The sequence below is a fragment of the Mariniphaga sediminis genome, from assembly GCF_003573545.1.
Taxonomy (GTDB): Bacteria; Bacteroidota; Bacteroidia; order Bacteroidales; family Prolixibacteraceae; genus Mariniphaga; species Mariniphaga sediminis.
Window position 1 is genome coordinate 115344 of the sequence record NZ_QWET01000010.1, and the last position, 57671, is coordinate 173014.

Here is a 57671-nt window from a genome sequence, read left to right on the forward strand (position 1 = left end):
TGAAAACTGTACCCCCAGCTCTTTTGATTTTTTACCAGATTTTGTGGTTATCAAGATGACTCCGTTACCAGCCCTGGTACCATAAAGAGCGGCTGCGCTTGGTCCCTTGAGTACCGTCATTTCCTCAATATCGTTAGCATTAAGATCTGAGATTGCGTTTCCATAGTCAACCTGGTTACCATTTCCCATTTCAGAAACATTATTCAACGTGTTACTCATAGGAACTCCATCAATTACAAACAAGGGCTGGTTATCCGTTGTCAATGAGGTAGCCCCCCTGATTACAACGCTTACAGATGAACCTGCTGCCCCGGTTTGGTTAATTTGTACCCCTGGAACTTTACCTGCAAGAGAGTTCATTACATTGTCCTGAGATACCGATGCCAACTCTTCCCCGCTCACTTCACCAACAGAATAACCAAGCGATTTTCTTTCCCTCGAAATACCAAGGGCGGTAACAACCACTTCGTCTACTCCTATTGAAGAAGAAACCATTTCTACATCAAGCATAGTTTTTCCATCAACATTTATTTCCTGCGTTTCCATTCCAAGAAATGAAAAAACCAGGACAGACTGATCATCGGGAACATTAATTGAGTAGTTACCGTCCATATCAGTAACCACTCCCTGTGTTGTTCCCTTAATCTGAATAGATACACCGGGCAGTAGTTCGCCCGTGTTGTCCTTTACCGTTCCTCTCACCTGCACCTGGGCAAATGAATAGAACGTAAAAAGGACGAACAATCCTGAGAAAAAAGTTTTGAGATTTTTGTTTTTCATAAGATGTAGATTAAAATTTAAATTGTTATGATATTATCTCACATTACAAATATCCGGAATGCTAAACCGTTAAACCAACAATATATTATTCAATTCACATAGAATTTTAACCCGAATAACATAATAATTAACTTTCACCTATATTACCAGTTAAAATTTTATTAATATAAGGTTAATATCCTTTAATAAGGACTTTCCAGTCTGATTTAAATATTTTCCAAATACTAATGAATCTACCGTGACAAATTATTCTATTCATCTAAAAAAAACAGAACATAAATCACTGAACCACTGAGATAATAAGAACAACACAAATCCCAAAAAGAACAAAAGTTCACAACAAGCAAAAAATAAGCAGCAGTTATAAAGGGATTTTATTCGGGTTTTGAATTATTAAAGAAAATTAGCCACTTATTCTGGTCAATTCTAAAAGCATGGACGTAAAAATTGGGTATTTGAATGAGGTATTTGAAAGTTATTTGAGTTTGGAAAAGCCGAAAAGATGTCACAAAAAGACAGTGCCTGCAAAACCAATTGCAGTAAAAAGTTACCCACAGGGTTATAAGATTGTGCAGAACTTATCTAACAGAACAAGCCCTGTCACTTGCCTATAAAATGCAGAAGATGGACCGACTTGTCCACCGGCAACATGGTGAGCAGAATTTGAGATTCAGCTGCCCAAAAATGCGAAAGACTAAAAACTGCGTCTGGGGATTATCTCGCTCTATTCCGTTGTTTGCGCCGGGTAGCTGTAATATAAATCTGTTCCTTCAGCCGTTCTCACCCATGTATCGAAACGATGCTCCCCTTCAAATAGCTCAATAATGCGGGATCCTTTGGGCAGGTCTCCGTAACCTCCCGTACTTTGCCCGTAAGCCAGAGCGACCCCCTTGTGCATACCAATGTAGTTATTCACATGATCGTGGCCTACAAAAGTCCCCATTACATCTTTCATCTCAACAAAGGCTGCCAAAAGCCCGGTGTTTATTTTTGGAGAACAAACATCTTCGTGAAATTCTCCAAACCGGGCAGAATCTTTAGCCACTATTCCATATTCAGGCAAAGGAATATGAAAAAAGGCAAGCCCCGGATAAGCAGCATCACCATTCTGCGATGTGTAGTGCTTGCTTTGCTCCCGGTACCAGGCTATCTGGTCAAACTCTACCCAGCCATAATTGCTTATGTCTTTATCTTCACAATACGCATTCGAATCGAAAAAGTAAAGTAACGCACTCGTATATCCTGTATCCGGCCGTTTTAATTCAATGATGTAATTCCCCACACCGGTAACATTTGCAGGTCCCTTTTCCCCCACAAAACCGGGTACCGTTTCAAGGAAATCAAAAATCTGATGACGCGACCATTCCGCTTCATCATCGTGATTGCCTAACACAACGGCGAACTTCATCCCTGATTCCACAAAAATTGACGTCACAGCTTTCCAGCCTGCCTCAGGATGCCCGGTCACAATGTCACCGGTAAGCACGGCCAAATCAGGCTTTTCTGCTTCAAGTACCTGGCGGATTATGGAAGTCGTACCGGCACATTCTTCCACTTTGTCATTTTTCCAATGAATGTCGGTAAACTGGGCAATTTTAAAAGTCCGGTTTTCATTAAAACTCAAAGACAGTCTTTCACCTGCTTCTTCATTAGTTCTTGTGGTGTTACATCCCATAAATGATGCGACCGGAAAAACCAGAATAAGTAAATAATATACAATCCGTTTCATCTGTATAAATTTTAAATTTTTTATTGCCAAAAGTCCCTGCCTGATATCAGGCAGGGATTTCGAATATCCCGATAATTCCCGGGAATAATTATTATTTAGTTGGTATAAGTTTCATCATTATATGCCTTACATGAACTTGGTTTATATGGTTAATAACAAAAATATATACTCCTTCAACTCAACCAAACATACAGAAGTACCGTAATAACTGAAAGCACGGCCAGGTGTAATCGCCAGTCGGTTAAACCGGAAAATTTTTCTATGGCAACCGAATAATTTATAGTTGTTTTTTCCAGCTTTTCAGGCGCTGTTTTTCTGGTAAAAGCTGAAACAAGGAATAAAATTCCGGTAATCAGCATTTCAGCCCACAGTCCACGTAATCCAAAATTCAGTGTGTATTTGTGGTGCAGTACCGGGAATATTTTTGCACCGGTTTCGGGCCCCAGAAATTGATCGACCACAAAAATGGTTGCCAGAATTACACCTGCAATAACCGAAACAGCAGCTCCTTTCAATGTTACTTTTTTGCTTATAATCCCAAAAAATATTGCCGGAAACACCGGGATAACCAGGTAGGCTGTAATGGTTTGCAGGTATTTGTACAACCCTTCTTCATTTTTGTATACGAGCCAGGCTGCCCCAATTCCAAACAATACCACAATAAAAATTACAATTCGACCGATAAGCACCTGATTTTTTTCAGAAGTTTTGGGCCGGAATTCCACCACAAAATCGCGCACTACCAGGGTGGATACGGAGTTTAAAACTGCAATAAGAGAAGTAATTAATGCAGCTACCAGTGAGGCCAGCACCAATCCGCGAATGCCCGATGGCAATAACTGGTTGAGCAATACAATAAATGTTTGCTGCGACTCTTCTCCATCCAAACCCGGGAAAAGGGCAAATGCAATAACCCCGGGCAATGCAAAAATAAATACGGGAAACAGCTTCAGAAAAACGGCAAACATGGCACCCCAACGAGCCTGTTTCAAATTCGGGGCAGCCAAAACGCGCTGCACGTTCACCTGGTCGATTCCCCAATAAAAAATACCGGCGTAAAAAGCCGTGGCAATGATTCCCCAAAACGGGTAAACCGGGTCTTCCAGCGGTTTGGCAATTACCATCGCCTCCGGTACTTTTTCCATTAAGCCACTCCAGCCCCCCACCTTGTCAAGACCTATAAAAAGCATAATGGAGCAACCGACAATCATTATAACAGCCTGAATGGTATCCGTATAAGCGACCGCCGTAAATCCACCAATAATGGTAAAAACCGCTACAATCAATCCGGTATAAAAAACGGTAGTCATTACACTCCAGCCCAGAAGACTGTTCATTACCAAAGCGCCGGCAAACAATGTAAACGCCAGTTTGGTCATAATACTAATTACCAGCATCAGGCCGGAAAAGAACAGCCGGGCATTGCGATTATAACGAATCTCCAAAAATTCGGGGATGGTAAAAATCTTGTTTTTGATGTAGTAAGGAAGCAATACAGCACAGGCAAACCCCAATGTAATGGCTGTAGTCAGTTCCACAGAACCGGCAGAAAGACCATAACGGTAGGAATCACCGGAAAGCCCGACAAGATGTTCGGCGCCAATATTGGTAGCAAACAGGGATGCGCCGATTACAGGCCAGGTTATTTTTCTTCCGCCCAGAAAAAAATTCGAACTGTTTTTCCCGGCCCTTCTGCGATATGCCATGTACAACCCTACGGAAAGGCTGCCTATCAGCACAAAAAGACCTATCACCCAGTCCAGTAAGTTTAGCGAGATGCTCATTTGGTTTCGTTTTTACTTATTTACTCAGTTTCTCCATCCGTTTAATGCTTTGAACCATAGCCCTGACGGTGTGGTAATTAATTTTCCAGGAATGGCCCATGTGTGTCCAGATGGGCTCACCGCGGCGCGAGAGCAGCGGGTACCATTCACCCACCCCTTTGTTCACGACCTTGTCGAATACAAACCGGTGCACATTTTTGTAAGCCTCCCAATACTTTTCGTTGCCTAATAAAATCACCGCATCAAGCAGGCCGATTAAAACCTCAGCCTGTTGCCAGAACTCTTTTTCGCGGTCGTAAACTCCGCCAGAGTGCGGCCCTTCCACAAAAACACCTCCGAATTCATAATCAACTCCATTATCGATAGTATGATCGTAGATAATCCGGAACAAACCCTTATAATTTTCCACATCATCCTGAAGGATTTCCAGCGCATGGTTTAACAACCAGGCAAACTCGGCATTATGTCCATAGCAGGTGTTGTCTGTGGCATTTCCTTTTTGTCCTTCTTCCGAGAAACGGTCCCATCCCCAGATAATATCAAATTTGATTTGAGGCGCAACCGACCAGTCTTTATAAAACTGCGGAACCCCGGTTTTATATTCCGGATGGATAATACGATTCAGTAAAAGGTCAATCACCTCCAGTAATTTCCGGCGGTGCACCTCTTTCCCCGTACATTCGTAAAGCGTGGTAAATGCTTCCATCAGGTGCATGTGTACATCCAGTGTTTTGCGATCGCCTCCCTGGCTGCCCGGGCCACAAAGTGTCCAGTCGCGTTGAAACATTTCCCAGTAACCGCCATACATGGTATCTGCGCCATACTTCTGCAACAAATCAAAAACCTTTTCGGCATATTCAACGCCTCGTTTATCACCGGTGGCGAGTGTGTATTCGCTCAAAGAGTAAATGGCAAAACTGTGTCCGTAAATAATTTTCTGGTTGTTTTTTACATTACCTTTCCTATCGAGCATCCAGAAAAAACCGCCGTGTTGATTGTCCCACATTTTGTTGAGCAAAAAATCCACACCGTGGCGGGCTATTTCCGCAAGCTCCCCGTTTCCGTAGCCAGCCCTGTGTGCCGACGAGAGGGTGTAAAGGCAGCGTGTTTGTGCAATCAGCGACTTTTCATCTTCTCCTGTATCGTTTCCCTTCTCATCGAAATGAGTGAGGTAACCACCATTCTTTTCATCAGTCATTCGCATAATCCAAAATGGCAAAAGTTCATTTATCAAATGGTTTTCTGCTTCTTGCTTCAGTTGAACGAGTTCTTTTATATCCATTGGTGTTATTCGTTTTAGTTGAAAATATTCAGAATATGCCTCTAAAAAATTATTTCACACAAAGACGCAGGTTCGTAAAATAGTAAATAATATTACACTCTACCCCTTTGCGTCTTTGCATGAAACTGCGAAACCCCTCTGCTACAGGAGTCTCATTACTTTATTTCTTTAAATTGCGATAAACCAAATCTTTGGCTTCAATTTTCATCCCCGGGTTGTGCCCCTGAATAGCAAAATGCCCAGATTTATAATCATTGTCTTCGTAAGTCATAACCAATTTCCCGTTCACCCAAAATTTGATTTCTGAACCGACAACTTTAATCCGGTATGAAAACCATTCTCCGTCGCGGGTCAACAACTCAGTGGCCTTCCCTGTTGGTTTTCCGGGTTTCCACATCCAGCCGGTATGTGCCTCCTGGTTGTTACAAATCTGGGCTTCATACCCCCGGGGAAATCCATCCGGATTATCAGCAGGAGGGTTTGCCCTGAAATAAAATCCACTGTTTGTTTTCTCACCGGTAATGCGGAACATTCCTTTAAACTCAAAATCAGAGGCAGACACATCGGTATAAATATGCCCCATTCCCCCTTCTCCGGTTAAAATGCCATCCTGCACATACCATTCAGCATCTCCCCGCACAAACCATCCGGTTAAATCTTTTCCGTTGAACAACGAATTCCACTTTGGTTTGGCAATTGTCTGGTTTGTGTTTAAAAGCAACAGGATAATAAAAGATAACAATACTGATTTTTTCATATTCAAAATTTTCCTTGATTAAAACTATTGAGGCATATCAGGAAGTGACCACCCATTTCGATAGGTGTGTTTTATCAGCTCCCGCGAAAATGATTTGGCATTGATGGGGTCGCTCCAAACTTTGTTAAACCTTGGATGCCCTTCAATTATCTCCATTCCGTCGTCAATACAAAATTTAAACTCTTCGTTGTCCCGAATATTGGTAAACTCCATATTTAATCCATCCCAGTGCAACTCTTTATTCAAATCCTGCAAACGAACTGCTAAAACTCCCATCACCACCATTTCGTTAAACGGGCCGGCTTCTGAAAAAGGAGATGCCGTTTCCGTACGGTTTTCCGGGCTTTCCTTACAGGCCCTGATCCAATCTTGTTCGTGACTGGTTGTAATGCGCGGGATTGATTGTGGCACTTTAGGATCGCGCCCGGACAACAGCCAGGGTTTTTCACCGTAACAACCACAAATCAGTTTATCTTTTGTTCCGTGGAATATCACGCCTCCGCCTGATACGTTCATGTCACGTCCTTCCGGCCAGTCAGAAGGTTTCAGGGGCCTCATACCTCCATCCATCCAGTTTACCTGAACTTCGGGAAAATTGACTTTAATCCCTTTTTCTTTGGGACGTGCCGGAAATACCAGCTGAACCATTTCACTGTCCGGAGGAGAGTCGGTCATAAGCAACGTTGAAACTCCCTGCACCTTGGTGGGATACCCCAGTTTCAGTCCCATAAATACGGGATGAAGGATATGGCATGCCATATCGCCAAGGGCACCGGTTCCAAAATCCCACCAGCCCCTGAATGTCCAGGGTGTATACATCCGGTGGTACGGACGAAACTTTGCCGGGCCGAGAAACAAATCCCAGTTCATGGTTTCGGGCGGCCACATTCCTGTTTTAGGAGCGGCCAACCCCTGCGGCCACAGAGGGCGATCGGTAAAAGCTTCCACTTTGGTGACTTCTCCAACCTCATTGTTCCAAAGCCATTCCTGGATTTGGCGAACCCCTTCGCCTGAGGCGCCCTGGTTCCCCATGGAGGTGGCAACTTTGTACTTTTCTGCCAGCTTTGTCAACAGCCTGGATTCATAAACCGAATGTGTAAGTGGTTTTTGCACATACACATGCTTGTTCAATGTCATGGCGTGTGCGGCAATAATGGCATGCGTATGATCGGCTGTAGCAACCAACACCGCATCGATCGATTTGCCCATTTCGTCGTACATCTTCCGCCAGTCCCAAAACTTTCTGGCTTTGGGAAAATGTTCGAAACAACGTTTGCTGTGGTCCCAGTCCACATCACACAACGCCACAATATTCTCACTTTCCATTCTCCGGAGGTTGGAGAATCCCATTCCACCAATACCTACTCCCGCAATATTTAATTTGTCACTTGGTGCTTTGTGTCCCAAACCGGCCACCACATGGCTCGGCACAATGGTTAAACCAGCAGCAGCAGTTGCTGTGGTTCCAATAAAATCTCTTCTTTTAATTGTACTAAAATTTCCCATTTGATTACATTTTATTGATAAGAGACATTCTATTTAAGTTTCTGATACAGCGCCAGCAGAAAATCACGGTTGTCTGCTGTAAGGTAGTGCATTTCTCCGCCCATCCGATGAAACGTTTTACAGTAGCGCAGGTAGTAAGCCGGGTTATCCATGGGCGGTTCGCCATCTTTATCCCAATCCCAGTCGGATTCAGCCAAATCAACAACCAAAATGTAATGGTTATCAATATGACCGCTACGCTGGATTTCCAGGTTTTGCGCCATAGACAGCGACTTTTCAAAAATCATGGGCGACATTACGGCTGACCCAACTGACATGTAAACACCATCGTCCAGGTTACTCACACTTTGGGCGAAATACAGAAAGTCGCTTTCTGCGGTGCGCCCAATAGAGGCCCCGTGGTTCATCGGATGATTGTAAATAATATCGTGCCCGAACATGGGATGCCCGGTGAAAGGAACCTGCAATGCGTACGCATTCCCCTGAACCGAATAGTTTTTATACGGATGTGGAATATCCATAAACCCGGAAGAAAGGTTGAAGTGCTTAATTACACCGGCCAAATCAATGGCAGCGGCAGCTCTTCCGGGATCAGATCCCATATTGTTCCGGGCAAATTCATATAAAAATGAAGTTTCAGGAATGTCGAGCCCCTCCCGGTGAACCATTTTTCCCACCGACTCTCCGTAGCCAAGGCCTTCGTAAGCACCCACAACAAGGGACAGATTGATGTAAAACCCGGTTCGGTCCCAAATTCCAAACTGCCCGCGTTCCACATTCTCACGTACATCCTCACTCGATTTTCCCTGGAAAGCAAACTCCCAGTCGTGGATAATTCCGGCCCCGTTGGTAGCCAGGTGCGTTACCCAGCCCTCTTTCACCAGCGCGACGAGCGTGGGTGCCATGCCGTTTTTTATAGTATGCGCACCAAATGTAAGCATGACCGAACGGCCCAGTTCACGCGCTTTTTTGATACGCGAAACGGTTTGGTCGATAAGTGACATGCCACCAGCAGTTAAATCCCGTGGAAGCTGATTCACGGAAATGTGATCGCGTTCAATATAAACCTTGTTTTTCCGGTCGGCAAGCCGTTTGATATCCAGACTATTCCGGTCAAGTTTTGGGTAAGGCATTATTTTTTATCTTGAATGTTTAACAACTGCAGCAATTTAGGCAACTGCGAAAAATCAGGGATAACGATGTCAGCTCCGGCTTTGATCAGGCGTGAACGCTTGGCCTCGTTCAGACTATGCCGTTTCTCTTCGTTGCTGGCAATTCCAATGGTGGCGCCACCCCGTTTACGGGTTTCACGAATTTCCACCGGGCCGTCGCCAAATGTAGCCAGCTGCCCGGTTTCCGACTCTCCGATAGTATTAAGAATCCTGTCGAGAACCATCTTTTTAGCCTCCTTGGTTACATCCCCCACAGCGCCGTAAATTCCTCCTTTAAACAAGTGGTCGTAGCCCAGAATGCGTGCCTCGTTTTTTACATCTTCTTCATCGGTACCGCTGGCCAGGTACAAGGTAACCCCTGCTTCGTACAATGTTTCCAGCAACTTTACTGCATTCTTCAGGGTAAAATCTTCCAATGCCAGTTCGCTGTTGGCAATCTTTGCCTCGCGCTCCCGCACCATTTTAAGCAATTCGTCATTATAAATCTGTTTATAACCAAATTCATCCAGAACCTGATCCGCCGGAACCTGACCAAATTCTTTGACCAGATCGACCAGTCCTTTCATTTGGACAAGCGTTTGGATCCCTGTGGTTTTGTCAATAAAATCAATGACCCTTGTCTGGACTTTATGGTACAATGCTTCGTCAGCATCCTGAAAATGTTCCCCCAGGATGGCTTTTATCATCATGGGTTGCATAATGTGTTCCCAGCCCTCACGCAAAGTGGAAATGGTTCCGTCGTGGTCAAAAATGGCATGACTGATATTCAGCGGTTTTTGCCATTCTTTGATGATTTCAATTTCGGTCCCCTGCCAGTAACGGGCGTGGCGGATGTCTTCCGCCAGCTCCGGGCTGTAAACAAAGTCCGGATCGGATCCAATTTGGAGAATTTCATCAGGGGAAGCGGTACCGGTTTGAAATAGTTTTTGTACCGTCACCCCGGCAACATACGAACCGATTTGCGCCGCTGTTTGCATATTGTACCCCGCGGCCAGCGTGGCTGCTGCACCAGCCAGATAACTGTCGCCGGCGCCTACCGGGTCAACCTTTGAAATAATCATCAGCCCGTGAATATCGGTTACGCCGTTCTCATCTACAATCACCGAGCCCCGTTCTCCGCGGGTAATGAAAAGCGGCTTACCGTATCTCTCATACAACAAATCTGCTGCTTCTTTCACTTCGGAATAAAGCACCACATCATTTGCATCTTTTTCAAGCCCAATTAAATTCGCTGCCTCACTGTCATTCATTTTCCGGTAGGAACCGGTGTAAAAGCCGTTGTAATTCCTGCTGTCGGTAATAAAAATCTTTTCCGGGAAATATTGAATTACCTCCACCAGTTTCTTTCTGAAATATTCGGTGTGGATACCAGATAAAACCTGCTGGTTGATAATTATAACATCTACCTGTGGCACTTCATTTTTCAAAAGCCCGATGAGCTGGTCGGCAGTTTCATTTGAGAGGGCATTGAAGTTCCCAAAATCAATCCGGTTTTGTTCCGCATCTGCAATGTAGGGCTTGGTATAAACGTGCGTAGACCAGCTCTCTTCCTGAACTACCAGATTGCGCGTATCGATACCGTTTTCGTGCATTACTTTTACCATCTCATTTCCAAAGGGATCCGGGCCAATTACCCCAAATGCACGCACATCTTTTATTCCCATGGCCGCCAGGTTACTGGTAACATTTCCGGCACCACCCAATGAATAGCGTTGCTGCTTAACAGGCATTGTCGCCTGCCCGGTTTCAATAGAAATTTCACTTTTCGATTCATCGATAAACCAATAAGCATCCAGGCAAAAATCACCAACAACCGCAATCTTTACCGCACTAATATCATGTAATACTTTTTGTAACTGTTCTTTATTCATGTTCGTTATAAAATCATCATTATTCCAAAATCCTTTTCTTAGTTCTCTGTCATTGAAGGAGGTGCATCTTCCTGTTTAATTCCCCAATTTTTATTTGGCTCAGGCCCCATCTGAAAAACCAGAGTCCCTCCATTTTTAATATCCTCATGACGATACCACGTTTTTTCCAGCGGCTTCCCGTTCAGGGTTGCAGATTGAATGTATTTGTTCTTATTTGAATTATTTACCGTTTCGATAATAAATTGATCTGCATTATAATAAGCCCTGTCCAAATGCACTGTGACTTTGCTGAACGTCGGGCTTCCAACCGTATATACATTTTGCCCCGGCGCTACCGGATAAAATCCCATGGCACTCAACACGTACCAGGCCGACATTTGCCCCATGTCTTCATTCCCACACAAACCGTCCGGACCATCGTGATAAAGTTCGTCCATTACTTTTCGAGCCAGCTCTTGTGTTTTCCAGGGAACACCTGCATAATTATACAAATACAAAGTGTGGTGACTGGGCTCATTTCCATGGGCATACTGTCCAATCATCCCGGTTACGTCAGAAGTTGTTTCCTGTACTTCCGAACTAATGGTAAAGAGCGAATCCAGTTTCATTAAAAACTTATCCTTTCCGCCTTCCATTTCAATTAATCCCTCTACATCGTGCGGAACAAACCAGGTATACTGCCATGCGTTTGCCTCGGTGTAATGCCGCTCATCGCCATGCCCAACAAAAGTGGGATTAAAAGGCTCCAGCCAATTCCCCTTGTCATCTTTGGGGCGGGCAAAGCCAGTGGAGGTATCGATTATATTTTTGTAGGAAGTGGATCGTTTCAGGAAATATTCATAATCCTCCGTTTTTCCGAGCGCCTGAGCAAACTGAGCCAAACACCAGTCGTTGTAAGCATATTCCAGCGTCCGGGAAACCGACTCCCTCAGTTTATTGTAAGGAATGTACCCGTACTTCTGGTAATACTCCAGACCAACCCTGCCCTTGGAACGGTGATCTGCCGGAGGAATTTCCATGGCATTCTTTTTTACCGCCTCGAAGGCTTTTTCGGCATCAAACCCGTCAATACCTTTTTTGTAAGCATCTACAATGGCAGCGACCGGATGATCGCCAATCATATCGTTTGTATAGCTGTTCCCAAACTGCTGGGGAGTAGGAAGCCATCCCCCCTGCTCGTACTGTGCCATCATGGTGCGCACGGCATCCAGGTTTCGCTGTGGTTCAACCAGTGTGAGCAGTGGCATTTCAGCGCGGTGAGTATCCCATAAAGAGAAATCGCTGAGGTACGTAAAATCGTTGGCTATATGGATCTGTCCGTCCAGCCCCACATACTTTCCATCCACATCGCTATAGGTGGCAGGGAAGAGTAAGGCATGGTAAAGTGCGGTGTAGAAAGTGGTTAATTTTTGCTGTTGTAACGCCGGGGAATCTTCTGTCGGAGTCTGAACTTCGATTTTGCTCAAAGCCTGGTTCCATTTCCCTGCTGCATTTTCTTTCACTGTATCAAAATTCCAGTCCGGAATCTCCGTTTCCACGTTCAGTCTTGCCTGTTCAATGCTTGTATACGAAATCCCCACTTTTACTCCGATGGTTTCATTTTCAGCAGTAGTATAATCAATGTAGGCGCCGGTATAAACACCCGAATCCTCTTTGGAACCCGGCTTAATGTTGTCTCCGCTCCAGGTTCCGTAAGCTTGAAATGGCTTACTGAATTTTGCACAGAAATACACTTTTTTATGTTTTACAAAACCATGTGAAGCACGGTGCCCCACAATTTCGGTGTCGCTAACAATTTTCACTTCGCTGCCTACTCGATAGCTGTTCCGGATGCCGTGACCTGCGTCAATAACAATGTGCGCAGCCTCAGACTTGGGAAATGTATAGCGATGAAAGCCGGCCCTTTCCGATACGGTAAGTTCAGCCTTAACCGAATAGTCTTTCAACTGCACGGAATAATAACCAGGCGATGCTGTTTCTTCCTCATGGGAAAATCTCGAACGGTACCCCTCATCCGGATTTTCTTTGCTTCCCGGTACCACTTTCAGTTCGCCGGTAGTGGGCATCAACAGAACATCGCCCCAGTCGCCGGCACCCATTCCGCTACGATGCAAATGACTGAACCCCATCAATGAGTTGTCGCTGTAATGATATCCGGAACACCAGTCCCAGCCTTCCACACCCGCATCAGGGCTCAATTGCACCATTCCTCCCGGAAGCGCCGCTCCCGGGAAAGTATGCCCGTGAAAATCGGTTCCAATAAAAGGGTCAACAAAATCATTATAATGAATAATTTCTGCCTCTTTTTGAGTCTTACAGGCCGGGCCGCCCAAAACTATAATGGCCACCAGAATTATTCCTTTAAACTTTTGATACATATTCTTAATTTTATTTTAACTGATAAATATTTTATCCTGCTTCTTCCAACAGGTTAACTTCCTGGATCTGTCCGGTACCGGGTTTCATCCGCAATGTTTTAATCTCACACGGGCGGAAATTCCCCTTCCATGTACGTTGGGCAAAATGAATGTCAAGTGTTGCCGCGGTTGAAACTCCCGATGTTTCTACACACCTGAAAATAATGTCATCGGAATCCTCCGCCTGCTTAATGGATGAAACAATAACATTGGGCTTATCCACAGAGAGGAACGAGCCTGTTTTAGGCAGTTTCCCATCATGAATTCCCTGATAAATACACACCGGTGCCGCCATAAATTCTTCTGTAATACGAGCAATCCGGCTTTCTTTCCATGAGTTGTTATGCGGAACAAGCAGCAAACGGAAAGTATGAATTCCCTGATCCATCCATTGGTATGAATTTTCCAGGTTTAGTTTTTTAGGATTATGATGGGCAAAAACCGCTGCCCGGGCTACAGAAATACGAATGTCACTTCCATTGACACTGTACCCGTATTTTGCATCATTAATTACCGAAAGCCCGTATGTATTTCCGTTTTGTTTTCCTGCTACATCAATCCAGCGCAGGCCGGGATTCTCATCGCCATTAGCTTCGCGGACAATATGTCCGTAAGGCACTTCGTAAGTTGCTTCCGGAGTTTCCACATTTACCGGGAATGAGAATTTCAGCATTTTTAGCCGCTCATGCCAGTTGAGTGAAACACTGGCTTCAATATTCCGCGACCCTTTTGACAAAGCCCAGTCGATGGTAAGGGTGGAATCTCCATAGCTTGTTTCTACCCTGACGACACCTTTTACCGGTCCCTCCCTGAGTACTCTGATTTTGGCATTTCCAAAAGCACCTATTTCTTCCGAAAACGCTTTTACATCGTGGCTCCAGGTATCGCTCGGGTCATTTATCACAAGGGCTTTACATCCCCCCTCTCCTCCTGAAAACACTTCGTTACCAGTCTGTTTATCCAGGATACCAATCTCGCCATTCTTTGAAAAACGAATCTTGTAAAACTCATTTTCAAGGGTGTTATTTTGGGCCTGTACCCCTTTCTCTACCGGAGGAGTTTTGGCATCCATAAGCCGAATCTGACGGTACCCAAACGGAGGCAGTTCAACTTCCGTGATCAGTGTTTTGCGGCTTCCGGTTTCGGTAGTTCCCGCCGCCCACTGGTGCGGAAGCGGATTTCCTTTCTCATCTTCTACCCTTGAAGCAGCTCGTCTGTCACTCCAGTTAAAATCATATTCTATGGTTTGCCGTGTTTCCCAGGTGTGCGGATTAAAAACGACCAGATATTCTGATTCCGGATCTTCTGAAGAAATTTGCCATTCCAGTTTCTGGATGTTTTTGATAATTGATTGATGCGCCGTATCAAGAGCATAACCATAGCCTTCTCGGGCTGTTTGGGAATGTTCCGGCAATGAGGTTCCGGCCAGGCTGTCGTGAAACTGCAAAAACAGGACACGCTGCCACGCCGTGGTGAATTCATGCTTCGGGTAATTTGCCCGCCAGGCCACCTTTCCGATGGCTGCCATTTTTTCGGCTGTTACCAGGGCGGCTTCCGATTGCCGGTTGCCCTTTTTAATCTCGATTTCCGCAGTATAACACCCCTGTGCATGATGCTGCAAATCATCCTTTACAGTTGGCAAATCCAGGTTCTGTTTTTCAACTTCCTCAAAATATTTATCCATCGTGCTGAAAAACACCTTGGGGGCTGCACTGTCATTTTTCAATGCTTCTATTGAGCGGATATTTTCTTTGGTAGCGCCTCCTCCGTGATCTCCGGCGCCATAATAAGCCATAAAACTTTTCATTGGCTGATTCTGAAACCTTTCCAGAATTCTTTCCACACGATTATCTACCGGCTTGGTTTCATTGTAACTAATCGGAATGCGGTATGTCAGCACACGCGAGCCATCAGTACCTTCCCACCAGAACAGGTCGGCCGGAATATTTTTTTCATGTGGCCCGGGACGCATAAACACATAATGTTTCATTCCCTGCAAGTTCAGAATTTGCGGCAGCGTACCGGCATGGCCGAACGAATCGGGATTAAACGCGATGGTGGCTTTCTGTCCCAGCAGGCGCTCAAATGTTTTTTGGCCGTATAATCCTTGCCGCACCATTGCTTCCCCGTCCGGGATGTTAACATCGGGTTCCACCCACCAGCCTCCTACAATATTCCATCGTCCTTCTTTTACGCGTTGCCGGATTTCATCCAGCATTTCCGGGTCGTTTTCCGCCACCCATTCATAAAACTGCGCAGAGCTTGCTACAAAGGTAAAATCAGGCGTTTCGTTCATTCGGTCAAGTGCCGCACGAAAAGTACTGTGGATTACCGACAATCCCTCAGACCAGGGCCAAAGCCACACCGGATCGATGTGGGCATGCCCAATCATGTGAAAACGAAAATCGAGTGCGTTGGCAGGCCAGGCAATCTTTCCATCATTTCCTCCGGTAAAAAAAGCACTAACCGGATCCAGAACCACCACTGCGGTACCTGCAGCACTGCGGTTTATAAAATCCCTTCTTGTAATCCCGGTACCATTTTCAGTTACTTTTTTACTCATTTTTATTGGTTTTAGTTGGACAATTCAAATTCTATTGCATACCAAACATTTCGTTTTCAATCATTAAACACATTGCATGATACACCGGAAGGTGCAACTCCTGCACAAAGGCAGTGCGCTTTTCCGGAACATTAATAAGCACATCGCAGAACTCTTTCATTTTACCTCCTGTTTCACCGGTCATTCCAATGGTTTTTAAACCTTTTGCTTTTGCTACAATCAGCGCATCAAGTACATTTCGGGAGTTTCCAGAGGTGCTCAATCCCAGCAACACATCTCCCGGATTCCCATAACCGATAACCTGTTGTGCAAAAATGTAATCACCACCAATATCATTGGAAACGGCAGAAGTCAGTGCAGTGTGCGCAGAAAGGGAAATAGCCGGCAATCCCTGCTGAAGGTTATTTGCCAGTAATTTTCCCCGTTCAGGAGAAATATCATCCAGTGTTTTTTGAAATGACGGCTCCAGTGACCTTTTCATTTCGAAACCCTTCATCAACTCACCTACAATATGGTCTGCATCGGCACTGCTTCCCCCATTGCCGCAGGCCAGAAATTTTCCTCCTGTTCTGAAAGAATCTACTATCATCTCAACAGCATCTTTTATAGGCTCTTTCAAAAAATTTATTCTGCTATATCGATTTAGCAATTGTTGCAAAATAATATTTTCCATACTCAAAATTTTTAAAATTAATTTTCATAAAGCGCTACACACAACGCTGCGAAATCGCCAATGGAATCGCCCAGCAAAGCAGGTTTTATCTGACACACTTCCACTGCTGCAGGAATGGCTTCCTGTTCCAGAATCCGATCGACATGTGGTTTAAATAACATTTCATTCCGGGCGTAAATACTTCCGATAACAATACACTCCGGATTGATGATATCAATCAATATGGCAAGCCCCCGCCCCAGATATTCGCCTGAAATCCTTATAATTTCCCCGGCAGTCGGGTCGCCGGCATTCGCTGCTATTGCAACGTCTTTGGCAGTCAAACTGCCTGCTTTCTCTTTATCGGGACAAAAGTCAACGGCTTCTCCGTTATCCAACTTCTCAGAAACCACAGATGCAGCTAACTGTGCAATTCCGCCGCCACTGCAAAAACCTTCGAATGAGCCGGCTTTTCCAAAACCCACCGGACCATTTTTGGCCAATCTCACATGGCCAACCTCGCCGCCCAAATCGTTGGTGCCGGCGTACAGTTTTCCGTCCAGAATTAATCCGGATCCCATTCCGGTTCCAAATGTCAGGAAAATCATATTTTGGGTTCCTTTGCCGGCGCCCATTAACCATTCGGCCAAGGCGCAGGCATTAGCGTCGTTTTGAACTGCTGCAGGCACACCATATTTTTCGCTAAAAATCTCGACAATAGGCACACTGTCCCACCCCGGAAGATTGGGAGGCGAATAAATTACACCTTTCTTCGAGTCGAGTGGGCCACCACAACTAATGCCAATCCGGGCCAAATTTTCTTTTGGAAATTCGAGAAACAATTCATCAATGTGCCGGTGAAACTCCTCGAGGATTTCAACATATCCTCTTTCGACCCTGGTTTCAAACTGAACCCGACGATGAACTGTAAAGTTTTTATCGCCTACTACAATGGCACATTTGGTCCCTCCAACATCAATGCCCATATAGTATTTGTCACTTTCTGTAGTCATAGTTTCTCAAAATATTAGTGTTAAATCGGTTTAGCAAAAGTATAAAAATTATCTCTCGCTGGATCTTCTCACAATAAAATTTGTTTTCAATGTTATTTTTTGAGGCTTTGATTTCTCTTTGGAAGGGCTCATCAACTCCATTAAAACCTTTACAGACTGACTTCCTATCTCCGTTAAGGGCTGTGCAATTGCCGTAATGGTGGGGTTACTTATCCGGTAAGCATCCGGGTCATCAAAACTAACCACCGCCACATCATCCGGAATTTTCACTCCCAGTGAATGGATACATTCCAATCCCATAATTCCTATTTTACTGGTCGTAAACAAAATAGCATCTGCCCGTTCTTTTTCCTCCTGCAATAGCTGTTTTATTGCCAATAAAATGTCATTTTTTTCGTGTGTAAAGCTGACTGTTTTAATCCGTTCTTCTAAAACCTCTAATCCTGAATCTGCCAGCGCACTTTTATACCCCTCCAAACGCTGGTTCATATTTATCAGATTACTCTGCGTAGAAAGGCAGGCGATTCTTCTGTATCCCTGCTTAGCCAGATGCATCGTTGCATCATAGGAAGCCTGAAAATTATCGACAACAATGTAACTCGATTCTATTTGAGGGAAATAACGGTCGACTAAAACATAAGGAATTTTTCTTTTTTGCAATTCCTGAATTTGTGCCTCGCTTCCGGTCGGGGGTGAAATAATAAAGCCGTCCACCTGCCCCTGCATCAGCATTCCAATTTGTTGCTTCGATTTTTCCGCTTTTTCATCAGAACTGCAAAACATCACCCTGTAACCGTGTTTCGACGCTTCATTTTCAATTTCGCGTCCCAGTTTTCCAAAAAACGGGTTGGCAATATCGGCAATAATCAGACCGATGGTATTGGTTTTTCCGGTTCGTAACCCCTTGGCAATCTGGTTTGGCTGGTAGTTCAGTTCCTTTGCCAATTCAATAACTTTCCGGCAAACTTCTTCACTGATACGATGCTCTTTTCCCCTTCCGTTTAATACCAGAGAAACCAGTGTTTTTGAAACGCCGAGACGCTCTGCAATATCATTTAAAGAAGTTTTTTTCATGTTTTTACTTGTTCTTTCCTGCGGTAAAACATGCCTGGCTGGCTTGCTCAATCAGACAGGGAACCTGTCACTTAAAAAATGTTATTTGTAAAAATTCTGCTCCTGGCTCATCTCATTTTTCCCTGTTGGTTGATACCTGGTCAACAAAACTAATCAATTATTTTTATTGAACGGATGCCATTGAGTGGCCTCCCGTTTCATTTCAGAAAAAATGGCTTTAAAACTTCCCGCCTGGGGGCTGCACGCATAAATACCCAGGTTCACCTTTTCGAACGGAAGGTGCATATGCAGCATACGCATTTGGTTAAAGTTTTTACCATCGACCGAATTTTCGATATAAAAATCCTGTCCGCAACGGCTCAAACGGTACCACATTTCATTGGAAGATGATGGAATATCTGTGGTTGCCCAGTCTGAATATCCCCCATTTGTAACCACTGAACCGACTCTTGAAAAAGTCTCATTTTCATACTCTACAGAAGCTTTTATCCAGTTATCGCAATCGATGTACATCAATACCCCACACTGATCATATAGGTTCCGGGCATCTTCAAACCTGGTTTTTACCGTGTAAGTAAAATCGCCTGTTGTTTCGGTCAGAAAAGCATGGGCATCGTCCTTCCTGAAACCGTAATAAGTCCTTTGCCACAAGTCAGTGTCCGGTTCGGTCACCAACACCAGTTCATCCCTTTTTATTTCAAATTTCGAAGGAGGGTTTAACCAAAAATAATTTTGAAAAACTGATTTATCCATCGTTTTCAATCTTTATGCTATTTTATTCAGCCAATTTAAGCCGCTTTTTCTCCCATCCGTGATCCACATATTCCCAGGATAAAACGGCATCATTTACTTTGATGTAAAAAAACCCTTCGCGGGTGTTGTGTCTTCTGCCCTTCCAAGCGTTTCCGGCAATGGAGCCTCCGGTAATAAAATGAAACCAGTCGTTCACAAAACCTTCTTCTTTCCAATGAATATGCCCCTGCAAAACCAGTTTCAGGTTGTAATTTTCAAAAAGCGCAAAAACCTCATCCGCATTTTCCACTGTGCGGGTACCGCTTCCTCCGTTGACGAATTTCCAGGTAGAAATGAATGGAATGTGCGTAACAACCACTACCGGCGTGGTATTGTCCACCTCTTTCAAATCGTTTTTCAACCATTGCAGTTGTTCCCCATGCACAAAACCTTTGTAGCGTTTATCCTCTGTAACATCCAGTGAGTTCAGCACAATAAAATGCCATCCTTTGTAATTGAAAGAGTAATAAGTTTCACCCAGGTAGCGCTCAAACATTCCGTATTTATAATCGGGGTGGTTTTCACCTTCAGGACTTTCTTCATAAATAGCAAATAAATCGTGGTTGCCTAAACAATGGTAAACCGGCATATTGAATCCTTTGCTCATATTTTTGTACAAGGTAAACAAAGAATCACTTCGCTGCTGGTTTCCGCGCAGGGCATCAAAAATTAAATCTCCTCCGGTGAGCACAAAATCAGGATTTAGCCGGTTTACCTCATCGATAGCCATCTGAAAGCCTATGGGCGCATTCATGTCAGGCCGAATATGAATATCAGTCAGAAACACAAATTCAAAGGAATTACTTTGTGCCTTTGCAGCTCCTTGTGCGGTAACATGAGCCACTGAAAACAGTCCCATCAAAACCGCAAACAGAGCACTAAATAACAAATACTTACAAAGATTCATCCTTGACATAACATTCAAATTTCAAATAATAACACTCCCCGGATCGTCCACTGATTTCTGTCCGTTAAAAGCTCTGATTTGATTTAAATCCTGTTTCAGCTTTTGAGAAAAGAGGGCAATGTCGGAACTGTGAATCACGATATTAATTCCTTCTTTCAACCATTTTATCTGCCGGTCGGGCGATTCGGAGAAATGAATCCCCACCGCCACATTCCCCTGTCTGCAAGTGCGGATAATATATTTCACCCGCTTTTCAAATTCGGGGTGATCGTATTCTTCCGGCAGCCCCATATTTACGGACAAATCGTGGGGACCGATAAAAACAGCATCGACCCCGGGAACGGCAATCAAATTTTCAAGGTTTTCCACGGCCGGGATACTTTCAATGTTAAGGATACATACATTTCCCCGGTTAAAATTCCGGATGTAGTTCATCAGTTCCGGCTCCGGAGAATCCGGATCGTCCAGGATTTTTTGCAGTTGTTTCCCTTTCAGCGGCCTGTATTTTACGGCACCTGTCAGTTCTTTCACCTGCTGAATGGTTTCAATATATGGGGCCAACACCCCTTTGGCGCCGGCATCCAATATTTGAGAGGCCAGCACCGGATTGGCTGATGCAATCCGCACAACAGGAGTAATTCCCATAGCACTGTATGTCTGGCACATTCGCGCAACATCCGAGCGTTCAAGCGGAATGTGTTCCGTGTCAATAAAAACAAAATCGAGCGCGGCTCCTTCCACTGTTTTTGTCCATAGCGGAGCATGGGAAGTAATGCTGGTCCCGTAAACCGTTTTTCCCTGTTTCAATGCAGAAAGCAATCCTTTTTCCATCTGATCTTAAAGTTTTCCGTTAAAATAATATTAACCTGTTCTCTCTTATTAAAAACATAAAATCGATCGAACAAATCAAAATTCTATCAAATTAACTGCAAAATATTGAATGTATCTACAATTATGTTGGCTGATTTTTATATAATATTGATTCCCGGCATTTTGTAAAGAATCCAATTTTAAACCGCTCTGAAAATACACATTATCCATCCTTTCACAAAAGACAATTAATCAGAAATTCCGGATAAAATACCAAAAGCTTTTCATCTCCTGACGCTGTACCTTTGTGAATGAATTCACAATTCATATCATGAAAAAAACGCTCATACTTGTTTTACTTGCTTTTTTTGCCGGAAAAGGATTTTCGCAGCATATTGATTTAACTGAGGCCCAAATTATCTGTTTCGAAAAGAAAGACAGACGCGTATTAAAAGCGTTGGATGTCTTGCAGGAAGAGACTGAAAAAAGGAGCAATATCCGGCTTTCCGTTGCGCAGAGTTGGCCACGGAAAAGCCACCCGGCAATTGCCGTTGGATTAGAAAAACACATTGAAAAATTCCCTGAGGAATACCGGCAGGTTATTACTGAATTACCATCCATTCAAAAAGAAGGGTACAAAATTGCTGTTGTAAAGGAGTCGCAAACCGTTTTGGTAATCGGAAAGGATAACCGCGGTCTTTTGTATGGAATAGGGAAACTGCTGCGCAAAATGGAAGTCCGTCCGGGGCAAATTCTGGTTCCGGATGATTTAAATATCGCATCTTCTCCGGCCTACCCCATTCGCGGACATCAGTTGGGATACAGACCCAAAACCAATTCTTACGACGCATGGTCGCCAGCGCAGTACGAAAGCTACATACGGGACCTTGCCATTTTTGGAGCAAACGCCATAGAGATAATGCCACCCCGCACCGACGATGATTTTACCAGTGTGCACATGAAACTACCGGCTATTGAAATGATTGCGGAACAATCAAAAATATGTGATGCCTATGGAATGGACGTTTGGATGTGGTACCCCAACCTGGGGCCAAACTACACTCATCCGGATTCCATAAAAAAAGAACTTGATGAACGCCTTGAAGTTTTCAAAACCGTTCCCCGGTTAGACGCCCTTTTTGTTCCGGGCGGAGATCCCGGTGAGGTAGAACCCGATGTTCTTTTTACCTGGCTTGAACAGGTGGCCGATGCCTTGCACCAGTATCATCCCAAAGCCAAAATATGGGTTTCCCCCCAGGTTTTTAAGCCTACGCAGGAATGGTTCGATGTTTTTTACCGGCATGTCAACCAGCGATACGATTGGTTTGGAGGAGTGGTTTTCGGTCCGTGGATAAAAACGCCCATTGCAGAAATCCGGAAAATCATTCATCCCGACATACCTATTCGCCGGTATCCCGACATCACACACAGTCTCAGTTGTCAATATCCGATACCTGAATGGGATTTGGCATATGCCATTACCCTCGGGCGTGAGTGTATCAATCCGCGCCCTTCCGACCAGAAGATAATTCATAATGCTTTTGACAATCTGGCAGAAGGAAGTATCAGCTATTCAGAAGGAACAAATGATGATTTAAATAAAATAGTGTGGAGCGATCAGGACTGGGATCCGCAAACGCCGGTGATTGAAACATTACGTGACTATGCCCGCTATTTCATTGGCCCGGATTTTACAGAAGATGTGGCCCAGGGAATGATGGCGCTTGAACGCAATATCCAGGGGCCGCTGTTAATCAACGATGAAGTAATGAAAACCCTTTACCAATGGCAGGATATGGAGAAAAAAGCGCCGGATGAAGTTCTGTCCAATTTCCGTTTTCAGATGGGGCTGATCAGGGCATACTACGACGCCTACATTTACCGGCGACTGGTTTATGAAACGGCACTGGAACAAAAAGCGCTCGAAACATTATCACAAGCCACAAAAAAAGGGGCAGATAATGTGATTCCCGAGGCGAAAGCGGTTCTGCTGCAAGCAAAAAAGTCAGTCATGCCGGAGTTACGCCAACGCTGTTTTAGTCTGGCCGATTCCTTATTCAGAAGTATCGGCGCCCAGCTCACGGTAGAAAAACACCATGCCATGAAAGGCCGCGGAAACTTTATCGACAATATTGATGTACCATTAAATAACGCGCCCTGGCTGTTATTCCGGCTTTCGGCCATTGAAAAGCTGCCGGACGAAAACCAGCGTTTACAGGAGGTTATTCAAATCGTTCAACGGAATAATCCGGGACCGGGCAGTTTTTATGATAATTTTGGCTCTCCCAAAAGTATGGCCCGGATAAAAAAAGGCATTAGCTGGGAAAAAGACCCGGGCGGACTGGAGTCACCGCGTGTTAGCTTTGGCATTGGCCTGCGGAAAGAAGAATGGGTGCATGAAGTGACAGCTGCGGGATTCGAAGGACAGGTGTCGCCCATTGCCTGGATGAACCAGGCAACCACGCTCTACAGTCAGCCGCTGGAAATTATTTATGACCACCTTGATCCACACAGCAGTTACACAATCCGAATTTCCTATACCGGTCGTTTTCGCTCCCGGATAAAAATGGTAGCCGATGATTTTCCCGTCCACGATTATATTCAAACCGGCATCCAGCCTATATATGAATTCAAAGTACCCAAAGAAGCCATCGCCGACGGCAAAGTGATTTTTAAATGGACATGTGGCGAAGGGGAACGCGGCTCGCAGGTTTCGGAAATCTGGCTGCTGAAACAATAAGGGGCAAATAGACAACACCAATTTGCCATTATCCGGAACAAGTTACTACCTCGTTACCTTCAGGAATAGTTGGCGGATGAAATTCGAAAACGACTGAAACTTATCATCGTATATGGTATCGTATTTTGATACCATTTATACCCGCAAGCCGGTTTATATTTTCGACTCCAGTAAAACCTTACGTTCGATGGATAAAAAAAACTTTTCCCCGGATACAGAGAATGTATTACTTTTATAAAGTCAAAAAATTTGAAATAAACATACAACAATGCAAGTGCCCAGGTTTTATGCTTAGCACCCGACAATTTGCATGAAAAAAACGCTTTTCAGGAAACAAACACAAAAAAGATTATTCCATTAAAAATTTTAAAATATGAAAAAGACAGAAACGATTTCAGAAAATAAAAATTACACTGCAATAAATATTGGAAGTCTAGAGGATATAAAATCCTATTCTCACATTCACCCTAAATTAGGAACGGAAATTAAAGGAAAAGTGTTTGTGAAAACCCCAAGCAAAGCAACAGGAACGGAAATTTCTTTTACTACCATACCACCTAAAGCAGAATTGGGATATTTCCATCTGCATTACAAAGACGAAGAAATATATATTATACTCAAAGGTTCGGGCTATTATCAGGTAGATGATGATTGTTTTCCGATACAGGAAGGCAGTGTTATACGAGTTGCACCTGAAGGTGTGAGAAGTTTGTGCAATACCTCAGACGAAGAGATGGTTTATATTTGCATTCAGGCAAAAGAACATTCATTGGAAGAACATACTACGGATGACGGGAAAAGAATTGCATTTACCCCAAAATGGAAAATATAAAAAACCTGAAAAGTTCCGGTAATCAAAATAAGTAGAAGATAGTTGGGTTCCATTTTAACTGGTAGCTTGCGGAAACGATTTAATACCGGAGCCAGGTCGATTAAATTGTTTTGAGATTATTGATGCGAATCAAGGGTTGAACCCTCTTCGGGGTTCTTCTCATATCCACTTCATTACCAAAAGATTTACCTGTGGCTATTATTGTTTAATCCCTTTCGGGATAAAAAAATGTCTGAAGGACATAAATAAAAATAGCCCCGTACGAAGCTCGGGGAAGGCAATGTGGGGTAAAAAAATGCATTCCTCTTATTTTGATTTTCAATACCTTCAAAAGTAACATTTGGATTACAGAAGATGTATAAAGATACTGGTAGTATAATCATGTTATATACAAGAAACAATATTGACAATTATATGACCGGTTTAATCCTGCTAATGAAAGGCCAGCCTGTAACCTGTTGGTCAAAAAGCATGGCACACATAGTGATAAATTTAAAGCACTTAACATTAAACCAACGGTTTAGTTGGATGAAAGGTAAGTGCATGGAGAAATGCAACGGTTCTTTTCTCCGGACCGTTAGAAATAATTTAAAAACCAAAAATTATCATTATGAAACCTTACCTTTTTCATTCATCATTCAATGCCAATATAATCCTGTTTATTGGCATACTGTTATTGTTGTTGTGTAATCAATCGGAAGCCCGGATTACAACGGCAACAGAACTAAGTAAAGTAAACCTGTATGCAGATTTTGGATTTCATTTTGCGGGTCAGGCATCCATAAATCTTGAAAGGCAAATTTATTCAGGAGAGAAAACAACCTGGTATGGAAGAGGAGGTGTAGGAACTGCTGGTATTATTATGGCAAACGGAGGATTCGGTGCTTTAGGAGCTATTACAATGCTCACGGGCAAAGGGAATAAACATTTTGAAATAAACGGGGGTACATTTATAGGGAAAGATACGGAACACGATGAAATATTTGTATACCCACTTATCGATTTTGGATATAGATATCAAAAACCCGAAGGTGGCTTCATTTTTAAAGCCAAACTCGGATTTTTGGGTATTGGAATAGGTCTCGGATATGCATTCTGACGGCTGCCTAAAAAAATAATTATGTCCAAACAGGAAGTGTTTTGATGAGACGAACCACTAAATACAGAATACAAAATATCGCGACACCTAAATACGATGTTGTTACGGGAATATGTGTTGTATTTAAGAGAGGCGATTTTTTGTATTAATTAATGGGAGCAGCTTGTTTTGTAAATACATAGTCCACGAGGGAGCACAGGTTTCATAGCATTCTACGGCAGGTGTCAATCCTTCGTGAGTGAACACCAAATGAGTTTTCCCTTCTTTTTCACTAATTTCAAATATTACCTTAGTTCCGGTCCATTCATCTTTTTTCGCAATATAACCGAAATCGCTGTCTGTAATAAGCCAAACTATTTTTTTGTGGGGTATTACTTCTACCAACTTTTGCCTGGAATAATGTATTCCTCCCGCAGCACTAAAGCTAAACTCATCATTAAGGTTTACGCTCCTCCCCATAATTTCTTCCGAATGATACCCGGACCACCACTCACGGACATTGCTAATCGCCTGGAATACTTCTGCTGGAGTTTTCTCTGTAAGTAATGTAAGTGTAAAATTTGATGTTGTCATTTTTCTGAAATTTAATTTATCTGCAAATTTAATGTCTGGAATACACTTTTAAGGGGTGCAAAACAGACATCTTCACAGGTTGATTTAGACACACTAATCTTTTATCTTTGCTAAAAAGAAATTCTTATGAAACACATTACCATCATAACTCCTGACGGACAGAACAACCTGAGTAGTATTGTTGGTGCATACAAAATTTTTTCAAGAGCCATTACGTATTGGAAAAAACAACATAAAAGGGAATCGTATACCGTTGTATTAGCCGGGCTCTCAAAAGAAGTGGAATTCTATGACGGTTTATTTACCGTGAAGCCGCATATGCACATCTCTGCCATCCCAAAAACCAATCTTATCATCATTCCGTCATTAAACCATAACTACCAGGAAGCAGTAACTGGTAACAAACCACTGATTAACTGGATTGAAGAACAATATAAAAACGGAGCAGAAGTCGCCAGTATATGTACCGGAGCTTTTTTGCTTGCCTCTTCAGGGTTGTTGAACGGTAAATCCTGTTCGACACATTGGGCATTTGCAGAGACCTTCCGGGAAATGTTCCCCAAAGTCAATTTACAAACCGACAGGTTAATTACAGATGAAAGTGGAATTTACACCAATGGCGGGGCATACTCTTTCCTAAATCTTATTATTTATTTGGTAGAAAAATATTTTGACAGGCAAACAGCCATATTTTGTTCCAAAGTATTTCAGATTGAAATAGACAGGCAAAGTCAATCGGCATTTATCATCTTTACGGGACAAAAGTCGCATAGTGATGAAATGATCAAGCAAGCACAAACCTATATTGAAAACAACCTGCACGAAAAAATATCCATTGAAAACCTATCAACGAAATTAGCCGTTGGCAGACGGAACTTCGACAGAAGATTTATTAAAGCTACAGGTAATACTCCTGTTGAATATACCCAAAGGGTAAAAATAGAAGCGGCCAAGAAAGCGTTTGAAACGAGTCGTAAAAACATCAACGAAGTGATGTATGATGTAGGTTACTCAGATGTTAAAGCATTTCGTGAGGTATTCAGAAAAATTACGGGAATGTCACCATTGGCGTACAAAAACAAATATAACAAGGAAGCAATGTATTAAACCAGCGCACCATAAAAACAACAAAAAATGTCGTCTTCATAGTGTTTACGCAGTGAACGCTAAAATTGCATGTACAATACTTTCAGTTCCGGGATCAGGTATTCGTGAAGCTACGATAAAAAGTCAATCGGATGCATGAATAAAGAAACCTAAAGCACTGCAAGACCTCTACAAAAATAGAGAATGCTAAATACGTTAAATCAGATTGTTATCCGGAAAATACTACAAAGCCAGAACAGTCAATATTTCTGAATAGTTAATGTAAAAAACTTCATGGCTGACAAAAAAAACATTAAAAAAACTTGCGTAGTCAAATAGCTACATATATATTTGTAGTCAAATAACTACACAATGAATTTAAGACGCGATGTATTTCAGGCCATTGCAGACCCAACACGAAGGGCAATACTTCTGCTATTAACTGCCTCACAATCCATGACAGCAGGTATCATAGCCTCAAACTTTAATACGGCAAGGCCCACCGTTTCAAAACATCTGCAAATACTCACCGAGTGTAAACTACTCGAACAGGAGCAAAAAGGCAGGGAAATATATTATCACTTAAATCCTCAAAAAATAAAAGAAATAGCTGATTTTATTGAACCATTTCGCAAACTGTGGGATGACAGGTTCAATAAACTGGAAAGCATCATGAAAAACTACAATCCCGATAACTATCAGAAAAACACATAATTATTATGGAAAGAAAAACAAAGGTCCATGCTGAAGATGGCAAACAGGAAATCCTGATAACAAGAGAATTTGATATACCCCTTGAATTGCTTTTTAAAGCATATACAGAGCCCGAAATTGTTGAGCAATGGATGGGAACAAAAGTACTTAAACTGGAAAATAAAAAGCACGGTGGTTGGCAGTTTGAAACAACCGATCCCCAGGGGAATGTAGTATTCCGGGCCAACGGAACCATCCATGAGTTTGTTCCAAACGAAAAAATTACCCGGACATTTGAAATGGAAAATACATCCTTCCCCGTCCAGCTTGAATTTTTGGAATTTAAAAAAATTACGGATGATTCTGACAGCCACCGCAGCAAACTCAGCATGCAGATTATTTTCAGATCGGTTGCATACAGGGATCAACTGCTACAAATGCCCTTTGCCCTAGGTATAAATATGGCACATAACCGATTACAAAATCTCGTTAACAAACTTAAATAACTCTTCATGAAAAAGACAAAAATAAACCTGCCAAACAGTAAAGCAACTAAAATCATCTATTGGTTTGCCACTATTTGGCTTGCATTGGGGATGCTCTCCACAGGAATCGTACAGCTTCTAAAACAACAGGCAGATATAGAATTGATGGTACATTTGGGATATCCTGTTTATCTGTTAACCATACTTGGTATATGGAAAATACTTGGTGTAATCACAGTTCTAATTCCCGGGGTCAGATTATTGAAGGAATGGGCCTATGCAGGTTTTTTCTTTGCTATGACAGGGGCGGTATTTTCGCATATTGCCAGTGGAAGTAACGCCATCGATTTTTTTGGACCTGTACTGTTACTCATGCTGACCATAACTTCATGGTATTTCAGACCTATCGATAGAAAGTCAATAGCAATTACCCTCTAATATTCCAGAGTTTTTCGGACGATTAAACAAATTATATCACAGGTTTAAATCGAACCGGAATCGGGTTTTATTGTTATTCAACAATAATACGGTATGTATTTACACAATAAGTTTGAAGGTCGTTTTTTATGGTAATATGGAAACAACAAGCCCACTTATATAACTAATAATTAATACCATGAACAATTCCAGCAAAAAATTATCCTCAAAAGAGGTGGAAGAACTACTCAGCGTATTGAAAGATCGTTTTGAGAAAAACAGGAACCGCCATGAAGGTATGGAATGGTCTAATGTTCTGGCGAGACTGGAGACCCATATTGAAAAATTGTGGACGCTCAACGAAATGGAAGAAACCGGCGGGGAACCAGATGTTGTTGGGTATGATAACCAAACAAGCGAATACATTTTTTATGACTGCTCGGAGGAAAGTCCGAAAGGCCGCAGAAGCCTTTGCTACGATCAGGAAGCGCTGGAATCGAGAAAACAGCATAAGCCAAAAGACAGTGCTGTGAATATGGCTGCTGCTATGGGAATTGAACTTCTAACAGAAGAGCAATACCGGGAGCTGCAGCGATTAGAAAAGTTTGATTTGAAAACATCCAGCTGGGTGCAAACACCTGCGGCAATTCGGAAGCTCGGTGGCGCCGTTTTTTGCGATCGCCGTTACAATCATGTTTTTCTGTATCATAACGGAGCAGATTCTTATTATGCCGCCAGGGGATTCCGCGGCTCGCTAAGGGTGTGAATTTATGCAACTTAGTCTAAAAATGACATATAAAAGTCGTTTGTATCTCTCCCTCACCCTTCATCCTAACCATATAAAGAAGGACAACATTTTGAACACACCGCCAGAATCAAAATAACTTTACGCCGGCGATTGCCCCGAAATACTTACCTTCTGTTTCAGGAACAACCAGCTTCAATAGTGTTGTGTAAGCGCCGATCTCCACCAACTGTAATGTTTTAGTTCCAACTCTTCCGTTGTTGGAAACGGGAAATAAAGGAAATATTCTCTTTCTCCAACAAAAAAGCCGTTTTTGATGGTGCGGAAAGAAAGGTCGCCCCGCATAAACCGTAACACCGTTTTGGTCAGTTTTCCTTTTGTTTCCTTTAATGTCAGCAGGCATTCCCGTAAATGATCCGGATTTGGATAAGGCAGGTTGTGCAGTGGCGCACCCGGGTTGGTAGCCAGTTCATTAAGCAGCAGTTCGGCAAAAAACAACTTAGGCGTGGAAACCGGCTTTTGAGTATTCGTTAAAAAACGAACAAACTCACCGGGCAGCAATTTGCTTGCCACCCGCGTAGTCGCCGGATTAAACTGCTGATACAGATGAATTTCATCGGATTCAATTTCTTCATACTCAGACGACTCAATTCCCAGTACTTTACCATCGTAGGTGGCAAGATAAAGTTTTTTGATGGCTGCCAGCGGTGTTTTTTCCAGTACCCGGTAAATACCGAAAAATACCGAACGTTTTGGCTCTCCATTCGCATATGGCACAAGCCTGGCATCAATGTACTCGTGGGGCAGTTCTTTCATTTTCCCCGGATCAAGTTCAAAAAAAATGTTTTGTCCGCGGGTACGTTTTTTAGTGCCGACTGACAGGTAGTGGCCGAAATCTTCCGGCTTCAGGTGCGATGCAATAAACGATTCGGGAGTAAACACCAGGTAATAATACTTTTCCATGGCTGCATTTTTTTGTTTTCCTACATAAAGTTACTGAAAAACAGCTGTGTTGTCAATGACTTAACACAGAAAATATGCAGGTATTCTCCCGTTGCATGTTTCTCTTCCATTCCCCGCTCAACACTTCCGGACGCAAAGCGGAACAAACAATTCGTCTGTTAAATCCAAATTAACAGGTGAAACTCAAATCATAGTTTTATTATCTATCAAAAAAATATTAACCTGAAGGACAGCTGAGAAAATCAGTTATACCGATATTATAAATAGTGAGCCGGCGACTCTAAGGCTCCGGCTCAATATAATTTAAATATATTTTTCAATCCCTGTTGGCTTTAAGTGCCAAACAGTCAAACATCAGGCTATATCAAAACGGTCAAGATTCATTACCCTGGTCCATGCTGCCACAAAATCCTGCACAAACTTATCCTGTCCATCCGCACTTCCGTAAACTTCTGCCAGGGCACGAAGCTCCGAGTTCGAACCAAAAATAAGATCAAAGCGGGTGCCTGTCCATTTAAGCTCTCCCGTTTTTCGATCACGACCTTCAAACAGATCTTCTGATGCTGAAACAGACTTCCAGGTGGTGCCCATATCAAGCAGGTTAAGGAAGAAGTCATTTGTAAGTGTCTCCGGATTTTTAGTAAAAACGCCGTGTTGCGACTGATCGAAGTTCGCATTCAGAACACGCATGCCTCCCAAAAGAACAGTCATCTCAGGCGGGGTAAGTGTCAGCAATTGCGCCTTATCAATCAACAGGTTCTCTGCCGGGTATTTTTGCCCAGGCTTCAGGTAGTTACGAAACCCGTCTGCAACCGGTTCAAGGTACGCGAACGATTCCACATCGGTTTGTTCCGCTGTGGCATCGGTCCTGCCGGGAGTAAAGGGCACTACCACTTCATGTCCGGCATCTTTTGCGGCTTTTTCCACTCCGACTGTCCCACCCAGCACGATCAGGTCGGCCAGTGAAACTTTTTTGCTCCCTGATTGTGCGTTGTTAAACTCCGTTTGGATATTTTCCAGCTTGCTAATTACTTTTGCCAGCTGAACCGGGTTGTTTACTTCCCAGTCTTTTTGTGGTGCCAGTCGGACACGCCCTCCGTTGGCTCCACCACGCATATCAGAACCGCGAAACGTTGATGCCGAAGCCCAGGCCGTACCTACCAGTTCCGGTACAGAAAGCCCTGAATCAAGTATTTTTTCTTTCAGTACAGAAATATCCTCTTCGCTAACCAGTTCATGCTCAACAGCCGGAACCGGATCCTGCCAAATCAACTCCTCATCAGGCACTTCCGGACCAAGATAACGTGATTTGGGTCCCATGTCGCGATGTGTCAACTTAAACCAGGCACGTGCAAATGCATCCGCAAATTCATCCGGGTTTTCATAAAAGCGCCGGGCAATCTTTTCATAATCGGGGTCATACCTTAACGAAAGGTCAGTGGTAAGCATAAATGGCGCATTTCTTTTTCCGGGAATGTGCGCATCAGGTACGCTACCTGCTCCTGCCTGCCCCCTGGGTTTCCATTGGTAAGCACCCGCCGGACTTTTTGTTAGTTCCCACTCATAATCGAAAAGGTTTTCCAGAAAGTTATTACTCCACCTAGTAGGCGATTTTGTCCATGTTCCCTCCAGGCCTGAGGTGATAGTATCTTCGGCATTCCCTTTTCCAAACTTATTACTCCAGCCGAGCCCCTGCTGCTCTATTGGGGCAGCTTCGGGATCCGGGCCAAGATTGGAATCGGGAGCGGCTCCATGTACTTTTCCAAACGTGTGTCCGCCAGCAATAAGCGCCACCGTTTCCTCATCATTCATGGCCATACGGGCAAACGACTGACGGATAAAATAGGCCGCCTTTACGGGGTCAGGCTCGCCATCAGGCCCTTCCGGGTTCACATATATCAATCCCATATGGTCGGCAGCAAGCGGCCCTTTAAGTTTTCCTTCTTTGCTGTGGCGCTGGTTTTCCAGCCACTCGCCTTCCGGACCCCAATAAATATCTTCTTCCGGTTCCCAAATATCTTCACGTCCACCTGCAAAACCAAAGGTTTTGAATCCCATAGATTCAAGGGCAACATTCCCTGCCAATATCATTAGATCGCCCCAGGAAAGCTTCCTTCCATATTTTTGTTTGACAGGCCAGAGCAAACGGCGGGCCTTGTCGAGACTCACATTATCCGGCCAGCTATTCAGCGGAGCAAAACGCTGGTTTCCTGTGCCTCCGCCGCCGCGACCATCCGCTACACGGTATGTACCGGCACTGTGCCACGCCATACGTATAAAAAGTGGTCCGTAATGACCAAAGTCAGCCGGCCACCATTCCTGGGAGTCGGTCATCAATGCATGCAGATCTTTTTTCACTGCAGCCAGGTCAAGACTCTTAAACTCCTCCGCATAGCTAAAGTCTTCTCCCATCGGATTTGACTTCGCAGCATGCTGACGCAGAATGTTCAGATTCAATTTGTTTGGCCACCAGTCACGATTTGTTGAGCCTCCTCCATGCATCTGAGTGTGCGGAACCGGACACTTACTTTCATCATTCTCATTGTAACTTGCATTTGAATGTGCATTATTTTCCATATTGTACTGATTAATTAATTGCTTCTACTGACAAATTTGAAATACTTCCTATTAATAAATCTTATCTGTCTATAATGATAACTTATGGAGTTAATCTTAATTCCATAACTCTTGCAAATTACGAAATTACAGGTCGTTAAAAAATAAAAACAAGTGAATTGTAGTATTTGTTTGACGGGGTTGTTAATACAACATCTTTCCTACCCAAGAGAATCGGGTTCTTCTTCAAACATCTGAATAAAATCAATTTCCAAAATACAACCATAAACAATATAGAGCCATCTAAAAGTTACTTCTGAAGGAAAAACGATAAAAATGGGAAAGACAGACAATGTCTTACCTCCCTTTTGAGAAATGACTACGCAAGATTGTAAGAAGCAGAAAAAAATTATTTCCGGTATCTTTGAATAAAAGCAGCCAGAGATATTCCCATATTTGGATAATTGATATAGGGATGCGGGTTCCCTCTTTGAACTGGAATACTTCTTTTTCCCGTATACTCGGAATAAGGTTTTGTATAAGCAGAATCTGTTGAGAAGTTATATCCGTTTATATTATCAATGGCAATTCCCGCATCAACAACATAAATATTTTCCGCCTCTCTTTTATCAAAATTCTCAATAATATTCTTGCGAAGCTCCCACATACAAGCATTTTGTTTTGTTGTGAAATCACCTGCCTCATTATCCAATATACCACAAGAAGAACAGGGAATCATCAAAACAAATTTACCAGCTGGAACGGCTTTATGATATGAAGCAACTAATTTTTCCATTTGTGTATTCCATAAAGAAAAATCAATCATTGATGGATCTGCCGCTCCTCTAAAATCATTTAAACCAAGAAATTCCACAAGAATAGAAGGAGCCTCCAATTGCCACATCGACAAATATTTCCCATAATCAAACCCCCACTCAAAATCTTCATACTTCACCTTCTGCCACTTTTTACCATCGTATTTAACATAGGTGGCCAGTGAGTTATCAAACATGATATCATTTTTTTCAGGATTCTTCCTGTAACCCGTTTTTTCATCAAAAAGCAGCGATTGTATACCAAACCGGCCAACATTGTATGTTTCATCAAAGGTCCGGTTATCTTCCGGTTGCAAACGAATGGCATTGGCCAGTTTCCAGAAAGCTGTTGCTCCCCAGTATTTATGATCATCGGCAGGCTGCCAGAACCCGTTATAAGCATCTGTACGTTTATTGGTAACGGTAAAATATTTATTCAGAGTCCAGCCACCCCGGCCTTCATCTGCTTGTCCTGAATATCCTTTAACCTCACGCAATCCTATCATTTCAATATTTGGCACATAGCCTTTCTCCAATAGTGCATCTTTAAAAAAAGCTCCATGCGTATAACTATCGCCAATGATTGAAACCGTAACTGTATTTTCTCCACTACCCCTTTCTCCAACAACAATGGTGGATGTAACAGACTTTATTGTATCGAAATAATCCTGATTAATTAAAGATGCAACCACCGAGGTTCCATCTAACGGATTATTAATACTTACTACTCTTTGAAAACGTCTTCCGTATTTTGCTGTTCCTGAAAACCTGACAACATCCTGAAAAGGCCTCCACCGTCTTATCAAAGGTTCTATAAAAATGTTGTTCTGAACCTCTGAAAGCATATATATTTTTGCGGGAAGACAAATGTCATTTTGAAATGGCTCATGTCCCTTATTCCTTGAATTCTGAGCTACTACTGACAAACTGAACCCTAAAAAAATAAAAGTAAATAAAGTTGACTTCATGTACACGCCCTCTGTTTAACTAATTTATTGTTGAGCAGATTTTTATCCAAAAGGTTCTGCAATTCTCTGCCACCCTTTCAATACTTATATAAATTTTGGAAACTGTCCGTTGGTTTCTGTTTCCCAAAAATCTCCTGTAATGATCTTTAGAAACTAATAAACCTCCACATTGGAGATAACCGGGCAAGCCCTTGAATCATTAATACGAAGTCGAATTTGTTCGGTTTCAACTGGTTCCATCTTCACAATGCGTTTAAGTCCGATGGTAGTTCCTTGTGCAACCTGTTGCCATTCTCCATTTTTAAACACGTCAACAGAAAATGATTTTACCCGCTGTCCCAGTTTCAAATATTCCTGAATCAAAACATAATTTACCCGCGTTGGCTTTTCAAACGTTACAGAAATAGTCCCTGTTTTTACATCATCATTTGTAGCCCAGTAGGTTTCTTTATTTCCATCTGTTAATTTAGAAGCATCAAAATTGTCTGAATTTCCACGATACGAATCTACTTCAATTTTTGCGCCAGCTGCCAGATTTGTGGCAAACGTTTTATCTATTTTTTCCTTCCATCCTTTCAGCGAAGCAATGTCCTGCTCAGGAATCAACCCGCGCCTGTCGGGTGTCACGTTTAATAACAGCGGCGCCCCTCTGCCCACTGAGTTAAGATAAATATCATACAACTGATCGGGTGTTTTTACCAATGTATCTTCCGAAGCGTGATAAAACCAACCATGCCGAATGGAAACATCTACTTCGGCCGGCATCCAAACATTTCCATTTATATCACCCGTATTTAATACTTTAATACGCTTTTTTCCCATCGCCAGCAATGTATCGGGATTAACCATATTCCAATTTGTTTCACCAATATATCCCTGCTCATTTCCGCACCAGCGGCTTTCGGTAAGCGAATTCCTTGCATCGCCGCGAATAAGAGTATTGGCATTATGCTCCTTTACAATTTTAAAAGTTTCATCCCACTTGTAATATACCTGATCATCTATTTTACGTGTCTCCCTTGCTCCTCCGTAATAGCCGTCTCCACCATTTGCCCCGTCAAACCAAATTTCAAATATGGGCCCGTAATTATCCAATAATTCATTTAACTGATTCTGATAATATTCGACATAGGCAGGTCTGCCATATTCTGCGTGATTCCTATCCCATGGAGAAAGATAAATTCCGAACTCCAAATCATTTCTGTCACAAGCCTTTTTCAACTCTCCCACTACATCGCCATTACCATTTTGCCAATTGATGTTTTTAACTGAATGGTCGGTAAACTCGCTGGGCCATAAACAAAACCCATCATGATGCTTTGCCGTAAGAATAGCCCCTTTAAATCCTGCCTCTTTCAATGTTTTTACCCATTGCTCCGGGTCAAAATCAACAGGATTGAAAACATTCGGGTCCTCATCCCCATATCCCCACTCCTTGTCAGTAAAAGTGTTTACGGTGAAATGAATGAAGGCGAATAACTCTTTCTCCTGCCAATCCAGTTGTACCTGCGTCGGCACCGGGAAAACAACATCCGGAGGTGCTACTTTATTTTTATTTATACATGCGGATACAATTACCAGGAATACAAAATAAATTTTTCTCATAACCACCTATTTATCTAATTTTTCTCAAATATGCGAAAATTATGGTAAATACCCTTTACTTCTTCTTTCTGATTGAAACCTCCCATTCAGTTCAAAGTCCCTTTTTCCTGGCCTACAAAGGATTGTCCTGTTAAAACATAAACTTCGGGAAATAGTCATTCAGTCCCGCTACCGGAACTGAATGACTTCCCCAACCCATCATTCTTTTTCAGATATTGAAGCTGACATTCTCGATACGGTTAAAATTTTCCCAAACAGCTTCTTTTAGTATTTCAGAAGAAATATTTTTTAACGCTGCACCCTTTTCATAAACCATTTCTACCGAACCTTCCCATTCATCGGTTTCAATAAAAATCTTATCTAGGGGTAACAGCCGGAATGACTCTACGGCTTTGGAATTTTCTTCAAAAAGCGCTTTCCCAAAGGAAAACAGAATCTTTTTAGTTGAAAGCTGCTGTGTCATTTCGGGGCTCCCATTGTAGCCGTGAAAAATCCAGGGAATTACAGGCTTATTTTGATTATGCCATTCCATAATCTCATTCCAGGCTTTAACACAATGAATGATCAACGGTTTCTGGTATTCTTCGGCCATAAAAGCCTGCACGTTAAAAACCCGTATTTGTTCCCTAAAATCGGTTTTCGCCAATTTATCGAGGCCACACTCCCCCACAAATATTACATGGTCAAGTTCCAGGGCATCTTCCATCATCAGCAGCCGATCGTTGTTCTCATCTTTAGATTTTATTTCCCACGGATGTAGTCCAACTGAAAAAAAGTTCTTCCCGGTAAAAACCGGAATATCATCTCCCGGATAAATATTACCCACTTTAACTGTATCCTCCGGAGCCTGGAGGTGATGTGTGTGAATATCAATAAACGGGACCGGGTTCACAATCAATGTTTTAAATCATTTCAAGTATTTTCACTACTACATTCTCAGCTCCGTCAGCAATTTGGTCGATGGTAGCATCCAGCATGTAACATGGAGAGCTAACCAATTTGTATTTTTCATCAACCACAATTTCGCCATGTGTTGATTTCACATGGATTCCGCCAAAATTTTCTATGGCATTTGCATCTGCATCATCCTCGCCGACCGTTACATTAACATCTCCTAAAATCTTTGCCACCAAAACAGGAGCAATACACAAAGCGCCAATTGGCTTCCCGGCATCCACCGTATTTCGGATGGCATTCTCTGCCTCGGGAATAACCACACAATCAACACCATCAAATGCATAGGAACAAAAATTCTTTGCCACGCCAAACCCACCCGGGAAAATAATGGCATCAAAATCCGCCGCATTATACTCATTCAGGGGTTTGATATTTCCTCGTGCAATGCGTGCCGCTTCCACCATTACATTTCTTATTTCAGGCATTTCTTCGCCTGTTACATGGTTAACCACATGTGTCTGGATAATATCAGGTGCAAAGCACTGGTATTGCGCCCCATTCCTTGCAATAGACAGCATTGTCAGGGTTGCCTCATGAATTTCTGCTCCATCATAAACTCCGTTTCCAGCCAAAACAACTGCGATTTTCTTCATTTTTTCGATTTTTAGTTTTTTTTCAAAATTACGGTTTTGTGGGGGAAAAATAAAAAATACCTCAGCTAATTTCTTCTAAATTGAAAGGTGTTTCCTGGTAAACGTAATAATTCAACCAATTGGAGAACAACATATTAGCAGTAGACCCCCAGCGCATTTGTGGTATTTGGGAAGGATCGTTACCAGGATAATAGTTTACAGGGATATCAATGGGTAGTTTTTTAGCCAAATCACGCTTATACTCTTTGTCAAGTGTATGGCGCGAATATTCTGAATGCCCGGTAATAAACAGTTGCCGGCCATTTTTTGCTTTAACTACAGCTACCCCGGCCTCTTTCGAACTGACAATTACCTCCAGCCCTTCCACCTTTTCAATGTCTTCAGCCCTGATTTCCGTATGGCGCGAATGGGGCATATAAAAGACATCATCAAACCCTCTTAAAATGGGTAGCTGAGAATTTGTATGCGTGTGTTCAAATACTCCAAATATTTTCCGGGGAAGTTCATACTTGGGAATTTTATAATAATGATGCAGTCCGGCCTGCGCTGCCCAGCAAATAAAAAGGCTGGAATAAACGTGGTGCTCTGCCCAGTCGAGAATTTCTTTCATTTCCTCCCAGTAATCCACTTCCTCAAAAGGCAGTAATTCAACCGGCGCACCTGTTATAATCATTCCGTCGTACTTTTTGTTCTTTAACGCATCAAAGTTCCGGTAAAACTGCTGCATGTGTTCCGACGAGGTGTTTTTGGAAGTATGCCCTTTCATTTTCAAAAAATCAATCTCAATCTGTAAGGGGGAATTGGACAATAATCGAAGCAAATCGGTTTCCGTGGTCACTTTCAATGGCATCAGGTTAAGAATAACAATTCTCAAAGGCCGGATATCCTGATGTGCCGCACGCGATTCATCCATCACAAAAATATTCTCTTCCTGGAGAAGTTTGATGGCGGGTAATTTGTCGGGAACATTTACTGGCATCTCTTTTAGTATTAAGATTTTTACATGAGAGTAATGAGAAAGCTACTGACAAACAGGCCTTCTCACTACTCTTTACTCGTTATCATTCAAGTTTTTAAATAATTAACCAATTTTATTCAACGCTTGTTCAAAATCGGCAATAATGTCATCAATGTGCTCCAATCCTACACTTACGCGAAGCTGCGACGGGTAAACCCCGGCGGCAATCTGTGCCTCTTCCGAAAGTTGCTGGTGCGTAGTGGCAGCCGGTTGGATAATTAACGTTTTGGCATCGCCCATATTCGCCAGGTGACTTGCCAATTCAAGACTATTCACTACCTGGTTGGCGGTATCTTTGTCCCCTTTTACAGTGAATGACAACATACCACCAGCGCCTCGGGGAAGATATTTCTTAACATTCGGATACGATGGACTGCTTTCCAGACCGGGATAATTTACGTTTTCCACCTTCGGATGCTGCTCCAGCCATTGGGCAAGGGCGAGTGCATTTTCCACGTGGCGATCCATCCTCAACGAGAGCGTCTCAAGTCCCTGCAATAGCAGGAATGAATTAAACGGGCTGATAGCAGGTCCGAAATCGCGCAGGCCTTCTACCCGGGCTTTAATAATGAAACCGATATTTCCTAACGGGCTGTCGAAGTTGAATACATCCCAGAACTTTAAACCGTGGTAGCCTTCCGAGGGTTCCGTGAAGCCGGGAAATTTCCCGTTCCCCCAGTTGTAAGTCCCCGCATCCACAATGATTCCACCGATGCTGTTACCATGACCGCCAATCCACTTGGTGGCAGATTCAACTACAATGTTGGCACCGTAGTCAATCGGACGAAACAGGTAACCTGCCGCCCCAAACGTATTGTCAACTATCAGCGGGATATCGTACTTCTTAGCCAGTGCTCCCAATGCTTCAAAATCAGGAACAACATATCCGGGATTCCCGATGGTTTCAAAAAACAGCGCTTTGGTGTTTTCATCAATTAGTTTTTCAAAAGCTTCTACGGTTAAACTTTCTGCAAAGCGCGCCTCAATTCCGAGACGTTTGAACGAAACCCTGAACTGGTTGTGCGAACCACCATATAAAAAGGGCGAAGTCACAAAATTATCACCTACCTCTAGCAGGGTATTAAAAATTAGAAACTGTGCTGCATGACCAGAAGCTACTGCCAGTGCAGCTGCTCCCCCATTCAGGGCCGCTACCCGTTGTTCAAAAACATCGGATGTTGGATTCATAATCCGGGTATATATATTCCCAAATTCCTTCAGGGCAAACAAATTAGCGGCATGTTCCGCGTCATTAAATACATAAGACGTGGTTTGGTAAATAGGAACTGCCCGCGAGTTGGTCGTTTGGTCGGGCTCTTGTCCTGCATGGAGCTGCAGGGTCTCAAACTTTAAATTTTTAGTTGTCATAAATACTTATTTTTTGGGTTAAAAATTAAAATCGTCTTTTTGCGGTGCGTTAAAAAACGCATTGTAAATTTCACATACACTTTTTTCTTTATCCGATGTTTTTACTACCAGGTAACTTACAAGATCAGATGCGCCGGAGCCGCTCAAAACCACATTGATTTTACTCCTTGCTACTGCTCCAAAAATTTTAGCCGATACGCCATAACTTTGCTGCATTCCGTGACCTACCACACCCACCAGTGATACATCTTCGATAACAGTTATTTCCTGCACCGATGAAAAACCCAGTTGACGGATCAGTTTATGGGCTCTGTTTCCCGTTTCCCGTTCCAGTATTAAATTGATAGAAACCTGTGAAGTAATGACCGACTTGATGTTGATTCCTGCCAAATTCAACTGCGAAGTCACTTTCGCAAGAATACCCGGTTTGAGCCCTACTCCCGGCCCGTCGAGCCGCAATAAAGAAACATCGTCGGTACAAGCAACACTTTTTACAACCTGTCTTTCCACAAAGGTTTCGGTATTAATTACTGTATCGATCTTTCCTTCACCTGAATCAGTATTAACAACATAAATGGGAATGTGTTCAGCCTCCAGCGGCTCTACCGTACGGGGATGAAAAGAATAGTGATCGAAATAGGCCAGTTCACTGGCTTCGGAATAGGTGAGCCGTTCCATACGCGGGGAGTCAGGAACTATGGCAGGATCTGCCCGTAAAAAGTCATGATCCAGTCCCCACAATTCCAGCTTAGATGCTTTTAATTCCCGGGTTAAAAAAGCCGCCGTGTAATCGGCAGCGGTTTTACCGGCCCTTGCAATTTTACCTTTTTCGGTGACCCCGTAGGATCCCGGAAACAGGAAAAACCTACCGGAAAGTTCAGCCAGCTTTTGGTTGTTTACCGACAGAAAAGTGGCATTCCCAAAATCGGGGGTAACAAGCAGTTCTATGTGTTCAGGCCATAAAACCTGAACTGTAATTCCCTGCTTCTCCAGCCGGTCTTTCAGAATTTCCACCGTCAGTTTTTCACTGAAACTAAGCAGCTGATCTTTCAGGGCTTCGGAATAATCACCAATCAATCCAATCCCTTTCAGGATTCCTGTGACCTGTTCCACCAGGATAGTGTAAGATGAAGACGGTTTACTTCCTGTCCGCTCAGCATAAACGGCAATCAATTTTTCATAAACAGAACCTGAATCAGTCCTAAAAGCTTCATCCACTGCAGTACGAATAATTTTTAGTATTTCCGGCACTGCAGAGGAAACAATAAAACTGCGGTCACGCTGCTTCGTTAAAAAAGCAGTCAAATTTTTAATGGATGTGGTATTGCCTGCATGGCTACCACCCAATCGAATAACTTTATCCGACATAGTATGTAAAATAAGAAAAGTAAAACTTTGATTTATTGAACGCTAAAACCTGTGTGCCTTCAATCAATGGGAAACCACCGAGTGAAGGCTAGCGCATAGACATGAAAAAGGACGGTACAATAAATTCACAAACCCAGGCGGGATTTGCCCGGTCATTTTTTGAAGTATTTCGAAAATGTGAATTCATTTTTTTTACCGATTTTTTCAGAGTACAAATATACGTGGTTCTTCTGAAAAACCAAACTTATTTGGAATGAGTTTAGATAAAGATCACATTAAAACTTTTTAACTATCTGTGAACAAAATTCGATACTGGCAGGTTTAAATTGGCATGTTCAGAAGGTGAAACAAGCCAATACATTTTATTTATATTTAAACTCAATTAACTTTGCACCGCAAAAATTCATAATAAGATACCATGAGTTACAACTTACTTCAAGGGAAAAGAGGGATTGTTTTTGGAGCATTAAATCCCGATTCCATTGCATGGAAAGTAGCAGAACGTGCTCACGAAGAGGGAGCAACACTTACGTTAACCAATACAGCAGTGGCCATGCGTATGGGTGAAACCCAAAAGCTTGCTGAAAAGCTGAATACCATAGCTATCTCTGCCGATGCCACGAATGTAGAAGACTTAAATAACCTTTTTATACAATCGATGGAAGCCCTGGGCGGGAAGATTGACTTTGTGCTCCACTCCATCGGCATGTCGCCCAATGTAAGGAAAGAGCGGCATTACAGTGATCTGGACTACAACTATCTGAATAAAACCCTCGATGTTTCAGCAGTGTCGTTTCACAAAGTACTTCAAACGGCACGAAAACTTGATGCCATCAACGAATGGGGCTCGGTGGTAGCGCTGTCTTATGTTGCAGCCCAACGTACTTTTTACGGGTACAACGACATGGCCGATGCCAAAGCACTACTGGAATCCATTGCGCGCAGTTTTGGTTACATATACGGAAGGGAACGCCGGGTGCGTATCAACACCATTTCGCAGTCGCCCACCATTACTACGGCAGGCAGCGGAGTGGCAGGATTTAACCGGCTACTCGATTTTGCCGAACGTATGTCCCCTCTGGGAAATGCTACAGCCGAAGAATGCGCCGATTATTGCATCACCCTGTTTTCGGACCTTACGCGAAAGGTAACAATGCAAAACCTGTTTAATGACGGTGGTTTCTCCAACATGGGAATGAGCCTCAGGGCGCTTCAGCAATACGAAAAAGGCCTTCACGAGGATTGTGAATGTGGTCCGGCAGCGGAAGAACACCATTTTGATTAAAACAATGCCTTAGCATCTTTTCAAAAAATTTCGGTTAAAAGATTGGAGAATGGGTTGATTCGAAGGTGAATCAACTACTGTCCGGGTGCATTTTCTTGTGGCAAAAGGCTACAGAGAAGCGGGGAAATAATATTCGCCAAGGATTATGCTGTCCCCTTAAACCGGAAATAATTTAAGAAACATTTAAGGTAGAAAGAAAAACACCCGGGTGATGCGGTTTTTAACCGCGTCAGTTTTACGGGTGTTTAAAATAACTGTTCCCGAGGTGGGATGCAAGTTGAACCGAGGCAAACTAGTCGGCAATTAAAAATCCGATCCCAATAGGGGTGATGCGGTTTCTAACCGCGTCGGTGTTCTCCCCAATTAAGTAATGCAGTTTGTAACCGCGTCCTTTGAGGAAAGAAGAAAACGCACAGAAGCAGCATTGAAAGTCCTGCGTTGGAATCCAGGATCAAAAAAGCTGATGGAAAAACACCAACGCGAACAGGAGGTACTGAGAAAAAAAATGGGACGGCAAAAAAGATGAGTTCCCTCAAATATAACTTCTCCGCTTTTACGGATTTTGATCTCCTTCTCCAATATTTGGATTGGCATCTATTTCTGTCTGTGGAATCTGCAAAACAAATTTTTCTGACTCAGCCGGCAACTCCATAATCAGGGCAACGACCGGGTTATGATTGCTGTTGTTCCGGTCTATCCCCCTTTTGATCCGTTTTATATCGAACCCGGAAAAACCTTCCCCCCACAGTTCAATTCTTCGCTCCAATAAAATCTCGTTCAGCAGTTCCTCTCCTGAGGCAGTAACAGTAACCGGATTATCATAACGGTTATCCCGCAACTCTTTCAACAAGGCACGTGCCGGCACATCTTCATCCAATCTTGCTTTGGCCTCTGCTTCAATAAGCAGCATCTCTTCGGGCCGCATCATAACTAAATCAGCAGCAAACTCTTTATCTCCACCAGCCGCAAACTTATACGGAATGAGCCTGCCACTTTCAATAGAAGCAGAATCCACCAGTTGTTTACGAACATCTTCTTCATCCATCTTCCGGAATAACTCCAGGCTAAACGACTTGGGACTGAGACCGTAACCACAGTATCCCCCAATTGTCCAGTCAACATGCGAAAACCAGGATCCGTAGGTTGTCGATTGTTCATTGTTTACTTCCAGTCCCCACATCCAGTTTTGTTGTAAATAATTGTCAAAACCGGAGCTGAATTCCTCAACCGACATGACACTGTATCCCTCCCGTGCTTTGGAAGCCATTTCAGCAGCAGTTTCCCATTGCCCCATCACGAGTGCTACTCTTGCCCAAAGTCCCCGGGCTACATTCAGGGTAGGATCTGAAATATGCCGTTGGGGCAGGTCACTTCCCTCAAACAACTGAATCGCCAGATCCAGATCATTTGTAATCTGATTGTAAACTTCGGAAACGCTGCTCCGGGGATTTCCGTCAGTAGAAGCTTCGGTATAAACCGGCACGCCGGGGTCATTTTCATGACCCAAATAAGTATGCTGAAAAAGCTGAATTAACTGAAAATAGGCATAAGCACGTAAAGTGAGTGCCTGCGCTTTCAAATTCTTTCTCAGGTTTTCACTTTCAGCTGAAGCACCATCGATTTGATTAATCACTCCGTTTACATTGTAAATGATACGGTAGAACAGGCTCCAGACGTACAGTGGCCTTTGGTCAGTAGCGCCCCGGTTCTCCAACCGGTAATCTGTACCAAACCAATGATACTTCTCAACCGCAATATCTTCTCCCATCAAATCAACAACGAGATCGACCGTTTTTACTCCAAACTGATCATGCTGATTTTTACCACCATGGTGGCTTCTCATATCGCGAAGCACCCCGTCAATTACCGTTTGGGCGCCATCCACCGTCTGAAAAATGGCCAAATCAGGAATTTGATTGGTAGGTGCCGTTTCCAGATAATCTTTGCTACATGAGACTAATGATAGAACTATTGCAATGATGTAATATCCTGTCTTTTTCATCTTCATCTGATTAAAATTGAACATCTAAACCAACAGATATTGTTCGTATGGGAACATATAGCCTCCCGATATTTCCGGTAAACGATTGCCGCGGATCAAGCCCCCTGCGTGCTGAAACCAGTGCCAGGTTATCGGCAGTAAGCCGTAATCCAACTGATGCAATATTAATCTTCGAAACCAGCCGGGAAGGCACTTGATAGCCAAACGAAACATTCCTGACACTCAGGTAACTTGCATCAGTCAGGAAACGGGTAGAGCGCCTGTTGGTGTATTGATCGCCATTCACTGCCGGAACATCAGTATTCGTATTTTCAGGTGTCCAGCGGTTTAAAACATCGCGGTGAAAATCGGTCCCAAACAGGCCGGAATGCAACAACCACTGGTAAGGCTGGTCCATTACCTTTCCTCCTATTCCAAAACTCAGCAACACGGACAAGTCGAATCCATAAAAGAAAATACTGTTACTCACTCCCCCAAAAAGATCAGGGATAGAAGAACCAACATAATAGCGGTCAGCCAGGGAGTAGGAATCGGTCACTCCTTTTTCTCCGGTTAGCACGGGATCTCCGTTACTATCATACATTTCATTACCATTCGTATCTGTTTGAATGATATTATAGTACCACTGCGACTTTCCGTTATCCGGATTAACGCCGGCATACTCCTCAATCCAAAAATCGTATATTGACCGGCCTACTTCCCACCGCTTATTGCCATTAACAATAAATTCCTGGGGCAATTCCTTTATTTTATTTCTGAAGCGCCCCAAATTGATGTCTAAGTTCCAGCTTACATCCTTTGTTTTTAATAATAACGCCCCCATTTCAAGATCGAATCCGTTATTCGATAACCGCGCAATGTTGGCATCGATGGAAGTAAACCCGGTGGAAGGAGGAAGAGGTTGCTCAAAAAGCAAATCCTCGTTTCTTCTGGAATAGTATTCAAAATTCACGGAAAGGCGGTTGAACAGTTTCACGCCGACACCAAAATTAGCAGAACTTAACGACTCCCAGGTAAGACCGGGAGTAGCGAGCCTGCTGGCCAGCAACCCTGGATATTCAATATTGTTCACCCCGGCTTCATAAAGTCCCTGGTACCCATAAAATGAGCCGATTTTGTCATTCCCCTGCTTGCCGTAACTCATTTTTACTTCCAATGTATTCAGCCAGGAATAATCCTTCATAAACATTTCCCGTGAAAGCATCCAGGCTACGCCGGCACTCCAAAAACTTCCCCATCGTACTTCTTTTGCAAAACGTGAATTACCGTCGGTGCGAATACTAAAATTCGCAAAATACCTATCTCCAAAGGCATAATCGATTTTGGCAAGGTAACTTTCCAACCGGTAATTATCCTCAAAAGAGCCGGACCCATCGCCAACGGCAGCAGCATCCAGTTCAAACAGTCCGGGAAACGGGAATCCGGAACGTTTGGCTGAAAGAACATTGAATTTGTAATTATAATTTTCGTGTCCGGCCAGCGCCCGGAAAATATGCTCTCCAAAATCTTTTTGAAAACGAAACATTTGGTTGGCTGTGTAGGAAACAGTCCGATCGGTTTGGCGGGAAGTGCGTCCACTGAAGTTCTGCCCGTCACCATATTTCATGTTTTTGTGCGACAACCCGTTAAAATTAAAATAATCGGCACTTATAGAACTTTTAAATGAGAGTTCGCTGGTCAGTTTAAAATCGATAAACGAACGAAGAGTAAATACATCCTTTTTATAAAGCTGCTTGTCCAGTTTAATAGTTCCCAATGGGTTTACCCCCGGCGTTAATCCCCGAGAGCGATCATAGTCGGTTCCGAAGTCAAATAACCGGTTTCCCTGGGCATCCGTTTGCAACTTGCCGTCATTGTCATACAAATAGACCGGGTAAATAGGTGCAACAAGCCCTGTAAAATAGAACGGATTCAGATAATCTGTACCGTAAGAAAGCGGGTAATTTTGTTCCGAAAGTGCTCCTGAAAAATTCACACCGGCTTTTATCCACGGATTAAACTGTGTATTTACATTTGCCCGTACAGTATATCTTTTCAGGTTTGAGGCCTTTATAATCCCTCCGTCGTCAAGCACAGTACCTGAAAGAAAATAAGTTGTTTTTTCCGTTCCCCCGCGGGTACTAAGTATTACTTCCCGGTGTATTCCCTGAACAAACAATTCATCGGTCCATTTGTCACGCCATAAAAACCCGGCATCCGGATTAATTTTACCGTTGGACTGAACAACCTCACCATCAGGGACATTATAAGCATTATACCCTCCCAGTGTGGAAATGAGTTGCTCGCTTGCCTTTGCATTTGCTTCCTCCATACCGGTACCGGTTTGAATCAATGCATTTCTGATTCCTTCCCATTGCAATTCATAGTATTCCGGTACCGAAACCCTTTCATATTCCGGGATTGCCCTATCTGATATCCCGTACCGCAACTGAAGACGAAGTTCGGAAGTTCCCGGCAGGCCGGCTTTTGTGGTAACAATAATAACACCGTTAGCCGCCCGCGAACCGTAAAGCGCCGTTGCCGAAGCATCTTTCAGAATAGTTAACGATTCGATTTCCGAAAGGGGGATGGAACTCAGGTTTCCGTCGTAAGGAAAACCATCGAGGACCACCAGAGGGCCGGCATCGCCAAAAGTATTAAACCCGCGAATGCGAATCTCAGCCTCTTCGCCCGGCTGCCCGTTGCCGTTGGTGGTGAGGACTCCGGCCGATAACCCTTGTAATGCCTTGGAAAAACCTGCCGTTTGAAACCGCTCCAGTTCATTTGACCTGACCGTACTTACAGAACCGGTAAAACGTTCCTTTGGCATAGATCCATAAGCCACAATCACCACCTCATCAACACCCACAATATCAGGCTCAAGGGCCACATTCAGTGTGGAGCCTGAAACATTTACTTCCACTGTTTTCATTCCGATATAAGAAAAAACAAGTGTTTTTGCATTTTCCGGAAGATACAGCTGATAAAAACCATCCTGGTTCGTTACAGTCCCCACTGTTGTTCCTTTCACAACAACTGAAACTCCGGCAACCGGAGCTCCTTTTTCCACGCTGGTAACTTCGCCGGAAACTTTGTGAACCTGAGCATATACAATACCTGAATTTAACCAGAGGAGGGACAAAACTAACAACGCGCAACTTTTCATAAATCAGTACTTTATTGTTCAGTTTCTAAAAGGGAGGGCTAAAATAGTGAAAAAAGGAAAATTTTAAATAAAAAGAAAAACAAATGTCAATATGTGAGGTTTGTATAAAAAAAATGTTGCAAACAATTAAATGGTCTGAAACATATTTACTGTATATTCACAGAATTGATGTTTACATGCTAATTCAATGACAAATAATATCATTTCATTATGAAAAAGTTGATTTCATTTTTAATCCTATCCTTAACACTGCCATTCTTTACTTATTCGCAGGAACCCATAAATTTAGTAGTGATTGGTGCCCACCCCGACGATTGTGATATTGATGCGGGAGGAACGGCTATCTTATTTGCCAGGGAAGGCCATAATGTACTTTTTGTATCTCTCACCAACGGAGATGCAGGCCACCACGAAAAAGGGGGCGGTGCACTGGCAAAAATCAGGCGTGCAGAGGCACAGGAAGCTGGAAAACGGTTTGAAGTAGAATATATTGTACTGGATAATCACGATGGAGAGTTGATGCCTACCCTTGAAAACAGGCTGGATGTTATCCGGTTAATCAGAAAATGGAAAGCCGATGTAGTCATTGGCCCCCGCCCCAACGATTACCACCCCGATCACCGGAATACAGCCATTTTGTTGCAGGATGCCGCCTTTATGGTAACCGTGCCGAATGTGGCTTCAGATGTGCCGGCGCTCAGAAAAAATCCGGTTTTTCTATATTCGGAAGATCGGTTTCAGAAACCATATCCTTTCCAACCTGATATTGTTGTCGACATTTCAGATGTGTTCGATCAAAAAATATATGCCTTGGCGGCACACGAGTCTCAAATGTTTGAATGGCTACCCTGGCTCAGCGGACGACTTGACAAAGTTCCCCAAACAGAAGAAGGCAGGCTTAAGTGGCTCGCTGAATGGCGCAGGCCGCATGTAAATGAACAGACAAAAACGTCCCTGGAAAAATGGTATGGCACAGAAAAAGCATCGAAAGTAAAAATTGCCGAAGCTTTTGAAATTTGCGAATACGGAAGGCGGCCTTCGGAGGAAGAAATCCGAAAATTGTTCCCGATGCTGGGGAAATGAGACTCCTGATAATTTAAATGAACTGAAAATAAACCGTTTCTTACGGCAAGTAGGAATATGATTGGATAAAAGCTCATTTTTATTATAAGTTTCATGCGTTTTTGGTTACTCGTATTCATAAGTTTTCTCCTTCCTGTAAGTGCTTACCATGCGCTTGCCCAGGAAAATTTTGAAGTACGCAAGGTGGTTTTTTCAGGAAATAAAACATTAAAAAAAGATTTTCTGCTGGAAAAAATGGCCCTGGAAGAGGTCTCCTACCTCGAAAAGGTTTTTACAAAAAAAGAGCCTTTCCTTTACAGTGAGGAGTTGATAAATATTGACCTGGAACGCCTCGAACGTATTTACCAGAGTGAAGGTTTTTTATTTGTAAAAGCCACACTTCAGCCACTAATTGTCAATCAAAACAAGCAGACTCTGAAATTAAAAATTAAGATCGAAGAAGAAGAACCGGTAATAACCGACAGCATAGCCATTCGTATTTCGGAAGAAACAAATTTAAATACCGATTCCCTTTACAAAAAACTTTCAGGACAACTTCAACTTGTACACGGCAAAAGATTCCGGGACGAGGCCATAAAACAGGATATTCGTCTCATTGAGGACGCCTTCAAAAGCCTTGGTTATGCCTATGCTACCGCAGACTATACCCTGGACTTGTCCCCGGAAGAATCTTCCACTTCCATTTTTTATTCGGTTCAGGCAGGACCCAAAGCCCATATAGGTAAAACTTCTGTTTCGGGGAATAAGCATGTTTCTGAGGAATTTATCAAAAAACAACTGAGATACAGTGAAGGGGACCGATACAATAAATCGCGCCTCGATAAAACACGGCAGGATTTATACAGCCTGCAGTTATTCCGGGTGGTTTCTGTTTTGCCCGAAAAAGATGCAAAAACCTACCAAAGTCCAATCCCTGTAAATATTTATGTAGAAGAAGCTCCGCGACTGAGCACAAGGTTTGGCGCGGGGTACGGAACCGAAGACAAATTCCGAACGTTTCTCGATTTTAACTACCGGGGATTTTTAGGCGGGGCACGCCGGCTCAATCTCTACCTGAAACATTCGGCACTGGAACCGTATGCCGTACGTTTGCGGTGGATTCAGCCCCGTTTTCTCGGATTGAACAGCACGATTTCTTTGAACCCCTTTATTGTACGAAACCTGGAACCCGGTTACGACACCCGTACTTTCGGTGTAAATATTCCGCTCTCTTACCAGTTTAACCCCTGGCTTACAGGAAAAATAACCTACTACCTGGAAGACGTTCAGCAACATTTGGAAGCAGGCGACATGGAATTTCCGGATCAGGAAAGTGACAAATTTCTGTATAACAAATCAGGGTTTTTACTGAGTGCTGTTTATAACAACTCCACTCCGGCATTTTCTCCGGCGAGTGGCATAAACCTGTCGCTCGGCTTTAAACTGAACGGACATCTGTTTGGGAGCGATTTCAACTACACGCGATTGTGGGGCGATGTGCGCTCCTACCATAAAATCGGTACAGGCATTCTGGCTGTTCGTGCCATGGCAGGAAATATCAGCTCGGCCGACGCAAGCGGGTTTATTCCGGTAGAAGATCGTTTTTATTCCGGGGGAAGTAATTCTATCCGCGGATGGAACCGTTCTGAACTGGGTCCCAAGCGGGAAAGCGGTACCCCGCTGGGGGGAAAGAGTATTTTTGAAAGCAACGCTGAAATCAGGTATCCCGTGATTTGGAAATTAAGCCTGGTAGCCTTTTTTGAAGCGGGAAATGTATGGGAAGAATCCTGGACATATGATTTTAACGACCTGGGATACGCTGCCGGCTCAGGGTTGAGAATTGAAACCCCCATCGGACCCGTACGTTTCGATGTGGGATTTCCGCTTTGGAATGAGAAAAAAAGTCCCCAGTTTTTTATCAGTGTGGGACAGGCATTTTGAGAAGAAAAATGAAGAAAGGAATAAAATACAGCCTTCTTGTTCCGGGATGGATTGTCCTGGGAGTCATATTTTTTATGGTATTGGCAGGTCTGCTCATTCAAACGGAACCGGCCAAAAGAAAAATTGCCGATCTTGCAGAAAAACAAACCTCCCGTTTACTAAACGGAAATCTGGTCATCGGGAAAATAGAAGGAAACTTCTTCTCCCACCTCATTTTAAAAGATGTATTTATTACGCAAGGAACGGATACTTTAGCGGGCATTGCTGAAATAAATGCCAGTTATAACCTGTGGCCACTATGGAACAAAACAATCGATGTATATTCTGCTGAAATTATCAGGCCGCAGTTATATCTCGAACAACAAAACGATTCCACCTGGAACATCCGGAACTTAATGAAACCCGGACAAAAAAAAGAGACTACAGATTCCGACGGTCAGACGGCGATGAGACTAAAGCTTTCGGCATTCCGCATTGTGGAAGGAACTATCCGAACAAAAACCTTGGATACCATTATTCCTCAAACGGTTGAAAACCTGAATACAGAACTGTCATTTTATTTTTCAGAAAACGAACAGCAAGCCACCCTGAAACAGTTTTCCTTCAACACCATCCATCCTGATTTTAGCTTATCCCAGCTTGAATTTTCTTTTACCCGCAACCCAAATTTTATGGAGCTGAAAAATTTCAGGTTGCAAACGGCAAAAAACCTTTTGGAGGGAGAAGCTGGTTTTGAACAGGAACTTCATACCGGAAATGCCCAAATTAACAGCCCTGCACTTGATGTAAAAGAATTCAGCTACTTTATTCCCCACCTGAAAATACCTGTCCGGCCAAAAATCAATATCAATGCCGGCATGACAGAGGAAATCACCCGGGTTGCCCTTGAAATGGAAAATCAAAACCAGAAGATTCAGTTATTTCTTTCATCCACCAACCTTGTTCCATTTCTTTTCCATACGGATGAAACCCAACTTGATTATGCGCTTACAGGAAAATTTGACAATGTTGAACTGGCCCACTGGCTGGGAAATCCTAAACTGAACTACTTTATCAACGGAGAGATTTCAGCAACAGGCAGGGGAACCGACCCCGGCACAGCCAGCGTCCAGGTTACGGGGCAACTGAATAACTGGCTGGCAAAAGACAACCAACCGGACAAACTGTTTTTTGACGTAAGCCTAAACAGTGGAAACCTGTCAGGCCTTTTGCAGGGAAGCGGAAAATTTGGAAATATCAAACTAAACCATTCCATTCAGGACGTGATGAAAAATCCGGTCTACTCGGCAAAAATTACTACCCGTAATCTTGATCTGGCGCGACTTACCGGAAGGGCCAATCTGAGTTCAAACATGAATATAACCGCGCACATTAAAGGAGAAGAATTTACCCCTGAAAAAATAAAGGCAGCTATCCGGATGACCGTTTCCAACTCATTTTTCCAGAAAATCGGTTTGGAAAATATGGTTGCATCAGCCCGCTACAGCAGCCAGAATATCCAACTGGATTCATTGTGGTTAAAAACCCAAACGGCCACACTCACTGCTAAAGGGAATTACAGTTTTATAACGTCTTCTAATTTACTGCTTGCCACTGAATTTTCAGGGTTGGAGGAATTCAGCACCTACCTCCCGGGCAGCAACCTGAAAACCCGCGGCACACTGACTGCCCGGTTAAGCGGGAAACCCGACTCACTACATCTGGAATCGCAGGCCAAACTGGATTCCACACAATATGAAACACACTTGCTGGGCGAGCTTACTTTAAACGCAACAGTAAGGCTAATGCCGAAAGACACTATTTTTAATGCACAACTGTTGGCAGCAGGAATAACATCGGGGGCACTGAAGATAGACTCCGTTGCAGCACAAATGGAAGGCACTCCGGATTCGGTATTTCTGACAACCAATCTGACAGCCGGTGATTTTTCCACCCGGTTGCAAACCGGCGTTGTCCCGGGCAGAAAAACAAGGGTTACTCTCGAAGATTGGGAAATAGCCTTTAAAGACAAACGGTGGATGCTGCAAAACCCCCCGGCCATAATCGAGATTGAACCGTTAAATTATTATGTGGAAAACCTCCGACTGATATCAAATGACATGAATCATTCCCTGTTCCTTTTTGCGGAAGGAAACATTAGCCTGGACGGAGAAGAAAATTTTACACTGGAAACAGGCCGCTTAAATGTAGGTGATTTCAGTGAGCTGTTTGGACTTGAACAACCGGTTTCCGGGCTGCTTGATATACAACTGGACTTGAAAGGGACTGCCGACTCCCTACTTTTATTTTCGGAGTTTTTATTGAATGACGTTGCCTATAACGGATTCCGGATTGCCGAAATTTCCGGGAATGTGAAACATATCGAAAACCGGGTTAGTATAGAAACACTGGTACTTCCCGGGGACAGTGGAAAGATAGCATTTTCAGCTTCCCTTCCGCTTGGGTTTCAACCCGATTCGATGGCCGTTCACTTTAATCCCAAAGATTCGGTACAAGGGCTGCTTACTGTCAGGGATTTACCCCTCAACATACTCGAAACATTGGAAATCTCAAAAAATATCTCCGGATTTCTTGCAGGAGATATCAACATCTCAGGAACAGTGGAAGCCCCTCTCCTATCCGGAAACTATACGGTGAACGACGCCGCTTTCAGTGGATACGGTTTTCCCGGTTTTGGCGGAAAGTTCGATTTCAAAAACAATCTTTTTTCTACTGAAAACCTGATTGTTCCTCAAGACAGTGGCCGATTGAATTTAACCGCGACGCTACCACTCAGATACCAACCCGATTCATTAAGTATCGGGATCAACCCGAAAGATTCGGTAAGCGCAAAACTTTTGGTGAACAAAATCTCCCTGGCCGTTCTGCAGGCAATAAACCCGGCGGGCACCATCGAAGGATCTCTTGAGGGGGAAATAAACGTTTCCGGGCCAATCGGTTCTCCCCAGCCTTCCGGGAACCTGAGCCTGAAAGATGCTTCAGTAAAAATGAATGAATATGGGATTGACTATCGTGATGTCAGTCTCGACCTCGATTTTTTACGCGATAAACTGGAAGTAAACAATTTTCGGATACAGAGTAAAGACGGCAACCTGACCGGAACAGGCAGGATTGACTTTGCTTCGGATTTTTACAAAGGCAATGTCAGCCAGTCGGAAATTACTCTGAAGTTTGATAAATTCCAACCTTTCAATCACCGGCAGTTTAACATGCAGGTAAGCGGAGATGCCGCACTTGGCGGGAAAAAAGGCGAAGTGGTTTACAGTGGCGAAGTGACTATTCCCCAGGCCGAAATTTATATTCCCGCAGTCATGCGTATGCTGGGAAAAGCCACCATACCGGAAATGCCCAAACCTGTTTTGATGCAGGAAATGGAAAAAATGTCTGCTTCCGGTGACTCCGTAAACATAGCACCCCCTGTAAAGATAAAAGCAGACAGCACCCGGTTCGATTACCTCGATCAATTCAACGGGAAACTTCGCATTAAAATCCCGCGAAACACCTGGATCAGAAATGAGTATTTATACGTCGAAGTATCCGGAGATGTCGAACTCATTAAAAACAACGACTATTTTGAACTGTTTGGTTCAGTAGATGTAGTAAGGGGACAATACGATATGCTAGGAAAAACTTTTGTTATTGATGATGGCTCCATACGGTTTCAGGGAGGGGAAGAAATGGTTCCCCAAATGGATATCAACGCATCCTACACATTCAGAAATGCTCAACGGGTAGAACAAAAACTTTCGGTCAATATTAAAGGTACAGCCAACTCTCCCGAAGTGAGTTTCCAACTGGATGAAAGTTCGGTGAGCGAAGGAGATGCCTTATCCTATATTTTGTTTGGAAAAAGCATGAACGAATTGACCATTGATGAACACTACAATGTGGCCGGCGCAGGCGGCGGTGGACTGGCCGGAAAGGCAGCAGCATCCATTCTTTCTTCTCAGATCACCAACTTTTTAGGTGACAAACTAGATGTCGATTACATCGAAGTGAAAAGTGACGGAGGCTTTGACAATGCTACGGTTGTTGTGGGCAAATATCTCACAAACGATCTGTTTGTAAGCTACGAGCAGCGATTTGGAGAAACCGATGAAAAAAATATTGCCAAGTACGAAGTAAAACTGGAATACGAACTGTTCCGCTTTTTATTTTTTGAACTTAACAACTCATCAAACGACAGCGGTTTTGATGTTATTCTTAAATTTGACGCAGAATAAGCTTTAATTTGAATGCAGAGGTGCCACATACGAAAAAATTCATACTTGTAAACGGAAAGATGACTGAAACGGATGGAATAAATCCGGATATGGTATTTTTAGATGCTTCTTTCCGGCTCTCTCAGAAAATGTGGTATGGATTCGGGGGGATACCTCTTTTTTATGAAAATCTGGAATTATTGAAAACCCAGGCGGAGGTATTAAAACTCCCTTTCCCGGCAGAATTTGAAAACGAACGGGAACTCTTCCGGTTAACAAAACGCATGCTCAACAAGAACAAATTTTACCGTTCGGGAAATATCCATTTCCAATTATTCTGGAACAATGAAAGCGTACACACACTGATTACCTGCAACGCCTTTGAAAACTTCGATTTTCCCGTTTCGAAAGAAGGCTTACTTGTTACTTTTTCAAAACAGAAAAAAAACAGTGGAAACACCCTGAGCCGGTTCGCCTTTTTTAATGAGGGACTTTGGCAGGCGGGACTGGCAGAAATCCGTGACACCTATTTTCAACAGGTAATTTTTCTGAACGAAAAGGATGCTATTTGTGAATGTGCCCGCGCAAACATATTTATGGTAAAAGGAAACGAACTGTTCACCCCGTCGTCAGAGGCAGGCAGTTACATTGACGTTTTGAAGCCTTTCATTCTGGACACGGCAACCCAATCCGGATTGAACGTTACGGAACGGAAAAAAAGTACAATACCCGAACTATGGGAAATGGACGAGATTTTTATCGCATCGGAAATATTGGGATTTCAGTGGATTATGGGAATTGAGAATAAACGGTTTCTTCACCACTATTCCGGAATCATTTATCAAAAATTAAACGAACGGCTCAGTCAAACTAATTCATAGCCGGATTCTCGGGGAAATTTTCCCACATAGTGTAGCGTTGTCCCACCTTTTTCACAAACTCAACCCACGAATCTCCTTGCAATTCACGCATCACTGTTTCTTCATCCACGTCGTTTACCAGCCACGAATCTTCCTTTAACTCCCTTTCCAACTGGCCCGAATCCCATCCTGAGTAACCGACAAAAAACCGGACGTCGGATGTATTTATCTGCCCGGCGGCAATTTGCTGTTTCAATACCTCAAAGTCGCCACCCCACCAGACATTACCCAGCACATGGATACTTCCGGGGAGTTTTTTCCCCAATTTGTGAATAAAATAAATTGAATCGGTAGCCACCGGACCTCCCAGGTAAACATCTCCCTCAAAATCAGGGAACCCCGGCATAATATCGTGAATCGCCAAATCTACCTTTTTATTCAGAATAAATCCTACGGCCCCCTTTTCGCTATATGCTACCAAAAGAATAACCGAGCGGTTAAAATAGTTTCCGGGTAAAAAAGGTTCGGCAATGAGTACACGGCCTTTCTCGGGCGCCACGTTATTTGTTTGGATCCTGAATATGTCTAATTTGTCTTTCATGTTCTCTATGGCAATATAAGAAAAATACAACTATTCATCAAACAGTTGATAACCACATTACAAAAATTATGCGAAAAATTTCGGGAGGCTGGATTCAGTCTTCTTCTACAACGATATAAATATCCTCGTCTGGTTTGCTCATAAAATATTGTTCGCGGGCAAATCTTTCCAACTCCTTTTTCCCGGCATTCAGGTCTTCCAGTTTTTGCTCGTCCTCTTTAATGCGTTCCAGGTAATATTCCTTTTGCCGTACAAGTTCATTCAATCGCCTTTTGTTCTCAGCATGGGACACGAAACTGTTTTCATCGAAAAAAACAATCCAGGCCAAAAACAACAGAGAGGCAATAAAATACCTGTTTTTTAGTACTCTATACCATTTTTTTCTATTAGGAATACCATTTTCCATACCTGATTGTTTGAGGTCAAAAATAATACAATACACACGCAAAAAAAAGAGGGACAAACATTTCATCCCCCTTTTTATAAACAATTACCCGTTAACTCTCTATTCTTTTTCCGGGAAAAAATTCGGATACATATAATCTGTAGGCGGTACAAAGTTCTCTTTCACGGAACGGATAGA

At 43.2% G+C, this 57671-nt stretch carries 44 protein-coding genes (2 of these 44 cut by a window edge); 13 read left to right on the forward strand and 31 right to left on the reverse strand.

The features are described from left to right. The 16 genes from D1164_RS14320 to D1164_RS14395 all read right to left on the reverse strand — a co-directional run. Positions 1-780, reverse strand: partial view of a SusC/RagA family TonB-linked outer membrane protein gene (locus D1164_RS14320; RefSeq protein ID WP_119350687.1) — the start only. 2520 nt of this gene lie to the left of the window's left edge; only the first 780 of its 3300 coding nucleotides appear in the window; the start codon lies at positions 778-780; its stop codon lies off the left edge, out of view. 724 nt (positions 781-1504) lie between these two features. Further along, the gene (locus D1164_RS14325; RefSeq protein ID WP_119350688.1) at positions 1505-2509 is read right to left on the reverse strand and encodes a metallophosphoesterase family protein; all 1005 of its coding nucleotides are present in this window, start codon (positions 2507-2509) and stop codon (positions 1505-1507) included. Positions 2510-2682: 173 nt separating this feature from the next. Next, a complete protein-coding gene (locus tag D1164_RS14330) occupies positions 2683-4293 on the reverse strand; it encodes an SLC5 family protein (RefSeq protein ID WP_119350689.1) in 1611 nt (536 codons plus the stop codon). Between the two features lie 16 nt (positions 4294-4309). Next, entirely contained in the window at positions 4310-5575 is a 1266-nt protein-coding gene (locus D1164_RS14335; protein ID WP_119350690.1) for an AGE family epimerase/isomerase, read from the reverse strand. Positions 5576-5735: 160 nt separating this feature from the next. Continuing rightward, on the reverse strand, positions 5736-6332 hold the full coding sequence (locus D1164_RS14340) for a 3-keto-disaccharide hydrolase (RefSeq protein ID WP_119350691.1): 597 nt from the start codon (positions 6330-6332) through the stop codon (positions 5736-5738). A 24-nt stretch (positions 6333-6356) separates the two neighbouring features. Then, positions 6357-7838 (reverse strand): Gfo/Idh/MocA family oxidoreductase, encoded by a 1482-nt coding sequence (locus D1164_RS14345; RefSeq protein ID WP_119350692.1) that lies wholly within the window; start codon positions 7836-7838, stop codon positions 6357-6359. A 29-nt stretch (positions 7839-7867) separates the two neighbouring features. Next, on the reverse strand, positions 7868-8971 hold the full coding sequence (locus tag D1164_RS14350) for a hypothetical protein (protein WP_119350693.1): 1104 nt from the start codon (positions 8969-8971) through the stop codon (positions 7868-7870). Then, positions 8971-10881 carry a PfkB family carbohydrate kinase gene (locus D1164_RS14355; protein ID WP_119350694.1) on the reverse strand — a complete coding sequence of 637 codons (1911 nt, stop codon included), beginning with the start codon at positions 10879-10881 and terminating at the stop codon, positions 8971-8973. Before D1164_RS14355 ends, D1164_RS14350 begins: the two co-directional genes overlap by 1 nt. 38 nt (positions 10882-10919) lie before the next feature. After that, on the reverse strand, positions 10920-13259 hold the full coding sequence (locus D1164_RS14360; RefSeq protein ID WP_119350695.1) for a GH92 family glycosyl hydrolase: 2340 nt from the start codon (positions 13257-13259) through the stop codon (positions 10920-10922). Between the two features lie 31 nt (positions 13260-13290). Then, a complete protein-coding gene (locus tag D1164_RS14365; protein WP_119350696.1) occupies positions 13291-15861 on the reverse strand; it encodes an alpha-mannosidase in 2571 nt (856 codons plus the stop codon). Positions 15862-15892: 31 nt separating this feature from the next. Continuing rightward, a complete protein-coding gene (locus D1164_RS14370) occupies positions 15893-16534 on the reverse strand; it encodes a D-sedoheptulose-7-phosphate isomerase (RefSeq protein WP_119350697.1) in 642 nt (213 codons plus the stop codon). Positions 16535-16551: 17 nt separating this feature from the next. After that, complete coding sequence (locus tag D1164_RS14375; RefSeq protein WP_206611020.1) at positions 16552-17526, reverse strand: ROK family protein; 975 nt, start codon at positions 17524-17526, stop codon at positions 16552-16554. A 48-nt stretch (positions 17527-17574) separates the two neighbouring features. Then, entirely contained in the window at positions 17575-18600 is a 1026-nt protein-coding gene (locus tag D1164_RS14380) for a LacI family DNA-binding transcriptional regulator (RefSeq protein WP_147372194.1), read from the reverse strand. Between the two features lie 153 nt (positions 18601-18753). Next, on the reverse strand, positions 18754-19353 hold the full coding sequence (locus D1164_RS14385; protein WP_119350699.1) for a DUF1349 domain-containing protein: 600 nt from the start codon (positions 19351-19353) through the stop codon (positions 18754-18756). Positions 19354-19375: 22 nt separating this feature from the next. Next, positions 19376-20308, reverse strand: a complete 933-nt coding sequence (locus D1164_RS14390; RefSeq protein WP_119350700.1) for a metallophosphoesterase family protein — start codon at positions 20306-20308, stop codon at positions 19376-19378. 12 nt (positions 20309-20320) lie between these two features. Beyond that, positions 20321-21130, reverse strand: a complete 810-nt coding sequence (locus tag D1164_RS14395) for an HpcH/HpaI aldolase family protein (protein ID WP_119350701.1) — start codon at positions 21128-21130, stop codon at positions 20321-20323. 310 nt (positions 21131-21440) lie between these two features. Here D1164_RS14395 and D1164_RS14400 point away from each other — a divergent pair, with 310 nt between their 5' ends. The 3 genes from D1164_RS14400 (at position 21441) to D1164_RS14410 (ending at position 25780) form a co-directional block, all read left to right on the forward strand. Then, on the forward strand, positions 21441-23849 hold the full coding sequence (locus tag D1164_RS14400; RefSeq protein ID WP_119350702.1) for an alpha-glucuronidase family glycosyl hydrolase: 2409 nt from the start codon (positions 21441-21443) through the stop codon (positions 23847-23849). A 373-nt stretch (positions 23850-24222) separates the two neighbouring features. After that, a complete protein-coding gene (locus tag D1164_RS14405; RefSeq protein WP_119350703.1) occupies positions 24223-24681 on the forward strand; it encodes a cupin domain-containing protein in 459 nt (152 codons plus the stop codon). Positions 24682-25291: 610 nt separating this feature from the next. Further along, positions 25292-25780, forward strand: coding sequence for a hypothetical protein (locus tag D1164_RS14410; protein ID WP_119350704.1), 489 nt, complete (start codon positions 25292-25294; stop codon positions 25778-25780). Between the two features lie 123 nt (positions 25781-25903). Here D1164_RS14410 and D1164_RS14415 read toward each other — a convergent pair whose 3' ends face one another. Beyond that, the gene (locus tag D1164_RS14415; protein ID WP_119350705.1) at positions 25904-26353 is read right to left on the reverse strand and encodes an SRPBCC family protein; all 450 of its coding nucleotides are present in this window, start codon (positions 26351-26353) and stop codon (positions 25904-25906) included. 126 nt (positions 26354-26479) lie between these two features. Here D1164_RS14415 and D1164_RS14420 point away from each other — a divergent pair, with 126 nt between their 5' ends. The 5 genes from D1164_RS14420 to D1164_RS14440 all read left to right on the forward strand — a co-directional run bounded on the left by D1164_RS14420 (position 26480) and on the right by D1164_RS14440 (position 29800). Then, positions 26480-27460, forward strand: a complete 981-nt coding sequence (locus D1164_RS14420; RefSeq protein ID WP_119350706.1) for a GlxA family transcriptional regulator — start codon at positions 26480-26482, stop codon at positions 27458-27460. 351 nt (positions 27461-27811) lie between these two features. Continuing rightward, positions 27812-28153: an ArsR/SmtB family transcription factor gene (locus tag D1164_RS14425; protein ID WP_119350707.1), complete on the forward strand. Its 342-nt coding sequence runs from the start codon at positions 27812-27814 to the stop codon at positions 28151-28153. A 5-nt stretch (positions 28154-28158) separates the two neighbouring features. Further along, positions 28159-28638, forward strand: coding sequence for an SRPBCC domain-containing protein (locus tag D1164_RS14430; protein ID WP_119350708.1), 480 nt, complete (start codon positions 28159-28161; stop codon positions 28636-28638). Between the two features lie 6 nt (positions 28639-28644). Continuing rightward, a complete protein-coding gene (locus tag D1164_RS14435; protein ID WP_119350709.1) occupies positions 28645-29055 on the forward strand; it encodes a DoxX family protein in 411 nt (136 codons plus the stop codon). A 178-nt stretch (positions 29056-29233) separates the two neighbouring features. Beyond that, a complete protein-coding gene (locus tag D1164_RS14440; protein WP_119350710.1) occupies positions 29234-29800 on the forward strand; it encodes a DUF4256 domain-containing protein in 567 nt (188 codons plus the stop codon). Between the two features lie 174 nt (positions 29801-29974). Here D1164_RS14440 and D1164_RS14445 read toward each other — a convergent pair whose 3' ends face one another. From D1164_RS14445 to D1164_RS14485, 9 genes are all read right to left on the reverse strand, one after another. Then, the gene (locus D1164_RS14445) at positions 29975-30742 is read right to left on the reverse strand and encodes a hypothetical protein (RefSeq protein ID WP_119350711.1); all 768 of its coding nucleotides are present in this window, start codon (positions 30740-30742) and stop codon (positions 29975-29977) included. Between the two features lie 354 nt (positions 30743-31096). Further along, entirely contained in the window at positions 31097-33319 is a 2223-nt protein-coding gene (gene katG, locus D1164_RS14450; protein ID WP_119350712.1) for a catalase/peroxidase HPI, read from the reverse strand. A 388-nt stretch (positions 33320-33707) separates the two neighbouring features. Further along, a complete protein-coding gene (locus tag D1164_RS14455) occupies positions 33708-35081 on the reverse strand; it encodes a hypothetical protein (RefSeq protein ID WP_147372195.1) in 1374 nt (457 codons plus the stop codon). 153 nt (positions 35082-35234) lie between these two features. Then, complete coding sequence (locus D1164_RS14460; protein WP_119350714.1) at positions 35235-36686, reverse strand: alpha-L-fucosidase; 1452 nt, start codon at positions 36684-36686, stop codon at positions 35235-35237. A 208-nt stretch (positions 36687-36894) separates the two neighbouring features. Further along, positions 36895-37578 (reverse strand): TatD family hydrolase, encoded by a 684-nt coding sequence (locus tag D1164_RS14465; protein WP_172594472.1) that lies wholly within the window; start codon positions 37576-37578, stop codon positions 36895-36897. Positions 37579-37588: 10 nt separating this feature from the next. Continuing rightward, positions 37589-38236, reverse strand: a complete 648-nt coding sequence (gene elbB / locus D1164_RS14470) for an isoprenoid biosynthesis glyoxalase ElbB (RefSeq protein ID WP_119350716.1) — start codon at positions 38234-38236, stop codon at positions 37589-37591. A gap of 61 nt (positions 38237-38297) precedes the next feature. Continuing rightward, positions 38298-39215: a homoserine O-acetyltransferase MetA gene (gene metA, locus D1164_RS14475; RefSeq protein WP_119350717.1), complete on the reverse strand. Its 918-nt coding sequence runs from the start codon at positions 39213-39215 to the stop codon at positions 38298-38300. A gap of 102 nt (positions 39216-39317) precedes the next feature. After that, a complete protein-coding gene (locus D1164_RS14480; protein WP_119350718.1) occupies positions 39318-40622 on the reverse strand; it encodes an O-acetylhomoserine aminocarboxypropyltransferase/cysteine synthase family protein in 1305 nt (434 codons plus the stop codon). A gap of 18 nt (positions 40623-40640) precedes the next feature. Continuing rightward, the gene (locus D1164_RS14485; protein WP_119350719.1) at positions 40641-41990 is read right to left on the reverse strand and encodes an amino acid kinase family protein; all 1350 of its coding nucleotides are present in this window, start codon (positions 41988-41990) and stop codon (positions 40641-40643) included. A 418-nt stretch (positions 41991-42408) separates the two neighbouring features. On the opposite strand from D1164_RS14485, the gene D1164_RS14490 reads away from it, so the two are divergent. After that, positions 42409-43275 carry an enoyl-ACP reductase FabI gene (locus D1164_RS14490; RefSeq protein ID WP_119350720.1) on the forward strand — a complete coding sequence of 289 codons (867 nt, stop codon included), beginning with the start codon at positions 42409-42411 and terminating at the stop codon, positions 43273-43275. Between the two features lie 553 nt (positions 43276-43828). Here the strand turns inward: D1164_RS14490 and D1164_RS14495 are convergent. Both D1164_RS14495 and D1164_RS14500 read right to left on the reverse strand, forming a co-directional pair. Further along, positions 43829-45277 (reverse strand): RagB/SusD family nutrient uptake outer membrane protein, encoded by a 1449-nt coding sequence (locus D1164_RS14495; protein ID WP_172594473.1) that lies wholly within the window; start codon positions 45275-45277, stop codon positions 43829-43831. A gap of 10 nt (positions 45278-45287) precedes the next feature. Next, entirely contained in the window at positions 45288-48422 is a 3135-nt protein-coding gene (locus D1164_RS14500) for a SusC/RagA family TonB-linked outer membrane protein (protein WP_119350722.1), read from the reverse strand. Positions 48423-48632: 210 nt separating this feature from the next. On the opposite strand from D1164_RS14500, the gene D1164_RS14505 reads away from it, so the two are divergent. From D1164_RS14505 to D1164_RS14520, 4 genes are all read left to right on the forward strand, one after another. Further along, positions 48633-49505 (forward strand): PIG-L deacetylase family protein, encoded by an 873-nt coding sequence (locus tag D1164_RS14505; RefSeq protein WP_119350723.1) that lies wholly within the window; start codon positions 48633-48635, stop codon positions 49503-49505. A 93-nt stretch (positions 49506-49598) separates the two neighbouring features. Continuing rightward, on the forward strand, positions 49599-51425 hold the full coding sequence (locus D1164_RS14510) for a BamA/OMP85 family outer membrane protein (RefSeq protein ID WP_119350724.1): 1827 nt from the start codon (positions 49599-49601) through the stop codon (positions 51423-51425). Positions 51426-51433: 8 nt separating this feature from the next. Next, positions 51434-55648 carry a translocation/assembly module TamB domain-containing protein gene (locus tag D1164_RS14515; protein ID WP_119350725.1) on the forward strand — a complete coding sequence of 1405 codons (4215 nt, stop codon included), beginning with the start codon at positions 51434-51436 and terminating at the stop codon, positions 55646-55648. 59 nt (positions 55649-55707) lie between these two features. After that, positions 55708-56508, forward strand: coding sequence for an aminotransferase class IV (locus D1164_RS14520; RefSeq protein ID WP_147372196.1), 801 nt, complete (start codon positions 55708-55710; stop codon positions 56506-56508). Here D1164_RS14520 and D1164_RS14525 read toward each other — a convergent pair. The 3 genes from D1164_RS14525 to pruA all read right to left on the reverse strand — a co-directional run. Next, positions 56498-57088, reverse strand: a complete 591-nt coding sequence (locus D1164_RS14525) for a YqgE/AlgH family protein (protein WP_119350727.1) — start codon at positions 57086-57088, stop codon at positions 56498-56500. The genes D1164_RS14520 and D1164_RS14525 overlap by 11 nt on opposite strands. A gap of 94 nt (positions 57089-57182) precedes the next feature. Beyond that, positions 57183-57494 carry an FtsB family cell division protein gene (locus D1164_RS14530; RefSeq protein ID WP_172594474.1) on the reverse strand — a complete coding sequence of 104 codons (312 nt, stop codon included), beginning with the start codon at positions 57492-57494 and terminating at the stop codon, positions 57183-57185. A gap of 99 nt (positions 57495-57593) precedes the next feature. After that, positions 57594-57671 carry the 3' portion of an L-glutamate gamma-semialdehyde dehydrogenase gene (gene pruA / locus D1164_RS14535; protein ID WP_119350729.1) on the reverse strand. The gene runs 1560 nt beyond the window's last position, so the window shows 78 of its 1638 coding nt (coding positions 1561-1638); the start codon falls outside the window, past its right edge; its stop codon occupies positions 57594-57596.

Coding starts and splice junctions, on each gene's coding strand:
- D1164_RS14480 (WP_119350718.1), bottom strand. CDS start 40,622: ATGACAACTAAAAATTTAAAGTTTGAGACCCTGCAGCTCCATGCAGGA.
- D1164_RS14405 (WP_119350703.1), top strand. CDS start 24,223: ATGAAAAAGACAGAAACGATTTCAGAAAATAAAAATTACACTGCAATA.
- elbB (WP_119350716.1), bottom strand. CDS start 38,236: ATGAAGAAAATCGCAGTTGTTTTGGCTGGAAACGGAGTTTATGATGGA.
- D1164_RS14455 (WP_147372195.1), bottom strand. CDS start 35,081: ATGAAGTCAACTTTATTTACTTTTATTTTTTTAGGGTTCAGTTTGTCA.
- D1164_RS14500 (WP_119350722.1), bottom strand. CDS start 48,422: ATGAAAAGTTGCGCGTTGTTAGTTTTGTCCCTCCTCTGGTTAAATTCA.
- D1164_RS14420 (WP_119350706.1), top strand. CDS start 26,480: ATGAAACACATTACCATCATAACTCCTGACGGACAGAACAACCTGAGT.
- D1164_RS14365 (WP_119350696.1), bottom strand. CDS start 15,861: ATGAGTAAAAAAGTAACTGAAAATGGTACCGGGATTACAAGAAGGGAT.
- D1164_RS14440 (WP_119350710.1), top strand. CDS start 29,234: ATGAACAATTCCAGCAAAAAATTATCCTCAAAAGAGGTGGAAGAACTA.
- D1164_RS14395 (WP_119350701.1), bottom strand. CDS start 21,130: ATGGAAAAAGGATTGCTTTCTGCATTGAAACAGGGAAAAACGGTTTAC.
- D1164_RS14435 (WP_119350709.1), top strand. CDS start 28,645: ATGAAAAAGACAAAAATAAACCTGCCAAACAGTAAAGCAACTAAAATC.
- D1164_RS14400 (WP_119350702.1), top strand. CDS start 21,441: ATGAAAAAAACGCTCATACTTGTTTTACTTGCTTTTTTTGCCGGAAAA.
- D1164_RS14385 (WP_119350699.1), bottom strand. CDS start 19,353: ATGGATAAATCAGTTTTTCAAAATTATTTTTGGTTAAACCCTCCTTCG.
- D1164_RS14340 (WP_119350691.1), bottom strand. CDS start 6,332: ATGAAAAAATCAGTATTGTTATCTTTTATTATCCTGTTGCTTTTAAAC.
- D1164_RS14410 (WP_119350704.1), top strand. CDS start 25,292: ATGAAACCTTACCTTTTTCATTCATCATTCAATGCCAATATAATCCTG.
- D1164_RS14490 (WP_119350720.1), top strand. CDS start 42,409: ATGAGTTACAACTTACTTCAAGGGAAAAGAGGGATTGTTTTTGGAGCA.
- D1164_RS14425 (WP_119350707.1), top strand. CDS start 27,812: ATGAATTTAAGACGCGATGTATTTCAGGCCATTGCAGACCCAACACGA.
- D1164_RS14520 (WP_147372196.1), top strand. CDS start 55,708: ATGACTGAAACGGATGGAATAAATCCGGATATGGTATTTTTAGATGCT.
- katG (WP_119350712.1), bottom strand. CDS start 33,319: ATGGAAAATAATGCACATTCAAATGCAAGTTACAATGAGAATGATGAA.
- D1164_RS14460 (WP_119350714.1), bottom strand. CDS start 36,686: ATGAGAAAAATTTATTTTGTATTCCTGGTAATTGTATCCGCATGTATA.
- D1164_RS14515 (WP_119350725.1), top strand. CDS start 51,434: ATGAAGAAAGGAATAAAATACAGCCTTCTTGTTCCGGGATGGATTGTC.
- D1164_RS14415 (WP_119350705.1), bottom strand. CDS start 26,353: ATGACAACATCAAATTTTACACTTACATTACTTACAGAGAAAACTCCA.
- D1164_RS14325 (WP_119350688.1), bottom strand. CDS start 2,509: ATGAAACGGATTGTATATTATTTACTTATTCTGGTTTTTCCGGTCGCA.
- D1164_RS14345 (WP_119350692.1), bottom strand. CDS start 7,838: ATGGGAAATTTTAGTACAATTAAAAGAAGAGATTTTATTGGAACCACA.
- D1164_RS14375 (WP_206611020.1), bottom strand. CDS start 17,526: ATGACTACAGAAAGTGACAAATACTATATGGGCATTGATGTTGGAGGG.
- D1164_RS14505 (WP_119350723.1), top strand. CDS start 48,633: ATGAAAAAGTTGATTTCATTTTTAATCCTATCCTTAACACTGCCATTC.
- D1164_RS14390 (WP_119350700.1), bottom strand. CDS start 20,308: ATGTCAAGGATGAATCTTTGTAAGTATTTGTTATTTAGTGCTCTGTTT.
- metA (WP_119350717.1), bottom strand. CDS start 39,215: ATGCCAGTAAATGTTCCCGACAAATTACCCGCCATCAAACTTCTCCAG.
- D1164_RS14510 (WP_119350724.1), top strand. CDS start 49,599: ATGCGTTTTTGGTTACTCGTATTCATAAGTTTTCTCCTTCCTGTAAGT.
- D1164_RS14370 (WP_119350697.1), bottom strand. CDS start 16,534: ATGGAAAATATTATTTTGCAACAATTGCTAAATCGATATAGCAGAATA.
- D1164_RS14360 (WP_119350695.1), bottom strand. CDS start 13,259: ATGTATCAAAAGTTTAAAGGAATAATTCTGGTGGCCATTATAGTTTTG.
- D1164_RS14380 (WP_147372194.1), bottom strand. CDS start 18,600: ATGAAAAAAACTTCTTTAAATGATATTGCAGAGCGTCTCGGCGTTTCA.
- D1164_RS14530 (WP_172594474.1), bottom strand. CDS start 57,494: ATGGAAAATGGTATTCCTAATAGAAAAAAATGGTATAGAGTACTAAAA.
- D1164_RS14335 (WP_119350690.1), bottom strand. CDS start 5,575: ATGGATATAAAAGAACTCGTTCAACTGAAGCAAGAAGCAGAAAACCAT.
- D1164_RS14350 (WP_119350693.1), bottom strand. CDS start 8,971: ATGCCTTACCCAAAACTTGACCGGAATAGTCTGGATATCAAACGGCTT.
- D1164_RS14430 (WP_119350708.1), top strand. CDS start 28,159: ATGGAAAGAAAAACAAAGGTCCATGCTGAAGATGGCAAACAGGAAATC.
- D1164_RS14445 (WP_119350711.1), bottom strand. CDS start 30,742: ATGGAAAAGTATTATTACCTGGTGTTTACTCCCGAATCGTTTATTGCA.
- D1164_RS14495 (WP_172594473.1), bottom strand. CDS start 45,277: ATGAAAAAGACAGGATATTACATCATTGCAATAGTTCTATCATTAGTC.
- D1164_RS14330 (WP_119350689.1), bottom strand. CDS start 4,293: ATGAGCATCTCGCTAAACTTACTGGACTGGGTGATAGGTCTTTTTGTG.
- D1164_RS14355 (WP_119350694.1), bottom strand. CDS start 10,881: ATGAATAAAGAACAGTTACAAAAAGTATTACATGATATTAGTGCGGTA.
- D1164_RS14525 (WP_119350727.1), bottom strand. CDS start 57,088: ATGAAAGACAAATTAGACATATTCAGGATCCAAACAAATAACGTGGCG.
- D1164_RS14485 (WP_119350719.1), bottom strand. CDS start 41,990: ATGTCGGATAAAGTTATTCGATTGGGTGGTAGCCATGCAGGCAATACC.